This window comes from Bradyrhizobium sp. WBOS07 (assembly GCF_024585165.1).
GTDB classification, from domain to species: domain Bacteria; phylum Pseudomonadota; class Alphaproteobacteria; order Rhizobiales; family Xanthobacteraceae; genus Bradyrhizobium; species Bradyrhizobium japonicum_B.
This window is the reverse complement of sequence record NZ_CP029008.1, coordinates 2,877,501-2,931,013: the sequence shown is the minus strand read 5'-3', so window position 1 is coordinate 2,931,013 and position 53,513 is coordinate 2,877,501. Positions and strand designations below refer to the sequence as shown.

At 64.5% G+C, this 53,513-nt stretch carries 63 protein-coding genes and 1 pseudogene (2 of these 64 cut by a window edge); 29 read left to right on the top strand and 35 right to left on the bottom strand.

The features are described from left to right. From DCM79_RS13830 to DCM79_RS13815, 4 genes are all read right to left on the bottom strand, one after another. Positions 1-88, bottom strand: partial view of a DUF2161 domain-containing phosphodiesterase gene (locus DCM79_RS13830; RefSeq protein WP_257180303.1) — the 5' portion only. It extends 599 nt beyond the left edge of the window; 88 of the gene's 687 nt are visible here — the first part of the coding sequence; its start codon is at positions 86-88; its stop codon lies off the left edge, out of view. Positions 89-204: 116 nt separating this feature from the next. Next, positions 205-885: an SDR family oxidoreductase gene (locus DCM79_RS13825; RefSeq protein ID WP_257180302.1), complete on the bottom strand. Its 681-nt coding sequence runs from the start codon at positions 883-885 to the stop codon at positions 205-207. Positions 886-907: 22 nt separating this feature from the next. Continuing rightward, positions 908-1,651 carry a tyrosine-protein phosphatase gene (locus DCM79_RS13820; RefSeq protein ID WP_257180758.1) on the bottom strand — a complete coding sequence of 248 codons (744 nt, stop codon included), beginning with the start codon at positions 1,649-1,651 and terminating at the stop codon, positions 908-910. Between the two features lie 295 nt (positions 1,652-1,946). Continuing rightward, positions 1,947-2,150 carry a DUF2735 domain-containing protein gene (locus tag DCM79_RS13815; protein ID WP_028136764.1) on the bottom strand — a complete coding sequence of 68 codons (204 nt, stop codon included), beginning with the start codon at positions 2,148-2,150 and terminating at the stop codon, positions 1,947-1,949. Positions 2,151-2,690: 540 nt separating this feature from the next. On the opposite strand from DCM79_RS13815, the gene DCM79_RS13810 reads away from it, so the two are divergent. The 5 genes from DCM79_RS13810 (at position 2,691) to DCM79_RS13790 (ending at position 6,535) form a co-directional block, all read left to right on the top strand. After that, positions 2,691-3,725, top strand: coding sequence for a glutamine synthetase beta-grasp domain-containing protein (locus DCM79_RS13810; protein WP_257180301.1), 1,035 nt, complete (start codon positions 2,691-2,693; stop codon positions 3,723-3,725). Between the two features lie 196 nt (positions 3,726-3,921). Beyond that, complete coding sequence (locus DCM79_RS13805; protein ID WP_257180300.1) at positions 3,922-4,623, top strand: GrlR family regulatory protein; 702 nt, start codon at positions 3,922-3,924, stop codon at positions 4,621-4,623. 17 nt (positions 4,624-4,640) lie between these two features. Then, entirely contained in the window at positions 4,641-5,324 is a 684-nt protein-coding gene (locus tag DCM79_RS13800) for a substrate-binding domain-containing protein (RefSeq protein WP_257180299.1), read from the top strand. A 76-nt stretch (positions 5,325-5,400) separates the two neighbouring features. After that, entirely contained in the window at positions 5,401-5,550 is a 150-nt protein-coding gene (locus DCM79_RS13795) for a hypothetical protein (RefSeq protein WP_007609497.1), read from the top strand. A gap of 280 nt (positions 5,551-5,830) precedes the next feature. Further along, positions 5,831-6,535, top strand: coding sequence for a hypothetical protein (locus DCM79_RS13790; protein ID WP_257180298.1), 705 nt, complete (start codon positions 5,831-5,833; stop codon positions 6,533-6,535). Positions 6,536-6,643: 108 nt separating this feature from the next. Here DCM79_RS13790 and DCM79_RS13785 read toward each other — a convergent pair whose 3' ends face one another. Then, a complete protein-coding gene (locus tag DCM79_RS13785; protein ID WP_257180297.1) occupies positions 6,644-7,573 on the bottom strand; it encodes a LysR family transcriptional regulator in 930 nt (309 codons plus the stop codon). Between the two features lie 108 nt (positions 7,574-7,681). Here DCM79_RS13785 and DCM79_RS13780 point away from each other — a divergent pair, with 108 nt between their 5' ends. From DCM79_RS13780 to DCM79_RS13770, 3 genes and pseudogenes are all read left to right on the top strand, one after another. Beyond that, positions 7,682-8,650 (top strand): Bug family tripartite tricarboxylate transporter substrate binding protein, encoded by a 969-nt coding sequence (locus tag DCM79_RS13780; protein ID WP_257180296.1) that lies wholly within the window; start codon positions 7,682-7,684, stop codon positions 8,648-8,650. Positions 8,651-8,755: 105 nt separating this feature from the next. Next, a pseudogene (locus tag DCM79_RS13775) lies at positions 8,756-9,096 on the top strand (GrlR family regulatory protein); the annotation flags it as partial. Positions 9,097-9,296: 200 nt separating this feature from the next. Next, on the top strand, positions 9,297-9,434 hold the full coding sequence (locus tag DCM79_RS13770) for a hypothetical protein (protein ID WP_257180295.1): 138 nt from the start codon (positions 9,297-9,299) through the stop codon (positions 9,432-9,434). Between the two features lie 152 nt (positions 9,435-9,586). Here DCM79_RS13770 and DCM79_RS13765 read toward each other — a convergent pair whose 3' ends face one another. From DCM79_RS13765 to DCM79_RS13730, 8 genes are all read right to left on the bottom strand, one after another. Further along, positions 9,587-10,495, bottom strand: a complete 909-nt coding sequence (locus tag DCM79_RS13765; protein WP_257180294.1) for a universal stress protein — start codon at positions 10,493-10,495, stop codon at positions 9,587-9,589. A gap of 619 nt (positions 10,496-11,114) precedes the next feature. Beyond that, a complete protein-coding gene (gene mnhG / locus DCM79_RS13760; RefSeq protein ID WP_257180293.1) occupies positions 11,115-11,465 on the bottom strand; it encodes a monovalent cation/H(+) antiporter subunit G in 351 nt (116 codons plus the stop codon). Then, complete coding sequence (locus DCM79_RS13755; protein ID WP_257180292.1) at positions 11,462-11,743, bottom strand: K+/H+ antiporter subunit F; 282 nt, start codon at positions 11,741-11,743, stop codon at positions 11,462-11,464. Before DCM79_RS13755 ends, mnhG begins: the two co-directional genes overlap by 4 nt. Next, on the bottom strand, positions 11,740-12,228 hold the full coding sequence (locus tag DCM79_RS13750; RefSeq protein WP_257180291.1) for a Na+/H+ antiporter subunit E: 489 nt from the start codon (positions 12,226-12,228) through the stop codon (positions 11,740-11,742). Before DCM79_RS13750 ends, DCM79_RS13755 begins: the two co-directional genes overlap by 4 nt. Then, the gene (locus DCM79_RS13745) at positions 12,225-13,847 is read right to left on the bottom strand and encodes a monovalent cation/H+ antiporter subunit D (protein WP_257180290.1); all 1,623 of its coding nucleotides are present in this window, start codon (positions 13,845-13,847) and stop codon (positions 12,225-12,227) included. The genes DCM79_RS13750 and DCM79_RS13745 overlap by 4 nt, the downstream gene beginning before the upstream one ends. After that, complete coding sequence (locus DCM79_RS13740; RefSeq protein ID WP_257180289.1) at positions 13,844-14,185, bottom strand: Na+/H+ antiporter subunit C; 342 nt, start codon at positions 14,183-14,185, stop codon at positions 13,844-13,846. Before DCM79_RS13740 ends, DCM79_RS13745 begins: the two co-directional genes overlap by 4 nt. Further along, positions 14,185-17,106 (bottom strand): monovalent cation/H+ antiporter subunit A, encoded by a 2,922-nt coding sequence (locus DCM79_RS13735; RefSeq protein WP_257180288.1) that lies wholly within the window; start codon positions 17,104-17,106, stop codon positions 14,185-14,187. The genes DCM79_RS13740 and DCM79_RS13735 overlap by 1 nt, the downstream gene beginning before the upstream one ends. Positions 17,107-17,678: 572 nt before the next feature. Next, positions 17,679-18,410 carry a DUF3750 domain-containing protein gene (locus tag DCM79_RS13730; protein WP_257180287.1) on the bottom strand — a complete coding sequence of 244 codons (732 nt, stop codon included), beginning with the start codon at positions 18,408-18,410 and terminating at the stop codon, positions 17,679-17,681. A 124-nt stretch (positions 18,411-18,534) separates the two neighbouring features. Between DCM79_RS13730 and DCM79_RS13725 the strand changes: the two genes are divergently transcribed. The 3 genes from DCM79_RS13725 (at position 18,535) to DCM79_RS13715 (ending at position 21,100) form a co-directional block, all read left to right on the top strand. Further along, a complete protein-coding gene (locus DCM79_RS13725; protein WP_257180286.1) occupies positions 18,535-18,789 on the top strand; it encodes a hypothetical protein in 255 nt (84 codons plus the stop codon). Between the two features lie 78 nt (positions 18,790-18,867). Beyond that, on the top strand, positions 18,868-19,221 hold the full coding sequence (locus DCM79_RS13720; RefSeq protein ID WP_257180285.1) for a hypothetical protein: 354 nt from the start codon (positions 18,868-18,870) through the stop codon (positions 19,219-19,221). A gap of 256 nt (positions 19,222-19,477) precedes the next feature. Then, entirely contained in the window at positions 19,478-21,100 is a 1,623-nt protein-coding gene (locus DCM79_RS13715) for an ABC-F family ATP-binding cassette domain-containing protein (RefSeq protein ID WP_028136757.1), read from the top strand. Here DCM79_RS13715 and DCM79_RS13710 read toward each other — a convergent pair. After that, entirely contained in the window at positions 21,097-22,080 is a 984-nt protein-coding gene (locus DCM79_RS13710; protein ID WP_257180284.1) for a glycerophosphodiester phosphodiesterase family protein, read from the bottom strand. The genes DCM79_RS13715 and DCM79_RS13710 overlap by 4 nt on opposite strands. A gap of 147 nt (positions 22,081-22,227) precedes the next feature. On the opposite strand from DCM79_RS13710, the gene DCM79_RS13705 reads away from it, so the two are divergent. Next, positions 22,228-23,103, top strand: a complete 876-nt coding sequence (locus DCM79_RS13705) for an MBL fold metallo-hydrolase (protein ID WP_257180283.1) — start codon at positions 22,228-22,230, stop codon at positions 23,101-23,103. Positions 23,104-23,242: 139 nt separating this feature from the next. On the opposite strand, the gene DCM79_RS13700 is transcribed toward DCM79_RS13705, so the two are convergent. Then, the gene (locus DCM79_RS13700) at positions 23,243-23,491 is read right to left on the bottom strand and encodes a hypothetical protein (protein WP_049820148.1); all 249 of its coding nucleotides are present in this window, start codon (positions 23,489-23,491) and stop codon (positions 23,243-23,245) included. A 160-nt stretch (positions 23,492-23,651) separates the two neighbouring features. On the opposite strand from DCM79_RS13700, the gene DCM79_RS13695 reads away from it, so the two are divergent. Continuing rightward, a complete protein-coding gene (locus DCM79_RS13695) occupies positions 23,652-24,116 on the top strand; it encodes a cupin domain-containing protein (protein WP_257180282.1) in 465 nt (154 codons plus the stop codon). Between the two features lie 6 nt (positions 24,117-24,122). Here DCM79_RS13695 and DCM79_RS13690 read toward each other — a convergent pair whose 3' ends face one another. After that, on the bottom strand, positions 24,123-25,085 hold the full coding sequence (locus DCM79_RS13690; RefSeq protein WP_257180281.1) for an alpha/beta hydrolase: 963 nt from the start codon (positions 25,083-25,085) through the stop codon (positions 24,123-24,125). A 130-nt stretch (positions 25,086-25,215) separates the two neighbouring features. Here DCM79_RS13690 and DCM79_RS13685 point away from each other — a divergent pair, with 130 nt between their 5' ends. Beyond that, positions 25,216-25,893 (top strand): nitroreductase, encoded by a 678-nt coding sequence (locus tag DCM79_RS13685; RefSeq protein WP_257180280.1) that lies wholly within the window; start codon positions 25,216-25,218, stop codon positions 25,891-25,893. A 361-nt stretch (positions 25,894-26,254) separates the two neighbouring features. On the opposite strand, the gene DCM79_RS13680 is transcribed toward DCM79_RS13685, so the two are convergent. The 3 genes from DCM79_RS13680 to DCM79_RS13670 are packed head-to-tail and all read right to left on the bottom strand — an operon-like array spanning position 26,255 to position 28,852. Beyond that, positions 26,255-27,364 (bottom strand): HD-GYP domain-containing protein, encoded by a 1,110-nt coding sequence (locus DCM79_RS13680; protein WP_257180279.1) that lies wholly within the window; start codon positions 27,362-27,364, stop codon positions 26,255-26,257. A 49-nt stretch (positions 27,365-27,413) separates the two neighbouring features. After that, the gene (locus DCM79_RS13675; protein WP_257180278.1) at positions 27,414-27,746 is read right to left on the bottom strand and encodes a PilZ domain-containing protein; all 333 of its coding nucleotides are present in this window, start codon (positions 27,744-27,746) and stop codon (positions 27,414-27,416) included. Beyond that, the gene (locus tag DCM79_RS13670; RefSeq protein ID WP_257180277.1) at positions 27,743-28,852 is read right to left on the bottom strand and encodes a DUF2336 domain-containing protein; all 1,110 of its coding nucleotides are present in this window, start codon (positions 28,850-28,852) and stop codon (positions 27,743-27,745) included. Before DCM79_RS13670 ends, DCM79_RS13675 begins: the two co-directional genes overlap by 4 nt. 300 nt (positions 28,853-29,152) lie before the next feature. Here DCM79_RS13670 and DCM79_RS13665 point away from each other — a divergent pair, with 300 nt between their 5' ends. Together DCM79_RS13665 and DCM79_RS13660 are read left to right on the top strand one after the other, a co-directional pair. Then, positions 29,153-30,100 (top strand): AraC family transcriptional regulator, encoded by a 948-nt coding sequence (locus tag DCM79_RS13665; RefSeq protein ID WP_257180757.1) that lies wholly within the window; start codon positions 29,153-29,155, stop codon positions 30,098-30,100. 50 nt (positions 30,101-30,150) lie between these two features. Beyond that, positions 30,151-30,741 carry an NADPH-dependent FMN reductase gene (locus DCM79_RS13660; RefSeq protein ID WP_257180276.1) on the top strand — a complete coding sequence of 197 codons (591 nt, stop codon included), beginning with the start codon at positions 30,151-30,153 and terminating at the stop codon, positions 30,739-30,741. Positions 30,742-30,861: 120 nt separating this feature from the next. On the opposite strand, the gene DCM79_RS13655 is transcribed toward DCM79_RS13660, so the two are convergent. The 3 genes from DCM79_RS13655 to DCM79_RS13645 form a co-directional block, all read right to left on the bottom strand. Beyond that, entirely contained in the window at positions 30,862-32,943 is a 2,082-nt protein-coding gene (locus DCM79_RS13655) for a methyl-accepting chemotaxis protein (protein ID WP_257180275.1), read from the bottom strand. 92 nt (positions 32,944-33,035) lie between these two features. Then, positions 33,036-33,821 (bottom strand): 2-keto-4-pentenoate hydratase, encoded by a 786-nt coding sequence (locus DCM79_RS13650; RefSeq protein ID WP_257180274.1) that lies wholly within the window; start codon positions 33,819-33,821, stop codon positions 33,036-33,038. A gap of 14 nt (positions 33,822-33,835) precedes the next feature. After that, positions 33,836-34,423 (bottom strand): TetR/AcrR family transcriptional regulator, encoded by a 588-nt coding sequence (locus DCM79_RS13645; RefSeq protein WP_257180273.1) that lies wholly within the window; start codon positions 34,421-34,423, stop codon positions 33,836-33,838. A gap of 123 nt (positions 34,424-34,546) precedes the next feature. On the opposite strand from DCM79_RS13645, the gene DCM79_RS13640 reads away from it, so the two are divergent. Next, positions 34,547-35,029, top strand: a complete 483-nt coding sequence (locus DCM79_RS13640) for a tautomerase family protein (RefSeq protein ID WP_257180272.1) — start codon at positions 34,547-34,549, stop codon at positions 35,027-35,029. 40 nt (positions 35,030-35,069) lie between these two features. Next, the gene (locus DCM79_RS13635; RefSeq protein WP_257180271.1) at positions 35,070-35,846 is read left to right on the top strand and encodes a crotonase/enoyl-CoA hydratase family protein; all 777 of its coding nucleotides are present in this window, start codon (positions 35,070-35,072) and stop codon (positions 35,844-35,846) included. A 9-nt stretch (positions 35,847-35,855) separates the two neighbouring features. Here DCM79_RS13635 and DCM79_RS13630 read toward each other — a convergent pair whose 3' ends face one another. Further along, complete coding sequence (locus DCM79_RS13630; protein ID WP_257180270.1) at positions 35,856-36,293, bottom strand: DUF1810 domain-containing protein; 438 nt, start codon at positions 36,291-36,293, stop codon at positions 35,856-35,858. Positions 36,294-36,496: 203 nt separating this feature from the next. Here DCM79_RS13630 and DCM79_RS13625 point away from each other — a divergent pair, with 203 nt between their 5' ends. From DCM79_RS13625 to DCM79_RS13615, 3 genes are all read left to right on the top strand, one after another. Further along, complete coding sequence (locus DCM79_RS13625) at positions 36,497-37,465, top strand: DUF2778 domain-containing protein (RefSeq protein ID WP_257180269.1); 969 nt, start codon at positions 36,497-36,499, stop codon at positions 37,463-37,465. A 68-nt stretch (positions 37,466-37,533) separates the two neighbouring features. Further along, positions 37,534-37,791 (top strand): hypothetical protein, encoded by a 258-nt coding sequence (locus DCM79_RS13620; protein ID WP_024338019.1) that lies wholly within the window; start codon positions 37,534-37,536, stop codon positions 37,789-37,791. Positions 37,792-37,904: 113 nt separating this feature from the next. Beyond that, positions 37,905-38,996 (top strand): TRAP transporter substrate-binding protein, encoded by a 1,092-nt coding sequence (locus tag DCM79_RS13615; protein ID WP_257180268.1) that lies wholly within the window; start codon positions 37,905-37,907, stop codon positions 38,994-38,996. A gap of 146 nt (positions 38,997-39,142) precedes the next feature. On the opposite strand, the gene DCM79_RS13610 is transcribed toward DCM79_RS13615, so the two are convergent. From DCM79_RS13610 to DCM79_RS13585, 6 genes are all read right to left on the bottom strand, one after another. After that, positions 39,143-39,925, bottom strand: a complete 783-nt coding sequence (locus tag DCM79_RS13610) for an ABC transporter ATP-binding protein (RefSeq protein ID WP_257180267.1) — start codon at positions 39,923-39,925, stop codon at positions 39,143-39,145. Beyond that, complete coding sequence (locus tag DCM79_RS13605) at positions 39,913-40,968, bottom strand: dihydrodipicolinate synthase family protein (RefSeq protein ID WP_257180266.1); 1,056 nt, start codon at positions 40,966-40,968, stop codon at positions 39,913-39,915. Before DCM79_RS13605 ends, DCM79_RS13610 begins: the two co-directional genes overlap by 13 nt. Positions 40,969-40,974: 6 nt before the next feature. Then, positions 40,975-41,796 carry a GNAT family N-acetyltransferase gene (locus DCM79_RS13600; protein WP_257180265.1) on the bottom strand — a complete coding sequence of 274 codons (822 nt, stop codon included), beginning with the start codon at positions 41,794-41,796 and terminating at the stop codon, positions 40,975-40,977. Next, positions 41,783-42,820: an NAD(P)-dependent oxidoreductase gene (locus DCM79_RS13595; RefSeq protein WP_257180264.1), complete on the bottom strand. Its 1,038-nt coding sequence runs from the start codon at positions 42,818-42,820 to the stop codon at positions 41,783-41,785. The genes DCM79_RS13600 and DCM79_RS13595 overlap by 14 nt, the downstream gene beginning before the upstream one ends. A gap of 26 nt (positions 42,821-42,846) precedes the next feature. Then, positions 42,847-43,617 carry an ABC transporter permease gene (locus DCM79_RS13590; RefSeq protein ID WP_257180263.1) on the bottom strand — a complete coding sequence of 257 codons (771 nt, stop codon included), beginning with the start codon at positions 43,615-43,617 and terminating at the stop codon, positions 42,847-42,849. An 83-nt stretch (positions 43,618-43,700) separates the two neighbouring features. Next, entirely contained in the window at positions 43,701-44,348 is a 648-nt protein-coding gene (locus DCM79_RS13585) for a TetR/AcrR family transcriptional regulator (RefSeq protein WP_257180262.1), read from the bottom strand. Positions 44,349-44,448: 100 nt separating this feature from the next. On the opposite strand from DCM79_RS13585, the gene DCM79_RS13580 reads away from it, so the two are divergent. The 5 genes from DCM79_RS13580 (at position 44,449) to DCM79_RS13560 (ending at position 48,031) form a co-directional block, all read left to right on the top strand. After that, the gene (locus tag DCM79_RS13580; RefSeq protein ID WP_257180261.1) at positions 44,449-45,453 is read left to right on the top strand and encodes an ABC transporter substrate-binding protein; all 1,005 of its coding nucleotides are present in this window, start codon (positions 44,449-44,451) and stop codon (positions 45,451-45,453) included. Between the two features lie 375 nt (positions 45,454-45,828). Further along, entirely contained in the window at positions 45,829-46,524 is a 696-nt protein-coding gene (gene minC / locus DCM79_RS13575) for a septum site-determining protein MinC (protein WP_257180260.1), read from the top strand. A gap of 19 nt (positions 46,525-46,543) precedes the next feature. Further along, entirely contained in the window at positions 46,544-47,359 is an 816-nt protein-coding gene (gene minD / locus DCM79_RS13570) for a septum site-determining protein MinD (protein WP_028136733.1), read from the top strand. Next, a complete protein-coding gene (minE, locus tag DCM79_RS13565; protein ID WP_008144923.1) occupies positions 47,356-47,637 on the top strand; it encodes a cell division topological specificity factor MinE in 282 nt (93 codons plus the stop codon). Before minD ends, minE begins: the two co-directional genes overlap by 4 nt. A gap of 208 nt (positions 47,638-47,845) precedes the next feature. Then, a complete protein-coding gene (locus DCM79_RS13560) occupies positions 47,846-48,031 on the top strand; it encodes a hypothetical protein (protein WP_028136731.1) in 186 nt (61 codons plus the stop codon). 20 nt (positions 48,032-48,051) lie between these two features. On the opposite strand, the gene DCM79_RS13555 is transcribed toward DCM79_RS13560, so the two are convergent. Both DCM79_RS13555 and DCM79_RS13550 read right to left on the bottom strand, forming a co-directional pair. Then, entirely contained in the window at positions 48,052-48,297 is a 246-nt protein-coding gene (locus DCM79_RS13555) for a hypothetical protein (RefSeq protein ID WP_028136730.1), read from the bottom strand. Between the two features lie 117 nt (positions 48,298-48,414). After that, positions 48,415-48,828, bottom strand: coding sequence for a hypothetical protein (locus tag DCM79_RS13550; protein WP_257180259.1), 414 nt, complete (start codon positions 48,826-48,828; stop codon positions 48,415-48,417). A 125-nt stretch (positions 48,829-48,953) separates the two neighbouring features. Between DCM79_RS13550 and DCM79_RS13545 the strand changes: the two genes are divergently transcribed. Then, the gene (locus tag DCM79_RS13545; RefSeq protein WP_257180258.1) at positions 48,954-49,739 is read left to right on the top strand and encodes an SDR family NAD(P)-dependent oxidoreductase; all 786 of its coding nucleotides are present in this window, start codon (positions 48,954-48,956) and stop codon (positions 49,737-49,739) included. A gap of 1 nt (position 49,740) precedes the next feature. Here DCM79_RS13545 and DCM79_RS13540 read toward each other — a convergent pair whose 3' ends face one another. After that, positions 49,741-49,971: a hypothetical protein gene (locus tag DCM79_RS13540; RefSeq protein ID WP_028136727.1), complete on the bottom strand. Its 231-nt coding sequence runs from the start codon at positions 49,969-49,971 to the stop codon at positions 49,741-49,743. Between the two features lie 326 nt (positions 49,972-50,297). After that, positions 50,298-51,350 carry a hypothetical protein gene (locus DCM79_RS13535; RefSeq protein ID WP_257180257.1) on the bottom strand — a complete coding sequence of 351 codons (1,053 nt, stop codon included), beginning with the start codon at positions 51,348-51,350 and terminating at the stop codon, positions 50,298-50,300. Between the two features lie 362 nt (positions 51,351-51,712). On the opposite strand from DCM79_RS13535, the gene DCM79_RS13530 reads away from it, so the two are divergent. Beyond that, positions 51,713-52,321: a L,D-transpeptidase gene (locus DCM79_RS13530; RefSeq protein WP_257180255.1), complete on the top strand. Its 609-nt coding sequence runs from the start codon at positions 51,713-51,715 to the stop codon at positions 52,319-52,321. A 26-nt stretch (positions 52,322-52,347) separates the two neighbouring features. Here the strand turns inward: DCM79_RS13530 and DCM79_RS13525 are convergent, their stop codons facing one another. Beyond that, entirely contained in the window at positions 52,348-52,779 is a 432-nt protein-coding gene (locus DCM79_RS13525) for a hypothetical protein (protein ID WP_257180254.1), read from the bottom strand. A 115-nt stretch (positions 52,780-52,894) separates the two neighbouring features. Next, a complete protein-coding gene (locus DCM79_RS13520) occupies positions 52,895-53,359 on the bottom strand; it encodes a MarR family winged helix-turn-helix transcriptional regulator (protein ID WP_257180253.1) in 465 nt (154 codons plus the stop codon). A 105-nt stretch (positions 53,360-53,464) separates the two neighbouring features. Here DCM79_RS13520 and DCM79_RS13515 point away from each other — a divergent pair, with 105 nt between their 5' ends. Next, a protein-coding gene (locus tag DCM79_RS13515; RefSeq protein ID WP_257180252.1) for an FAD-binding monooxygenase crosses the window boundary here: on the top strand, positions 53,465-53,513 show its 5' end (the start). Its footprint extends 1,874 nt past the window's final position; the window shows 49 of its 1,923 coding nt (coding positions 1-49); its start codon is at positions 53,465-53,467; its stop codon lies beyond the right edge, outside the window.

Sequence of the window (53,513 nt, the reverse complement as noted above, 5' to 3'; positions counted from 1 at the left end):
CGAGGTCGCAGCCGCCGATCTCGCCCTTCACGGTGAAGCCGAGCTCTTCGAGGAAGCGTTTGACGGGCAGGTAAAGCGCGGTTTCCAAAGGAAGGTTCCGGGGGCGATGTTCGATCGGAGAATCACTTGCGGCAGTCTAGAGCCTTCTGTGGTCCGATTGAATCAAAGCCGTCGCGCAGGATGATGTGATCGGAAGGCACGCGCCTAGATCCGCCCGGCCACCGGGATCAGCGCGCCGGTGACGCCGCTCGCGGCGTCGCTGACGAGGAACAGGATGACCTCGGCGAGCTCCTGCGGCGTCACCCATTTGGAAAAGTCCGCCTTCGGCATGTCGGCGCGATTGGCCGCGGTGTCGATGATCGACGGAAGCACTGCGTTGACCGTGACCTTGCCTTTCCACTCGTTGGCGAGCGCCTCGGTGAGCCGGTGCACACTGGCCTTCGATGCGGCGTACGGGCCCATGCCGCTGCCGGCCTGGAGCGCGCCTATGGCGCCGATGTTGACGATGCGGCCTGCCTCGGAAGCGGCGAGATGCGGCAGCGCCGCGCGCGAGGTGTTGAGCGCGGTCAGGACATTGAGCGCGTACATGCGCTGCCAGGTCTTGACGTCGCCGTCGCCGATCGTTTCGAACGCAAAGCCTCCGGCGATGTTGATCAGCGCATCGAGCCGGCCGAAGTGCTTTGCCGCCGCATCGACTGCCGTCTTCGCCTGGGCCGCGTCCGATAGGTCGATGCCGCCGATCTCGATGCGGTCGGGCGTCGCGGGCACTTGCGAAGGCGCATGGTCGATGCAGGCCACGCGGGCGCCGCGCGACTGCGCGATTTCGGCGACGACCTTGCCGAGCGCTCCGCGCGCGCCTGTCACGATCAGGACCTTGTCTCGCATCATCGTTCTCCGGTGGAGCGGCCTATGCTTGCAGATAACGCTCCTTCAGTGCGGTCCGTTCGGCCGCGCCGAGCTTGAGTCCATCGCGCAAGTAGGTTTCGAGATCACCGTATTCTTCGCCGACGGCCTCGAAGGCCGCAGCGAGATACGAGGCCTCGACGCTGCCGATGGCATCGCGGACGTCCTGGGGCAGGTCCGTGGCGGCCGTTGCATCGCGCTTGTAGTGACGGTTGGTCAAGAGGTAGTCCTCGGCGATGATGTCATCGGGCACGCCGAGCGCATGCAGGATCAGCGCGCTGGCAAAGCCGGTACGGTCCTTGCCGGCGGTGCAGTGAATCACCAGCGGCGCACGGTCTTCCAGCAGATGGCCGAACAGGCTGCGAAAGCTGTGCGTATGGTGGCGGACGTAGTTGCGATAGGACTCGCGCATCAGCTCGAGTGCCACCGGCGCGGTCAGCGTCCCCTTCGCGATCTCGGCGCGCAGCGCAGCCACGACACTCGGCTCGATCGGCAGCGAATGCACATTGATCTCTTTCACCACGCAGACGCCGGCTGTGCGCTCCTCCAGCCCGCGGAAATCGAATGCGCTTCGCACGCCCAGCGCGCGGACGATCTCGACATCGGCGGCGGTGAGCTGGCCGAGATGGTTGGAGCGGAAGATGTGGCGCCAGCGCGTGGTGCGGCCATCGGCGGTCGGATAACCGCCGAGATCGCGAAAATTGCTGGCGCCTTGCAGGGCTAGGTGACGGGCAGGGGAGTCTCTCAGAGAGGAGTCTTGCATGGGATCGGCTTCGGTTATGGTTCCATTGGACGCGCGAGGGGCGTCCTTGAATCCATTACAGGGGGCGATCATGAGCCGGCACAAGGCCCTTCTCTTGCGAGCAAGTCCGGCGCGCCACGGTCAAGCCTCTGAAGTCGCCGGCCACCGCCTGTGCATGGTTCAACGGCGCAGGTTCACCCAGGAATCAAAAAGGGCCAAAACATTGCTGTTTCGACCCTTTTTTCTTTAACTGCCGTCAGGCGCTTGCGCGAGCGCGGCGGCTTCAAACCGAGCACAGGCATCAGCGATCCCATTTCGGCTTGGCGTCATCGACCGCGTCCTGGTGATACCAGCTGTCGCTGCAGATCGAGACATTCGCGGGATGCGAGGCATGATCGGCGGGGAGGCGGGTCTCGCCATAGCGGCGTCCGGCGAGAGCTGCGCGGCCCCCGACCGGGAATTGGTAGATCGTTGCCGATCCGTGACTCAGACCATTGTTCATCATTGCGATTCTCCTTGGTCGAAGCGCATCGGCCTCCATGGTGCGCCCGACTCGTTCGATTGTGGTTACCGGAATCCCCATATCGGCCGCGTCCCGTGGATTGGAAAGTGCTGAAAAGGAAATCAGTTGCCGCTTAATTTGTAGGCAGATGGAGGTCTGCATTCCCAAAGGCAGCTTGCCCACGGCCAACGCGGCGGCCATTCCAAAGGTTGCGGCAGAGGGGCGGAAGACTTTGCAAAAATTGCCGGCGGTTGATGCGCGTTTCATCGGCAACTTCCGGGGAAGCGCCGCCTGCTGCAGAATCGGGCGATTTCCGCAGGGTTTTTGCATTGCAGCTTCACGCGAAGGTGCGCGGCTATGACGCATGTCGCCGGGGGCGGTCTGCTCGCTGGGAGGAGACTCGGCACCGACGGAAAACGGCCCGCATCTGCGGCTTTTTGGCACGCAAAATGCTTGTAAAGGGCTGGCCGATGATGGCCGGGTACAAAACGTTCAGGGGCCTCCGGGCCCCCAAACCTTTCGCATCATCTACAGAGAGGCTCAATGACCAAGTACAAGCTCGAGTACATCTGGCTCGACGGATATACGCCGACTCCGAATTTGCGCGGCAAAACTCAGATCAAGGAATTCGCGTCGTTCCCGACGCTCGAGCAGCTTCCGCTCTGGGGCTTCGATGGCTCCTCCACCATGCAGGCCGAAGGCCACAGCTCCGATTGCGTGCTGAAGCCGGTCGCGGTGTTCCCCGACGGTGCCCGCACCAACGGCGTGCTGGTGATGTGCGAAGTCATGATGCCGGACGGCAAGACCCCGCATCCGTCCAACAAGCGCGCCACTATTCTCGACGATTCCGGCGCCTGGTTCGGCTTCGAGCAGGAGTACTTCTTCTATAAGGACGGCCGTCCGCTCGGCTTCCCCGAATACGGCTATCCCGCGCCGCAGGGCCCGTACTACACCGGCGTCGGCTACAAGTTCGTCGGCGACGTCGCCCGCAAGATCGTCGAAGAGCATCTCGACCTCTGCTTGGCTGCCGGCATCAACCATGAAGGCATCAACGCGGAAGTCGCCAAGGGCCAGTGGGAATTCCAGATCTTCGGCAAGGGCTCCAAGAAGGCCGCTGACGAAATGTGGATGGCCCGCTACCTGATGCTGCGCCTGACCGAGAAGTACGGCATCGACATCGAATTCCACTGCAAGCCGCTCGGCGACACCGACTGGAACGGCTCGGGCATGCATGCCAACTTCTCGACCGAGTACATGCGCACGGTAGGTGGCAAGGAGTATTTCGAGGCGCTGATGGCCGCCTTCGACAAGAACCTGATGGACCACATCGCCGTCTACGGCCCGGACAACGACAAGCGTCTGACCGGCAAGCACGAGACCGCGCCGTGGAACAAGTTCAGCTACGGCGTTGCCGACCGCGGCGCCTCGATCCGTGTTCCGCACTCCTTCGTCAACAACGGCTATAAGGGCTATCTGGAAGACCGCCGTCCGAACTCGCAGGGCGACCCCTACCAGATCGCTTCGCAGATCCTGAAGACGATCGCGTCCGTGCCGACCGACAAGAAGGCCGCGGCCTAAGATCCTCCCGGCCCGGGCTGGGGGGCTGGCCCGGGTTGGTCTCAATCCGCCGGAGCTGCATGGCTCCGGCGGATTTTTGCATTTGGATGACGGCCGTCCTCGGACCTGCCGCGCTCGGCTGCGCGAAACTTCTCCATTGCCACCGAAAGCGCGATAGAATGTCTTGGGATGCGCGCAAGGGCCGGGGACACGGCTGGTGATTGAAGGCTTCTACAAGGTGAGATTTCAGCTCGGCGATGCCGTCGGGCGCAGTGTGATGCATGCTGCCAACGGCATGTTGCTCGGCGGCAATTCGGCGTTCGCCCATATCGGCAGTTACGAGCAAACCGACAGCGGCGTCGACGTCGTGATCAACACCGTTCGCCACAACCCCGATCCGAACTACCGCGCCATGGCCGGCACCGACGACGCCACCTTGCTCGCCAAGGGCTGGGCGGACGGCGATCGCTATCGCTTCAAGGGCGAGCTGAAGGAGCTGCCGGGCATTCCCTTCCAGTCGGTGATGACGCCGATCACGGACGACGAGGTGCCGATCGCCGGTGGCATCGGCGAAGCCGGCATCGCCGACGGTCTTTATTCCATCCATCTGCGCATGCTCGACGGTCTCGACGGCGGCCTCACCGGCGTGATGCTGCTCAACCGCGGCCGCATCCTCGGCGGCGATGCCTCGTTCTACTATCTCGGCAGCTACACCGCCGCGAACGGCCGCTGGAAGGGCCAGATCCTCAACCAGGAGCACACGCCGGCCAAGGACGATCCGATCTTCGGCGGCCACGAGGTCGGCATCGGCTTCTCCGGCCGCTACGACGCGGAAGAGGCGGTGCTGGAGGCGGCTGCGCTTGCCGGCAAGCGCAGCCTGCGCCTGACCGCCGCGCTCAAGCTGATGCACCGCGGCTGATCGTGACGGGAAGCCACATGGAAAAGGTTCGCATCCTGTCGACGCTCGGCCTGATGGGCGCGATGCGGAGCCTGTCCTCGGCCTTCGAGGCTGCAACAGGCATCCATGTCGACGCGGACTTCGCGCCGACCCTTGCCCTCCTGAAGCGCTTGCGCGACGGCGAGGCCGCTGATCTCGTCATCCTCACCCGCGAAGGGCTCGACGAGATGATCGCGGAGGGCCGCGTGCTTGCCGATGGCGCGGCCGATCTGGCGCGCTCCTATGTCGGCATCGCCGTGCGGGCCGGGCAGCCGCATCCCGACATCGGAAGCGAAGCGGCGCTGCGTAAGTCGCTGCTCGCGGCGCGGTCCGTCGCCTATTCGCGGCTGGGCGCGAGCGGCGTCTACTTCGCCCAGCTGATCGTACAGATTGGCATCGCAGCCGAGATCAACGCCAGGGCCACCATCGTCGAGCAAGGGTTCACGGCGCAGCGCCTCGTCAGCGGCGAGGCCGATCTGGCCGTGCAGCAGATCAGCGAGCTGAAGCAGGTCGAAGGCATCGAGGTGGTCGGCCCGATCCCGTATGAATTGCAGACGCCGGCGGTGTTCTCCGCCGGCCGCATGGCGAATGCCAAACAAGCCGGCGCCGCCGACCGGCTGCTGCGCTATCTGGCCTCGCCGCAGGTCGTTCCTGTGCTGCGCCGATCTGGACTGGAGCCCTAGATTTGCCGGAGCCGCACGCGACGGAACCTGTGTCGCGCGTATGTCGTTGACATCAAGACACAACGGAGCGCGGATCATGATCCGTAAACTGGCATCAGGCGAATATCGTCTCTATTCGCGCAAGGTGAACCCCAAGACCGGCAAGCGTCGCAATCTCGGCACTTTCAAGAGCCGTGCGGCCGCCGAGAAGCACGAGCGCGAGGTGCAGTATTTCAAGCGGCACTGAGCCCCTAAGCAAGGCCGTGCGGGACCGGTCAGGCAAAAAGTGCGAAAACAACCCCATGCACAGTAGCCAAGTGCTTGAAATCGCTTGGTCGCCGAAATCGCCCGTCGGGCCGAAACGGCGCGTTGCGAATTGGCGAAAATGTCTTGTCTCGTCGGGCGAAACAGGGGTTAGGCCCGCTGAGACCCGCAATGCCCCCGCGCGCAAAAGCCGGGTGGCCGAGATGCGGCGGCAATGCTAGGTAGCCCGCGCGGTTCTTTTCCGGTTTTGTGGGCTCATTGCGTTGCTGGACGGACTCTACAAGGTCGAATACGGCGTCAACGATGCATTCGGGCGCAGCATCATGTGCCTGCATGACGGCAAGATGCTGGGCGGCAATTCGGGCTTCGCGCATCTTGGCACCTATGCCGAGCAGGGCGGCGAGATCGTCGCCGAAGTCATTACCGAGCGGCACAATGTCGATCCCAATTACAAGCCGCTGATGGGCGCGGACGTCGCCTCGATCGGGGCGCGCGGCCGGCTTCACGGAGACCAGATCCGCCTGCAGGGCGGCGCCGACACCATGCCCGGCGCGCATTTCTGGGCCAATCTCACCCGGCTCGATGATGGGGCGCTGCCGCCGCGCGGCACGATCGGGCAGGGCGGCATCGCCAACGGGCTCTACGGGATGAGCCTGCGCGCGCTCGACGGCGTCGATGCCGGTCTGTCCGGCGTGATGCTGCTGATCGACGGCCGCATCCTCGGCGGCGATGCGTTCTTCTACTATCTCGGTTCTTATTCCTCGGCAGATGGTCGCTGGAAGGGCGAGATGCTGAACCAGGAGCACACGCCGGCGAAGGGTGAGAACCCCGTGTTCGGCGGCTTCGAGGTCGGGATCGGCTTCTCCGGGACATGCAACGAGGACAGCGGCGAACTCGAAGGCATCGCGCTGGCGGGGAAGCGCAGCCTGCGGCTGGCGGCGTCGCTCAAGCTGATGCGAAGGGCGTAGGACGTGTCCTCATCCAGAGCTCGCTGTTTATCGGCAAAAAGCGAACATCGAAGCGGGACTGGATGAATATCATCCCGGGCCCAATTGCGGTCGGGACGCAATGCCGCCTTATCGCATTTTCGCAGCCGCTTCACGCGCCACGCTGGTGAAGAGGCTGACGGTTGGACTCACATGGCGATGCGTCAGCCGCACCAGGCCGACCGGCCGGCGCGTTGTCGGCATTCGCAGGCGAAGCGGAACCAATGTCGGGTGCGGCGTGGGATAGCGGAGCGCGGCCCTGGGCAGGATCGCGAGGAAGCGACCGGCCGCAAGCAGATTGATCTGCATCGCGTATGAGCCGCACGTCACCGTTGCCTCCGGCACATCCAGTCCTTCGGTTCGGAAGGCCTCCTCGATGAAGGGACGCAGGAACGAGGCTGCCGGCTGGCCGAGCAGCCATCTCTCGTTGATCAGGCTCCGCAGCGTGAGGCGCCTGCGGCGCACGAGCGGATTGTGCTTTCCCGCGATCACGGCAAGCTCGTCCTCGAACAACGCCTCTCCGGTCAGATCCTCGTAGCGGTCGAAGTCTGCCGCCATTCGCGTCACCGCGATGTCGATCTCGCGCTGACGCAACCTCTCATGCAGCGCCAGCGTATCGTCCGCTCTGATGACAAACCTGATCTTTGGATATACCTCCGAGATGTTCTGGATGATCGTCGCCGTCAGCGCCGTCATGGGCTCCGTCGTGCCGATACGAATCTCGCCCTGCGTCGGGTCCGCCAGAAACGCCAGCTCGCCGAGGCCTTGCTTGAGCTCGTCGGTGACGATGTTGGTGCGGCGGCGCAGCGCCCGGCCGAATCTCGTCAACTCCACGCCCGTCGATGTCCGATCGAACAGGGGCACGCCAAGCAGGTGCTCCATGTCGGCTACCACGCGCGACACGGCGGGTTGCGACATGCCGAGCCGTGGCGCAGCCTTCGCCATGCTTCCGGCTTCGGCGACGGCGTCGAGAATGTGCAGATCGCGGAGCTTCAGCCGCCGCAGGCGCAGATCGTCCATCCGGCCTCCCTATCTGGTTTTCTGATAGCCATATCCGATAATCGAGCTTCCCGGTATACCCCGAACCGGACCAAGGTGAACCCGCTTCTGATCAGGAGGGAGACCACCATGCGGTTCATCCGAATTGCTTTCGCGGTCGCCGGCTTCGCTGTGCTGATGCTGGAGCCTCTCACAGCCCAGAACCGCACCACGCCCCTTCGCATCATCTACCCGTTTGCCGGAGGAGGGTCCGGCGACGTCCTGACCCGGTTGGTTGCCGATCGGCTGAGCGTGGTGCTCGAACGTCCGGTGATCGTGGAGCCACGTGCGGGAGCCGCCGGCCGCCTCGGCGTGCACGCTGTCAAGACGTCCGAGCCGGACGGCAACACGCTGCTGGCCACTCCGATAGCTCCAATGGCGGTGTATCAAAGCGTCTACCCCGCCCTCGACTACGATCCGGTCAAGGACTTCGCGCCGGTCTCACAGATTGCCACCTTTGATTTCGGCATCTGCATCGACCCGAAGATTCCCGCCAGCAACATTTCCGAGCTCGTCACTTGGCTGAAGGCAAACCCCGACAAGGCGAACTTCGGCACACCGGGCGCAGGCACGCTTCCCCATTTCTTCGGATTGATGTTTGCGAAGGCCGCCGGCGTGCCGCTGCAGCACATCGCCTACAAGGGAGGCACGGTCGCCCTGACCGACCTGATGGGTGGCCAGATCCCCATCGTCTTCCTGTCGACCAATGAATTGGCCGAGTTGCACAAGTCTGGTCGGATACGCGTGCTGGCGACCTCCGGCGTGCAACGGTCGACATTCCTGCCAGATGTTCCAACGTTCAGGGAGATCGGATACGAGATCGAAGGTGGCGGTTGGTGGGGGTTCTTTGCACCTGCCGGCACTCCGGCCGCGACGGTATCCAAGCTGAGCGGTGCAATCGCGCGGATTGTCCAGGAGGACGACGTCAAGGCGCGCATTGCGCAGATCGGACTGAGGCCGACCGGTACATCGCCCGAGGAATTTGCCCGCATTCAGCGCGAGGATATCGAACGCTGGGCCGTGCCGATCAAGGCGTCCGGCTTCAGGCCGGAGCAGTAGGACCGGCATGGACGCGCCATTCACCGGGAATACGATGGCGCTTTCGCTGTCGGCGAGGATCTCATGACGTTCTGCCCGTGAGCTTCGCGGCACGATTGGTAGCGGATCGCCGACGGGCTCCATGGGATGAGCCTTCGCGCGCTCGACGGTGTCGATGCCGGTCTCTCCGGCGTGATGCTGCTGATCGACGGCCGCATCCTCGGCGGCGATGCGTTCTTCTACTATCTCGGATGTTATTCCTCGGCAGATGGCCGCTGGAAGGGCGAGATGCTGAACCAGGAGCACACGCCGGCGAAGGGTGAGAACCCCGTGTTCGGCGGCTTTGAGGTCGGGATCGGCTTCTCCGGGACATGCACGGCCGATAGCGGCGAGCTCGAGGGCACCGCACTGGCGGGGAAGCGCAGCCTGCGGCTGCGGCGTCGCTCAAGCTGATGCGAAGGGCGTAAGCTGCTGCAAGCAAGGGGAACGGCAGTTCCCGCCGAGAAGAAGCCTTAAGCTTCGCCTCGAGCGATCTCCGCAGGCGCTTCCAAGCCGACCTGGAGCAGAATCCTCAATTTCGCTCGCTTTTTGCGGTACCAAAGTCTTGGAGACGGAGTTCTCCAGCGACGGTCAGCCGGTCACCAAAGCGCGACGCGGAGATTGATCAATGCCAAAGCATGATGAAACATCGGAGCAGCGGGAAAAGCGGGAACTCGACGAGGAATTGGATCGGCAGTTGCAGCAGACCTTTCCCGCGAGCGACCCACCGAAAATCACGCGCAGCCAGCCAAACAAGCGGAACTGAGCTGGACTGTCCGCATCGATGCGCACGCACTGCGACCGTGCCGGATGAAACCTGCGGAGGCGGGCGCGACCGGCACAGTCGGCTTCAGTCATGATGTCCCCGAGATCGCGGACGATCTGATCGGCGCACGATGACGCGATCGAGCGCAAGCCTCAGGTGCGGGTTGCAGCTTCGATCCTGGACCGATCGTCCGGATTCGATGCTCGGAGTTCGACGGGAGGCACGACCAGGACGTCCACATTCACGGAACGCAGGACTTCTTCCGTTACGCTCCCGATCAACGCCCGCAGCAATCCGGATCTGCTGTGCGTGCCCATCACCAGCAGATCAGGCCGTTTCTCCTCGACGGCACGGGTTATGACGTGCACCGCTCCGCCTTCGCCAACCCGAAGCGACCATCGTCGCATGTCGAACCCATTGGTCACGAGAAAGGCGCTCAGTTCCTCCATCGCTCTGTGCCGCTCGCTCTCGACGTATCCATCGATGACGGCGGTGCTCGCGCCAGAGCTGATCAGCCGCGTCTTTCCCATAGGCGAGAAGGCATGCAGAAGCGTTGCTGCTTCATCTTCAAGCAGCCCGGTGGATAGACCGACGCGAATTGCTTGTGCGGACGTGTCGGACATGTCGACCGGCACCAGAACCCGCTCGTAGTGCCGCTGCGCCTCATTGTTCACCATCAGCACCGGATACTTTCCTCCGCGAATGACCCGCTCGATAGTGGTACCTGTGACCATATCGCGCAAAAACTGCTTGCGATGAGCGCCCATGACGACAAGATCCGCGCCGGCCGCCGCGGCTGCGCGCGATATCCCATCGACGGGATGGCCCTTGATGACCGTCGGATGACAGCGAATATCACGCAGTTCCGGTACGGCTCCGATCTGCTCGATCAGGACCCGATGGGCCTCGCGCTCTTCCATGTGGACCAGATCAGGCGGTCGATCATCGTCAACCACATGGACAAGATGCAGCTCAGCATGCTTGGCGCGAGCCAGCAGACCCGCCTGCCGCACAGCGCGATGTGAGCGTGTCGAGAAATCCGTCGCAGCGACGATGTTCATGTCAGGACCTCATATGGGCCAGCGGTGGCGGCAAAGCGCTACCGGCTGTGGCAATTCGATTGGTTTGGGGGAACGGCTTATGATGCCGGATCGCGCGGACCCGCCGCGAGACGTGCAGGCGATCGCGTGGCGCTCGAACGCAACGATGTGCACTGGGGCGCGAGGCAACAAGGCACCTCCGGCGTCACTTTCTTACATCACGGATCGGTGGCGGGCGCCGAGCAGATGCCGCGCGGAATCCGTCGGGATCACAAATCCAGATGAACATGATCCATGAAGTCAGGACGAACAGTGCTAAAAATACCGCCATGGAGAACTCCCGGTTTGGTTCAGAACCTTGAGGTGCCGCGCCCGGGCGATGTGGAATCGCCCGGGTTACCGGCCGATCAGCAGCCGGTTCCCATGAATTCGATATTGAAGCGCTCTGGCCATCATATCCTCTGTTTACGGATGGCCGAAATGCCATCCCGGATCGTCGCGGCGGACTCGCACGCGGCCTCCACACTCAATTTGGGTATGCGCGGCTCGAGTTCAAATGCGGCATTTAGCCGGCCTTGGCCGGTCCGCAGAGACGCCTGGAACGAGCGCGCAGTTGGCGAATGAGGCCCCGGGCCTGGTCTCAATCGGCCTCCGGCTCGCCGGCCTGAGTAGTCCGTTCGGCAGTATCGCGAAACCGGGCCGCACCCACCAACACTGTCAGCGCAATCGGAGTCGTCACGATGCCCAACGCCACAATCAGCATTTCATGCAACACTGGTCTGCTCTGCAGGACGGAGAAGTAGAGCATTGAAGCGACCGCGATGAAGAAAGTGCCGAGCGTCGTCCCGAGTGTCGGCGCATGGACCCGTTCGTAGAACGTGTTGAGCCGCAAAAGTCCCAGCGAACCGATCAGCGTGACAGAAGCGCCGAGCAGAAGGAGAACCGCCGTGAGAGCAGCGGCCCAGGGCTGCAATTGTTCGATGCCGTTCATTCGATCACCTCGCCGCGGAGCAGGAACTTGGCCAACGCGACCGTGCCGACGAAACCGAAGACCGCCATGGCCAGAGCCGCCTCGAAATAGAGCGGCTCGCCGGATCGGATTCCGAACGTCAAAAGCAGCAACATCGCATTCACGGACAAGGTGTCGAAGCCCAGGACGCGGTCCTGCGCCCGCGGCCCGAGAAAAACGCGGACAGCACCGCATCCGATCGCCAGTCCTACCAAGATCTGCGCGACGACGAGCGAGTAGCTGAGCACGAGCTGGCTCATTGGAATATCTCCAGCAGATGGCGTTCGTAGCGGTCCTTGATGGTGCGGATCCAGTCGTCTTCATCGACGAGGTCCAGAACATGGATCAACAACGAGCCCTTCTGAGCATCGAAGTTCACCCAAAGCGTGCCGGGGGTCGACGTAATGATGCAAGCCAAGCAGGCCAGCCCGTACGGATTGCGCATGTCGAGAGGAATGTTCACGAATCCCGACTTTCGGTGCCGCCGCCCGAAGCCGAGAACGATCTGCGCCACCGCAAGATTTGAGCGGATGACGTCAACCGCCACCAGGCCCAACAATCGCAGCATGAGGCCGGGGCGCCTGAGACGTGTATGCGGTAGCTCGAGCACGGTGAGAATCCGACCGCCGGCGAGCGCAACGACACAACCGAGGAGGAGATGGCCGAACGTAAGCGCTTGATTGAGCAGCAGCCACAATGCGAGCAGGCAGAAGCTGACGATTGGAAAGGGCAGGAAGCGTGTCATTTGCTGTCCGCCTTTCGACTGTCTCGGACGCCAGTTTCCAGGATGTCACCGACGTAGCCGGTTGGCGCGTGCAGAGACTGCGCCGTAGCCTGCATGAAACGAATCACGGGTCCCGCCAAGACCGTTTGTGCCGCGCACATGATCAGCAGGAACATGATCGGCGCCATCTCGATCAGGCGTACACGCGGCACCGTGCGATCCGGCGACGCCCAGAAGATGCGGATTCCGGCGCGTGTCATCGCAATCAACGTCGCGAGGCCGGACAGAATCAGCACCACGAGAAACGCCCATGCGCTGCCGGGAACGGTACCGCTCCGATGCACGGCTGCCGGGTCGAGCGCCGCAGCAAGCAGCGCAAATTTGGCGATGAACCCTGATAAGGGCGGCAAGCCGGCGATCACCAGCGCGCATCCAATGAAAGCGACGCCCAGCCACGCCATGGTGGCTACGATGGCGATGCCGACATTCTCGTCTGTTTCTTCCACTTCGACTTCTTCACCATAAGCCTCCCTGGTGACGGCGATCACGTCCGCACCAGGTTCGCGGCCGCGTTCGATGAGTTCGATGAGAAGGAAAAACGCGCTGATGCCGAGCGTCGAACTGACGAGGTAGAACAGCGCGCCGCCGGTGACGCCGACTTGTCCCATCCCTGTCGCGGCGAGCAAGGTTCCAGAGGATACGAGCACCGAAAAGCCGCCGAGGCGGGCGGTGTCCTGCGACGCCAATGTGCCGATCGCCCCGAACAGGATCGTCGCCAATCCACCCCACAACAACCAGTCGCTGCCGAAGCCGGCCGAAGCGCCGGTGCCTTCGCCGAAAAGCAACAGCGATAGTCGGAGCACGACATACACGCCGACCTTGGTCATGATCGCGAAGATCGACGCGACCGGCGGAGTTGCGGCTGCGTAGGCCGTGGGCAGCCAGAAGCTCAGGGGCCACATCCCGGCCTTGAGGAGGAAGGCGACTGCGAGCACGCCGGCACCGGCTTCGAGCAAGCCGCGGCTCTCCGCGGCGACCTGCGGCATCCGCGCCGCAAGATCGGCCATGTTGAGCGTCCCCGTGACGCCGTAGATCAGGCTGACTCCGATCAGAAACAGCAAAGAGGCCGCAAGGTTCACCACGACGTAATGCAGTCCTGCCTTCACCCGCGTGAGGCCGGAGCCATGCAGCAGAAGGCCGTATGAAGCCGCCAGCAACAGTTCGAAGAATACGAAAAGGTTGAAGAGATCGCCGGTGAGAAAGGCGCCGTTGAGGCCCATCAGCAGGAACTGAAACAAGGAATGGAAATGCGCACCCGCCCGGTGCCAACGCGCAAGAGAGAACACAGCCGAAGCCAGTGCCAGCACGTTGCTCAGCATCAGCATGAGCGCGGACAGCCGATCGAGGACGAGGACTATTCCGAACGGAGCAGGCCAATTGCCCAAACGATAGACGATGCGGGATCCGGAATCTGATAATCCAAGCAGGATCGCCGCGATCCATACCAGTGCGAGGGTTCCCGCGACGTTGAGGCCGGCGACGATGGTCCGGTGCTTTTCTCCATTGAGCAGCAGCATGCCGGCACCTGCCAGCAGCGGGAGGATGATGGGCGCAATGACCAAACCCGCGGCGCCGCTCACGCTTCCGGCTCCTGACCGTCGACGTGATCGGTTCGTGCGAGGCCGCGTGCTGCGAGGAGGACCACCAGGAACAGCGCGGTGGTCGCAAAGCTGATGACGATTGCAGTCAGGACGAGCGCCTGTGGGAGCGGATCAGCATGCTTGGCGGCATCTCCGATTTCCTTTGCGATGAGCACGGGAGCTCCGGTCCGCAAGCGCCCCATGGCCACGATGAAGAGGTTGACGGCATAGGATAGCAGCGACAGCCCGATGATGACCTGAAACGTCCGCGGCCTGAGGATCAGCCAAACGCCGGACGCCGCAAGCGTACCAATGCCAATCGCCAGCACGAGCTCCATCAGGCCAATCCCTCCTTCGACCGCTCAGCCGTCAGGCGCTGGCCGGTCTGGTGCGGAATTCCGTAGCGGCGCAACGATTGATGCGCGATGGCGATGAGCATCAGCACCGTGGCGCCGACCACGAGAGAGAACACGCCGATGTCGAACAGGAAGGCGCTGGCCATGGGAACGCGGCCGACCAGTGGCAGCTCGGCATACGAAAAGTAAGAGGTCAGGAAGGGATATCCGACAACGCAGGCAGCAGCTCCTGTACATCCTGCCAGCAACAGCCCGACGCCGATCCAACGCACCGGCAGCACGTGGAGGCGCGATTCCACCCATGTCGTGCCGCGGGCCACGTACTGCAGGATGAACGCGGTTGCCATCGCCACGCCGGCCACGAAACCTCCGCCGGGAAGGTCATGCCCGCGCAACAGGAGGAAGATCGCCACCACTCCGATCACGGGGAAAAGCAGACCCATCATCAGCGCGGCAATGGCCGTCGCCTCCCTTTTGGTGTCGCCCTTCTGCCGATCGGGGTGCGCCTCGTCGTGAGTATCCTGGGCGTGCTGCTGTTCAGGGACGGGAATGCTCTCTGGCGCCGGACGGAAGCGGCGCAAGAGCGCGTAGACAGTCAGCGCAACAACCGCAAGCACCGTGATCTCACCCAACGTATCGAATCCACGGAAGTCCACCAGGATGACGTTGACCACGTTGGTCCCGCCGCCCTTCGTGTAGGCGTTTTCGACGAAATACCGCGAGATGCTGTCGGTATCCGGACGCTGCATGGCCGCCAGCGCAATCGCCGCCAGCCCGACGCCGACAAAGAGCGCGATGGCAAAGTCACGAACGCGATGCCATCGGATCCTGCCGGGTCCCTTGTCCGAACTCGCTGGTGTCACGCGTTTCGGCAGCCACCGCAAGCCGAGCAAGAGGAGGACCGTCGTGACGGTCTCCACGACGATCTGTGTCAGCGCGACATCCGGAGCGGACAGCCATACGAAGCTGATGCAGGTCACGAGACCGGCGGTCCCGAGCAGTATCAGCGCGACGACACGATGGAATTTCGCCTGTACTGCAGCTCCGATAGCGCAGGCGGCGCCGACCGCCCAGAGCAAGGCAAAGACGGGATCGAACTCGCCGGCCAGGGGATCGGTCAGCATGATGCCGCGTGCATGGAGCGGCAGCAAGGCAGCGAGGAAAGCGATGCCGGCCAGAACCCTCAACTGCGGCTGGAGATGTCTCGTCCCGAGCTTGCTCTCGAGCCATCGTGCAAGCCGCCAGGACAACGTCACCATCAACCAGTCGAAAATCTGCTTGCCGCTGAAGCGGCGGAGCAAGGGTGGGCCTTCGTGGGCGAGCAGGTACGAGCGCAGCATCGCATAGACGGCGACGCCACCGACCATCGCGACGATGCTCATCAGCAATTCGGGGGTAAAGCCGTGCCAAATGCGCAGACTGTATTCCGGCATCTTTGAGCCGAGAACTGCTTGAGCTGCCGTATCGAGAATGGGTGCAACGGTCAAGGAGGGCGCGATACCGACGACGACGCATGCGAGCACCAGAAGCTCGGCGGGAAGCCGCATCAGGAGCGGCGGCTCGTGGGGCGTATGCGGAAGGCCGACCGGAGCCGGCCCGAAGAACACGTCGCGAATGAACCGCAGCGAATAGGCCACGCTGAAAGTGCTCGCGGCGGTGACGATATAGGGAAGCGCCCGGTCGACAAGCGAGTTGTCGTGGATCTCGATGGTTTCGGCGAAGAACATTTCCTTGGAGAGAAATCCGTTCAATAGCGGGACTCCCGCCATCGAGCCCGCGGCGACCATGGCCAAGGTCGCCGTGATCGGCATGAAGGTCCATAGACCGCTCAGGCGGCGAATGTCGCGCGTGCCCGTTTCATGGTCAATGATGCCCGCGGCCATGAAAAGCGACGCCTTGAAGGTCGCGTGATTCATGATGTGAAAGATGGCGGCGATCTGACCGAACGGGGTATCGAGTCCGGTCAGGAGCGTGATCAAGCCGAGATGGCTGATTGTCGAGTAGGCGAGGAGCCCTTTCAAATCCTGCTGGAACACGGCGAGAAATGCGCCCAGAAGAAACGTGATCAAGCCGGCAGATCCTACCAGCCACAACCACTCGTTCGTTCCGCCCAGAGCCGGCCAGAGCCGCACCAGGAGGAACACGCCGGCCTTCACCATGGTGGCTGAATGAAGATAGGCGGACACGGGCGTCGGAGCCGCCATCGCGTGCGGAAGCCAGAAATGAAAGGGAAACTGGGCGCTTTTGGTGAGAGCGCCGAGCAGGATCAACACGAGCGCGGGGACGTAGAGCGCATGCGAGCGGATCGCGTCTCCGGAGGCCAACACCTTGTCCAGGTCGTAGCTCCCGACAATGTGCCCGATCAGCAGCACGCCGGCGAACAGGCAAAGGCCGCCGCTCGAAGTGATCACGAGCGCCATTCGCGCGCCGTCCCTTGCGGTCGAATTGTGGTGCCAGTAGCTGATCAGCAAGAACGAAAACAGGCTGGTCAGCTCCCAGAAGAACACCAGCTGCAGCAGGTTTCCGGACAGCACGATCCCGAGCATGGCGCCCATGAACGCGAGCAGCAGCGAAAAGAAGCGCGGAACGGGATCGCTGGGCGACATGTAGTAGCGAGCATACAGCACCACCAGAAAGCCGATTCCGGTGACCAGCATGGCGAAGGCCCAGGCGAAGCCGTCAACTCTCAGAACAAACGCGAGGTCGAGTTCGGCAACCCACTCCGTTCGCCAGGCGATGACGCCGCCATTCGTGACGCCGGGATAGGCCGTGGCTGTGAGGACAAAGGCAGCAAGAGCGACGCTTCCCGCGAGCCATGCCTCAGCATCGCGCGCATTGACCCGCAGGAGAGCCGCAATGAAGCTTCCGGCGAAAGGAAGGACGAGAACGGCAAGGAGGAACATCGCGTTCGGCTGCCTCAATCTGCGGGGTAAAGGACGTGTGTTTCGCTCACCCGATTGCTTAGCTGAGGCAGGAAGATATCTCCACCGCTAGATTTAGCAGCTGTTGGCGCCTGCGTGGTGAGCCGCCATCCTCCGATGCCGCCAGCGGGTCACTCGGTTTGAAATGGTGCAGTCAGATCCAGTGGGAGACGGTACCGATCGCAGCGGCTAACGCGGCTGCGAGAGCGCCAAGCAACGTATAGAAGCCGCACAGCGCTATTGCCCGCCACACACTTGTCTCAGCAGGCGCGGTGTCGTCGGTTAGGCTCGGATCAGAGCGGCATCGCATTTGCCCGCGGCCGTTCGTTGTTCCATTGCAAGCGGTCCGAAGTATAGCCGTGTCCTCTCACATCGCGGCTCACATTCCTGTCAAACCGTCGCCTTGGCTTCGTCCTTGAAGCGAACAAGATGTCGCAGCAGGTGCGAGAGGCCGAATACGCTTTTCGCCCGCGCGGCAGGACGAGGTAAAGTCCATGTCTGCAAACCGGGGTTACCGCTGGCGTGATTGACGCAGGTTCTGCTGCCAATCCCGCTCATACGCCGGGGCGAAGCCCAACGCGGCCGAGGCCGGGTAGCTTGAGCGCCGGGCGCCGGATGTCGAAGCCGAGCACGGCACCGAAGAAATTGATCTCCAGGCCTTCGACCCAGCCGATCGAGAAGCCGAGATATCCGGCAAGCGAGGCATAGATGCCCGTACCCGAGGCGGTTATGCCGGCCCATCTGCCGGTGTACGGGAAGTCCTTGCCGATCGCGGTCGGCGGCAGGACGGCGCGAAGCTCGGGGACGGCGTCGAGCGCGGCCTGCACGAACGTGTTGGAATTGGGACCAGGCCAGACGCTGTAATCGCCATAGGATCGAAACTTGTAGTTTTCAATCACATGCCTGATCTTGGGGATCAGCGCCTCCGCGCGCGCTCCATCGACGGCGACAATGGTTTCCGGCGCGGCGCCGAACCATCGACCGTCCGGAGCAAAGCCGTTGGTGCGGATCGGCTCGCCCCACGCCGTGTAGTCATACCGGGTGTAGGTCGGCGCATCCTTCTCCTTGACGACGATCCAGGTGTGAACCGCGAAGATGCTGCGCCATCTCACCGTTCTCGCCCCGAACACCCGTATGACGGCTTCGGAATTGGCGGCAGCGGCGGGCAGAAGGCCGGCGCTCGACCGATCGGCGGTTTGCCAATTCTCGCGGCCATCGCCCAGCCAAACATATCTCACCGCTGAAGCGGCCAGCGGTGCCAAGACGAGGAACAGAAGGATGAGCAAGGGCTTCTTCAAGGGAGTGATACGGCGGGCTTGTGGTCAACCATATAGTTCGCATGAACGCTGGCGCCATAGCACCTGAGATCAGGATGTTGGTTCGCAACCGCGGCAGGATTGGAGTTCGCGCATGGACATCAAGGAAGCAGAGGCGATGACGGAGGCATCCGGGCTCACGGACCAGCAGGACCGCGGGAACCAGACCACGACCCAGCGATTGGGTTCCGAAGAGAAAGCAGGAACGGTCCGGTCGCAGCTCAACTCGCCTTCGCCGAAGTCCGCGACGCGATGGGCCGACCAGCTGCGCGGGATGGCGGTGAGGGCGCCGCTACGGTCGTTGCTCGTGGCTTTTCTCGCCGGGGCATGGATCGCTCGCCGGCGTTAGGAGCGGGAGCTGGCGCTACTGGCCCGCAAGGAAAAACTGCAGCGACCTGAGCGATCGCTGGTGCATGGAGGGACGGACATGAAGCTTCTTGCCATCGCGGCGACGATCCTGCTGGGCAGCATTTCATTCGCCATGGCGCAAAGCTCGGGAGGCGCTTCCGGCGGTTCTTCATCCGGCGGCGGCACGAGCGGAGCCGGCCCGGGCGGTACCGGCGGTTCGACGCTCTCGAATGGGACCACGCTGAGCGGAACTGGGGGGTCGCCGGGCCCCAACACGTCCAATGCAAAGAACAAGGGAACGACAGGTGAGCGACTGGGCGTCACGCCTTCTGGTCAGGACGGCGGCGGATCTCGACCGACTTACGACACGCCGGCCGCGAATGCTGCCATCCAGCAGCTTGGAAATACCAATCCGGGCGTCCTCAGGAAGTGACGGCCATCCTGCACGCGGGCGCCGCGCGCAGGATGCCTGGACGATACGGGGATTGTGACGGCGGACCGATGGCTTTCTGAAGCGTGGAGGTGCGAGCTCACGGCGCTGGTGGCGTTGGGTCCAAGCCCCCAAGCTTGAGGGACGACGACCAGGGAATTGACCCCCGGGCAGGCCGGATCCCGGCCTGTCCCGGGCTTCCCCTGGCGCTCCGCATGCCCTATGACGCTGCAACGCAAAAATCCCCCAAAAGACACTCATGATCCGCCTCGACAACGTCAGCAAGCAAGCCGGCCACCAGATCCTGTTCATCGAAGCCTCCGCTGCCCTCAACAAGGGCGAGAAGATCGGGCTCGTCGGCCCCAACGGCGCCGGCAAGAGCACGCTGTTCCGGATGATCGCCGGCCAGGACCTGCCCGACGAGGGACAGGTCTCGATCGATCGCGGCATCACCATCGGCTATTTTAACCAGGACGTCGGCGAGATGAGTGGCCGCAGCGCCGTCGCCGAGGTGATGGATGGCGCGGGTCCCGTCAGCGAGGTCGCCGCCGAGTTGCGCGCGCTCGAGACCGCGATGGCCGACCCTGACAAGGCCGACCAGATGGACGAGATCATCGCCCGCTACGGCGAGGTGCAGCACCGTTTCGAGGAGCTCGACGGCTATGCGCTCGACGGCCGCGCGCGCGAGGCGCTGGCGGGCCTCGGCTTCAGCCAGGAGATGATGGACGGCGACGTCGGCAAGCTCTCCGGCGGCTGGAAGATGCGCGTGGCGCTGGCGCGCATCCTCCTGATGCGTCCCGACGTCATGCTGCTCGACGAGCCGAGCAACCATCTCGACCTCGAAAGCCTGATCTGGCTGGAGAAATTCCTGCACGATTACGAAGGCGCGCTGTTGATGACCTCGCACGACCGCGAGTTCATCAACCGCGTGATCTCCAAGGTGATCGAGATCGATTCAGGCTCTCTCACCACCTACACCGGCGACTACGAGTTCTACGAGCAGCAGCGCGCCCTGAACGAGAAGCAGCAGCAGGCGCAGTTCGAGCGCCAGCAGGCGATGCTCGCCAAGGAGATCAAGTTCATCGAGCGCTTCAAGGCGCGCGCTTCGCATGCGGCGCAGGTGCAGAGCCGGGTGAAGAAGCTCGACAAGATCGAGCGGGTCGAGCCGCCGCGGCGCCGCCAGAGCGTGGCGTTCGACTTCCCGCCGGCGCCGCGCTCGGGCGAGGACGTGGTCGCGCTCAAGAGCGTGCACAAGGGCTACGGCTCAAAGCGCATCTACGACGGCTTCGATTTCATGATCCGCCGCAGGGAGCGCTGGTGCGTGATGGGCGTCAACGGCGCCGGCAAATCGACGCTGCTCAAGCTGGTCGCGGGCGCGAGCGAGCCCGACCAGGGCACGGTGGCACTCGGTGGCAGCGTCAAGATGGGCTATTTCGCCCAGCACGCGATGGATCTGCTCGACGGCGAACGCACCGTGTTCCAGTCGCTCGAAGATGCGTTTCCGACCGCGGGGCAGGGCTCGTTGCGCGCGCTCGCCGGCTGCTTCGGCTTCTCCGGCGACGACGTCGAGAAGCGCTGCCGGGTGCTGTCGGGTGGCGAGAAGGCCCGCCTCGTCATGGCCAAGATGCTGTTCGATCCGCCGAACTTCCTGGTGCTGGACGAGCCGACCAACCATCTCGACCTCGCCACCAAGGAGATGCTGATCAATGCGCTGTCGGATTTCGAGGGCACCATGCTGTTCGTCTCGCACGACCGGCATTTCCTCAGCGTTCTGTCGAACCGCGTGCTGGAGCTGACGCCGGAAGGCATCCACCAGTTCGGCGGCGGCTACACGGAGTACGTCGCGCGAACCGGGCAGGAGGCGCCGGGGCTGCGGAGCTAGTCATTGCTCTTGCCCGCGATCCTGGCGACGGTCTCGATCTCGTTGGTCCAGATGCCGCCGGAATAGCCTTGCGGCAGCCGGGCGAACAATTCGGGCGTATCGACGCCGGTGGAGAATTCACCGCCGCTGTAGGGGCCGAGCACGAAGACCGCGCTGCCAGCATCGGTCATCCGATTGAGGAAGCGGTTGGGCCAGCCCCATAGCCAGGGCGCGACGTTGACAGGGACCAGCACCATCGCGTTGCGGCAGGCCGGCGGGACGAGACCGGTCCAGCCATAGGCGATATAGCGGATCAGGCAGCTTCGGATCGCCGCGCGCGAAATGGTACGGACGTCAGGGGTCAGGCGACGGATCATGTCGATCGGCTCGTCACCGCCATAGACCATGATGGTCCGCCGTCGCTCGGTCGGCAGCGCGTTCAGCGCGGCGGCGAGTTTCTCGCCTTCGCTCGCGTCACGGCTCTTCACATTGATAAGCAGTCCCTTGTCAGGGAAGGTCGCAAGCACCTCCGGCAGCGTCGGCATCATCCCGATTCCCTTGCCGCGAAACGGGAAGGTCTTGCCGCCGTCGGCGGTGTAGCCGTAGCCGATGTCGAGCATTTTCAGCTTCGCCATGCTCTGCTCGCGCGTGACACCCCGGCCGTCGGTGCGGCAGTCGATCGTCCAGTCGTGGAATACGGCGAACTGGCCATCGGTCGTCGGGTGCACGTCGAGCTCGACGATATCGGCGCCGGCCTCGAAGCTCGCACGCATCGAGGGTAGGGTGTTCTCCAGGTAATCGTGCGTCGGCGACAACATCCGTGTGGCGGTGCAGGTGTCGCTCTTCACACCGCGCTCATCGAAGCGTTGCGCCATGCCGCGATGGGCGAGCAGGACCGGCTTGCCGCCGGGATGCGGCGTCAGAAGACTGGTGTTGTTGACGTAGACACCAGCCGCGACGGCAATCAGGGCCAGCGCGGCGAATTTGGGTTTTCTTCCCACGCGATCTTTCCAATTTCGCGATCACCGTCGACCGAGTTTGAGGTTGATTTGCGGCAATCGTCGCGCAGGAGCGCGGTGCGGATTGCACGGCTTGAATGGTCCCATGCCGGCCGCTACGCTTCCCTCAAAGAGGGGAGCGAAACAGCGATGCGGCAACTCAGGATCGGGGACATCACCATCGATGCGGTGATCGAGCGGGAGGGGCCGTGGCGGCGGCCGCAGGATTTCTTCCCGGCCTATGACGAGGGCGTGTTCAAGCGCCATCTGCCGACGATGGAGCCGGAGGTGTTCGACGCCGCGCGCGGCATGATGGTGATCACCTATCAGACCTTCGTGGTGCGAACGCCGCGCTACACCATTCTCGTCGACACCTGCACCGGCGAGGACAAGGGTCATCCGCCGCCGTTCGATTTTCCCGGCAAGGAGCGCTGGCGCAACGAATTGCTCGCGCTCGGCATCTCCTTCGAGCAGATCGACTACGTGTTCTGCACGCATTTGCATATCGACCACACCGGCTGGAACACGACCTTGCGCGACGGCCGCTGGGTGCCGACGTTTCCGAACGCGAAGTACGTCTTCCACAAGGGGGAATACGCGGCCTGGGAGGCCGAGCATGCCAAGGGCAATAATCCGCCGGGCACGGTCTTCCGCGACAATTGCCTGCCGATCGTCGAGGCGGGGCAGGCGCTGCTCGTCGACGATGACTACGCGCTCGACGACACCGTGACGCTGACGCCGACGCCGGGGCATTCGCCCTGCCATTGCTGCGTGAACATTTTTTCGAAGGGGCAGCGCGCCGTGGTCGCGGGCGACCTCATGCATCACCAGATCCAGTGCCGCGAGCCGGACTGGTCGGCGCGACCCGACTGGGATCCGAAGCAATCGGCACTGTCGCGGCGCAAGTTTTTCGCGTCCGTTGCCGACACCGACACGCTGATCCTGCCGGTCCATTTTCCGGCACCGACGGTGGGATGGATCAGGCCGCTGGGCGATGCGTTCGATTATCGGTTCAGGCGGGCGTGAAGTCCGCCGTCATGGCCGGGCTTGTCCCGGCCATCCACGATCTCCAGCGCTGCACGAAGAACGTGGATGCACGGGACAAGCCCGGGCATGACGAGTGCGGAGAGCGATTACTCGCCAAAAAGCAGCGAATGCGCTGCGATCAGGCGCCGGTCTCGCACTTCTTCATGAAGCTGTTCTTGGCGGCGCCGGCGAGCGGCTTGCCGTCGGCGCTGACGGCCTTGGGCGCGCAGGCATCGGCCTTGCATTTCTTCAGGAACGAGGTCTTGGCGGCGCCGGCCAGCGGCTTGCCGTCCTTGCCGACCGCCTTGCTCTCGCAGGTTTCTTGCGCAAAGGCCGAGCCTGCTGCAAAGGTGGCAACGATCGCAGCGAGGAAAATCCGCTTCATCATGGGTGTCTCCGTCAGCCAGAAATGGCGTCGGGATTGGAGCCGGGAATCGTGGCGCAATCAAGCTGGATGACGGCCCTGTTGCCTGGTCTGTTGCACCGCTCGCTGACCCCGGCGGCCAATCCTGCTAGGCTGGGTCAGCCGAGCTGGATGGAGCATCGTGATGGACGCCGTGATCCCGAAACACCAGGAAGCCGCCGACCAGCATTCTCACCTGGTTCGGCCTCAAGACATGGAATGGCAGAAAACCCGTTTTCCGGGCTGCGAGGCCAAGACGCTGCTGTTCGACCGGCGCACGGGCCTGATGACCGCCTTGATGCGGTTTGCGCCGGGATCGGTGCTGCCCGACCACGAGCACGTCGGTATCGAGCAGAGCTGGGTGATCGAGGGTGCGCTGGTCGACAAGGAGGGGCCGGCCCAGGGCATCGCCTGCAAGGCCGGTGAGTTCATCTGGCGCGAGGCGGGCAGCCGCCATGCCGCGTGGTGTCCGGACGGGGCCCTGATCCTTGCGATCTTCCAGGTGCCGAACAAGTTCTTCGAAGCCGATGGCCGCGTCGTCGACGCCGCCGGTCAGGATTGGGACGAGACCTGGGGGCACACCGGCGCGCAGCGAGCGCGGAGCGCCTGACGCATCCTACGCGCCACGCATCAGCAGCGCCTTGAAGTCGGCCCGGGCGGCTTGTGCCTCGGCGCGTGCGGCGTCGGAGGCGTCGCCCATGCCGAAATAGCCGTGGATCAGTCCGGGGCCCTCATGGTGCTTGACCCGCACGCCGGCCGCCTCCAGCGCCCGCGCATAGGCTGTGCCCTCGTCGCGCAGGGGATCGAACCAGGCGGTGGTCACGACCGCAGGTGCGACACCGGCGAGGGACGTTGCGCGCAGCGGCGAGACACGCCAGTCGGAAGCATGGCCGGGATCGGCGAGATAATGGCCGCAAAACCATTCCATCGTGGCACGCGTCAGGAAGTAACCCTCGGCATTCTCGGCGCGCGAGGGATAGCGCGCATTCTCGCGCGCGTCGGCGTAAGCGCCGAGGACGTCGGTCACGGGATAAACCAGTAATTGCGCGGCGAGCTTGATGCCGGCGTTGCGGCAGGCGATCGCGGTGGTCGCGGCGAGATTGCCGCCGGCGCTGTCGCCGGCAACGCCGAGGCGTTGCGCGTCGCCGCCAAATTCCGCGACGCGGTTGAAGATGTCGCTCACTGCGGCATAGGCGTCCTCGAACGCGCCAGGAAAACGCGTTTCCGGCGGACGCCGATAGTCGACGGAGACAACGACGGCGCCGGTCTCGATCGCAAGGTTGCGCGCCTGCCGGTCGTGGGTCTCGAGGTCGCCCGCGACCCAGCCGCCGCCATGGAAGAACACCACGGTCGGCGCCGGCGTGGTGCCGACCCGGTAGACCCGCGCGGGAAGCGGGCCGGCGCCGCCTTCGACCTTGATATTCTCGATGCTATCGACGGGCGGCGGCGGGATGGCCGCGCGTGAGGCAGCCAGTGCACGCAAGGAATCGCGGGCGCTCTGTGGCGTCATGACCGTGGGATCGCGCATCGGCATGAGCGGGATGATCTCGGCGATGACGGGATCGAGTGGCGCGGCCATGGCGGCTCCTCCAAGCTTCTTGCAGGGTTCTTGGTCTTGCTTGCGGGTTAGCATAGATTTTGCGCGCCGCATCGGCAACCGGCCTCGTGTCGTCACGCCGGCGGATGAACGGGCAGGGAGGTTCTGAGAGGTGGAATTCGAAACGCTGGTCCAGTCGCGCCGCAGCGTGCGTGGCTTCAAGAACGAGCCGGTGCCGCGCGCGGTGATCGAGGCGATCATCGAGAGCGCCAAGCGCGCGCCGTCGTCGATGAACACCCAGCCCTGGCATGTCCACGTGCTCACAGGCAGCCCGCTCGAAGAGGTGCGCCGCCGCAACATGGAGGAGATGGTCGGCGGCGCCAAGGTCAAGCGCGACATCGTCAGCCACGGCGAGTATCAGGGCGTGCACCGCACGCGCCAGGTCGACATCGCCAAGAAGCTGTTCGGCGCGATGGGGATCGCGCGCGACGACAAGCCGATGCGGCAGGACTGGGTGCTGCGCGGTTTCCGCCAGTTCGACGCGCCGGTCTCGCTGGTCCTGACCTACGACCGCGTGCTCGATCCCGGCGCGGTCTGCCATTTCGATCTCGGCGCGCTCTGCTACGGCATCGTGCTCGCGGCGTGGGACCGCGGCCTCGGCTCGGTGATCAACGGGCAGGGCATCATGCGCTCCGACATCGTGCGCGAGGTGGCGAAGATTCCGGAGGACGAGGTCATCATGACATGCGTCGCGATGGGCTATCCGGACGACGGCTTTGCCGCAAACGCGGTGCGTTCGGATCGCGAGCACAATCAGGAGTTTGTACGCTACGTTGGTTTTGCCGACTAGCGTGTGCGAGAGGAGATTATTCTCTCGCGAAATTTTTGGTGCGGAGCCCCAAGCGGCCTCTTGCAATCTCGAAGGTGCGGGAGGAACAATATGTCCGGTGAGAGGTTTGTTGCTGGCGCGAGGGAATTGACATGCGGCGGCTGGCTAGCCTGGTTCGGCGTTTCTTCGGCCCGCGATTGCGGCGCCCGATCGATGAAGATCCAAGTCTTCCTTTCACACCCGAAGAGTTCGGTCGGCTGATTCGGAGCGGCCGGCACGAGGACATGAAGCTGCTGGCCGATGGTCTGGCGTGCCGGTCCATCCCGCGCCGCGCCAGCTATCGTGCGACCCATTAGGGTGCGTTCGAGACGGGTCGTCGCGCTCACCGCGTGAGTGCGACCTGCTTGAACGAGTGGACCAGAGCCTTTTCCAGCTTCCCATTCATTCCGCACAAGACGTTGTAGGCCTCCGCGCGGGGCATGGTCGGCTTGTAGTGCCGGTGCTCGATCAGCGCCGCGAAGATGTCCGAGATGGTCAGAATTCGTACGATGTCGCCGATGCTCTCGGCGCAGAGCGCATCGGGATAGCCGCTGCCGTCGAGGTACTCGTGATGATGGCGAACGGCATCGAGAATTTCCGGTGAAATCTTGTCGTGCCCCTTCAGAAACGCGTAGCCCGCGGCCGGATGGGTTTCGATCAGGGCCCGTTCCTCCGCATCGAGACGGCCCGGCTTGTCGAGAATGGCAAGCGGGATCTGTGCCTTGCCGATGTCGTGGAACATGGCTGCCGAGTAGAGGCGCTCCAGATCGGCTTGACCGACACCGAGGCTCAGGCCGAAGTCGATGGCGACGCCGGTCACGAGCAGGCAATGCTGGTAGGTTCCTTCGTGGTGTCGCCGTACCGTCGTCAGCCATTCCGACAGGCCTCGCTCGGTGATGCGATCGGCTATCTGGCGGCCGGCCTCCTTGGTGCCGTCGATGTCGAGGGGCTGGTCAAGGGTGACCGCAGTGAACATCGAGGCAATCGCGGTTGCCGCGGCCTCGACCGCGGTATCGGACTGTGCGGTCTCGCTCGACGAGCGATCCGCCGGATCAGACAGGGCCGCCAGCAGTCTGGGCCGGTTGATCGGACCGGACAGGACGAGCGTCGCCCCGAGCGCGTAGGCTTGCGAGATGCCGACGTGAGAGCTGTGCTCGATGATAAATATCCGCTTCGTCGCCTTGGCGAGCTTGCCAGCCCGTTTCTTGATGGCCGCGATGTTGTCGATGTCGCGCAGGTCCGCGCGGATGACGATGGCGGAAGGCACCTGCGAGAGCTTGGCTTCGGCATCCAGCCGTTCGCCGGCGACGGCGAAACGCTCCTCGAGCATCGCGCAGACGCCCGCCAGCTTCTCGGATCTGTCGGCCAGCACGTGCACGAACGGGCGGGCCGCTTCCTTCTCGCGGGTGCGGTCTCTGTCAGCGGGGCTGAGGATGGTTCGCGCGTTCTGCACGGCTTAGACCTGGACTGTCGCGGATTACGCTGTGGGTTGAATGCTCTGCCTATTTGCTCCGCACCATGGTCTGCGGAGCGGCCGACGGTGCGCTCGCCTGCTTCTTCTTGCCGTCCGCAGTCACGAAGTGAATGCCGGCTGTGGTGCCATCGATCCAGACCAGCTCGCAGCGCCGATAGGCGAGCCCGGTCGATGACAGCAGCATGAAGAATTCCTTGGCCTGAAGGACGTCCAGCGTGCCCTCGACCTCGACCTTTGCGCCTGTCTGAGACACGTCGAGCAGAACGCAGCTGCGCCGCCATGTGCCGTCGGAGCCCATCAGATTGATCGGCTGCCTGTGGTCCATCCGCACCCGCGCTGCCTTGCGGCCGTCGAATTTCATCGGCTAACCCCCGCTCTTGCGCCATGTTTTCCGCAACCATTGCCCTGGGCATTGGCGGCGATTTCCCCCCATCGCACCGTCCACTGGCTGGTGGACAGAAGCAGTGTCTCGAAAAGGTGTTGCGCGCGTTCACGCTCGGCAAAGGAAAGCCTGATGCCGTTGCGGTTGCTCAGGATGGCAAGCGTGGTCTGCCAGTTCAGCCGCGAAGCCCGGCAGGCCATGACGAGGCCCTCGCAATCGTCGTCGGTCATGACGTGCTCGACAATCTCGATGGGAGCCCCCGAAAGCAGCGACAAGGCCGTGAACAGATTGGCCGTCTCGCCGCGGATCGCGAAGCGGTTCACCGTGGAATCGTTGAGCTTGCCGATGTGGTTGAGCGCAACGATCTCCGGCCGCGCGCTTGCATAGGCGGTCGCGTTGGGCAGCTTGGGCACCGTCGGCGTCGCCGCTCGAGGAGGCGAGACGGAGGGAGCCTTCGGGTCCGCGCGGACGTTGGGATTCGGTGAGGCCGATAGCAACTTCCGCAGCACCGCATCGGGCGTGCCCGGTCTGAGCGCCAGTGCCTTCGTCAGCTCGTCATCGCTCACGCACTTTTCGACGATTGCGACGTAGGCGGCATCGGAGAGCCGTGCCCCTGCATTGCTGATCAGCGCAAGGTGGACGGCGCGGCCGCCGCGCCCGATGAGCGTCTCGGTCAATGGCGGCTCGACGAATGCGCGGGCGGCGATCGCGAGTTGCTGCCGTTCGCCGCTCGAAATCGCGATCGTTTCGAGATCGGACGTGGACAGCGCCTGCGATTTGAGCAGAACGGGGCAGGCCACGTCGGGATCGTCGTGTGAGGCAAGGCGTCGCGAGGTCTGCGGCGGAGCCACCTTGAGCTCGGCAAGCGCCCCGCCGAGCCGAACCAATGCGCCGGCCTCGACCCGCTCCGTCAACCGCAGCAGGACGCCGTCGACCACATTGGCAAGCAATTCCTGAGACCGGTCGCAGCTCCCAGTGAGCAACTGCAAAATGCCTTCGAGGATCCGGGCGCAACGGTCCAGCGGACACGTTGCGACTGCATCTTCCAACTCAACCAAAATATCCGCAGGCGAATTTGCCATCATGGCAGGGAGCCTGAATTGAAATAACTTTGACGATCCAACAGGGCTCATTGCACCCTAAGGGCGTTAACTTGAGTTTTAGGGATCGCGTATTCAGGTAGTGTGCAGCGCCGAACTCTTGAAAAACGCTATCGAAATTCGGCGAGATCCGGCATCTCGGCTTGTCCTTGCAATCGTGCCCTCGCCAACTGGCCAGGACACGTTAAGATTGATTCTCTTGGTCTGACGCAAAAATCAATGGGGAAGGGAGCCCGGCACCGCCGCCGGACGCGCGTCAATTGCGGCGCAGCGTTTCGTATCGCCATGAACAGTATTGATGACGTGCCCGGGTTGGCACCCAGAATATTTCGTTTTTCAGACGTCGACGAATTTCGGTATGCCATCCGCGGCCTGGACTTAGAATTCACGCCTTTCGTCCGGAGCATTTCGGCCGAGCAGATCATTCTGTCCTTGCCGGGCTGCGACGTGAATCTGACGACCGCATTTCCGCGCGTGGTCGACGCGCAGCTCGTCGAGAATTGCACTGCGGTCGGGTTCAACATGGACGACCTTGACGTGCCCATACGCTTCAATGGCTCGCAGCGTGCGCGTCCGGCCATCGTCATCGGCAGCGGCGGCGCGGCCTACACCATCATCGAGGAGGTGCAGCGGCAAATCGCGTCGATGATCTTCAGGCCGGAGGTGACGGACCGCGGCTGGCCAAGCGCTTCCCAGACCTTCAAGATCTTCGAAACGAGCGCGGTCGGCCTTGGCAGGTTGCGCCGTGTGGTACGTGAGGTCATGGCCGCGGCTTCAGAGCCCATCGAGGCGGCGGATCTCACCCTCAAGGCGAGAGCAATGAAGGAATCTCTGCTCGCAGCCGTCGACCACGCGCTGGAGGACGTCGTTTCGGTCCGCTGGACCCTGCGTCCCAATGACGAGCGAAACTTCAGGATATTCCGGCAGATCAGCACGCTTCTGTCCGATGATCTCTCGCAGCCGATCTACAGCGATGAGATTGCGCGCAAGCTCGGACTGTCTGTCCGCACCATGCACGACATCGTCCGCCGCTATCGCGGCATGAGCTTGCACCGTTACTTGCGCCTGCGCCGGTTGTGGCTTGTGCGCCGGCGGCTGCTCGCCGGCGCCGACAGCGTCAAGGCCGTGGCGCTCGCCTTCGGCTTCTGGCATCTCAGCGACTTCTCCCGGAGTTACCGCGACCAGTTCGGTGAGACGCCGTCGCAAACCCTGGAGCGCGGGCGCGGACGATAGTCTGACAAATCGCGTAGAGCCCGCCGCCGGTTTCGTGCTACCGTCGGACCATGAGCAATCGCATTCTTGTCCTCTACGGTTCCTACCGTTCCGACCGCATGGGCATCCGCCTTGCGAATTTCGTCATCAACGGGCTGCGTGGCCGCGGCGACGACGTCACCTTCATCGACGCCAAGGCGATCGGCCTGCCGATGCTCGACCGCATGTACAAGGAATATCCCAAGGGCGCGGCACCCGAGGCGTTGGAAAAGCTGGCCGGACAGATCCGCGGCGCCGACGGTTTCGTGTTCGTCACCGGCGAATACAATTGGGGCATCCAGCCCGGCCTGAAGAATCTCACCGACCATTTCCTCGAAGAATGGTTCTGGCGCCCGGCCGCGATCGTGAGCTATTCGGCCGGCCGGCTGTCCGGCGCGCGCGCCGCAACCGCCTGGCATGGCACGCTGTCGGAGATGGGCATGGTGGTGGTGTCGAGCACCATCGGCGTCGGCCCGATCGCGCAGACATTGTCGGCCGAGGGCGAGCCGATTGGCGAGGGCGGCAAGGCCTTGGAGCGCTCGTTCCCCCGCTTTGCCGACGATCTGACGTGGTGGATTGAAGCGGCGAAAGCGCAGCGGGCAAGGAAAGCACCGCCTTATTGATGTCGTTCGCCGGGAAGACGGTACCGTAGCCCGGATGGAGCGAAGCGCAATCCGGGATCTCGTGCGTCAACGGCACTTTCCCGGATTACGCTTCGCTCCATCCGGGCTACGAATCCGCCCCTACGCCGCCCTGACCTCGCCGAGGAAGCGGTCGAACTGTCCGGCGAGATCGCGCGACTGGGTCGAGAGCTGCTCGGCGGCGACAAGCACTTCCCGCGCGGCGGCGCCGGTGTCGTCGGCGGCACGCTGCACGCCGGAGATGTTGCTGTTGACCTCCTGGGTGCCGCGGGCGGCTTCCTGGACGCTGCGGGCGATCTCCTTGGTGGCCGAGCCCTGTTCCTCGATCGCCGCGGCAATCGCGGTGCCGATCTGGTCGATCTCGCCGATGACGTCGGCAACGTTGCGGATCGCGGCCACGGTCTCGTCGCTCGCGGTCTGGATCGCCGCGATCTGCTCGGAGATTTCGGTCGTCGCCTTGGCGGTCTGGCCCGCCAGCGATTTCACTTCGGAGGCAACCACGGCAAAGCCGCGGCCGGCATCGCCGGCGCGGGCGGCCTCGATGGTGGCGTTCAGCGCCAGCAGGTTGGTCTGCTCGGCGATGCTCTGGATAAGCGTGACGACGTCGCCGATCTTCTGTGCGCCCTCGGCCAGCGTGCGTGCGGTGTCGCCGGTGCGGCGGGCGTTGTCGACGGCGCGGGCCGCGATCTCGGTGCTTTGTGCGACCTGGCGGCCGATCTCGGAGATCGAGGAGGTCAGCTCTTCGGTGGCGCTGGCGACGGTCTGCACGTTGGTCGAGGTCTGCTCGGAGGCGGCGGCGACGACCGCGGCCTGGCTGTTGGTCTGGGCCGCCGTCGAGGTCATCGACTGCGCGGTGCTTTCCATGGTCGAGGACGCCCGCGACAGGCCGCCGACGAGCTCGCTGACCTTGGCCTCGAAGGCGCGGGTGAGCTCGTCGAGTGCCTGGGCGCGGCGCATCTTGCCGTCGCTCTCGGCCTGCTTCTCGGCCGCGAGCCGGTCGGCCTGGATCATGTTGTCCTTGAAGACCTGAACGGCCGCAGCCATCGCCCCGATCTCGTCGGAGCGCTCGGCGCCGGGAATGCCGTCCGCAACCTCGCCCTCGGCAAGCCGCGACATCCGCGTCGTCAGGTTGACGATCGGAGCGCAGACGCGGCGGCGGACCATCACGATGAGGCCGATGCTCGCGATCAGCACGGCGGCAAGGCCTGCAAGCGCGATGGTGAAGCTGGTGCGGGCGGCGGAGGAGGCGCCGGCGAGGATCTGCTCGGCATTGTCATAGAACGCGTCGCGGACCTCGATGATGGTGCTGAGGCCGCGCTGCGTCGCGGCGTAATAGGTCTCCATGTCGTGTTCGTACTTGCCGCTGATCGCACCGTCCTTGACCAGCTTGAGCTCGCGGCCGAACTCCTCGACGTAACTCGCGTTGAACTTCTCGAGCGCGGCGGCGACGTTCGCCGGCGTTGTTGGATTGCCGCGCAATTCCTGCAGCGACATCACGATCTGGTCGTTGCGGCCCTGTGAGCGGGCGATGTCGGCCTTCTCGGCGTCGGTGGCCGGTTTCTTGCCGCCGACGAGATTCTTGTGCAGGCTGGAGTTGAAGCCGCCGACGTCGCGCAACGTCATTGCGATGTTGGCGTAGCTGGCCTGGCGGTAGGCGTCGCCGTTGAGGATCGCCATGCGGCGGACCTGCTCGTTGAGCAGCGCGGTCACGCCGCTGTTGAGCAAAACGTTGTCGGCGACGATCTTCTTGGCCGCGTCCTTGCGCGCCTCGACTGGGCCTGCCAGCGCCTTGTCGATGGCCTCGCGCAGCGCGGTGAATTTCGCATTGATGCCGTCGATGTTGCTGCCGATGGCCGCGCCGTCGTCGAACGAGCCGGGCAGCTCCTTGCGCAGCGCGTTCATCTTGTCGCGGGCGCCGTTGGTCTGCTTGCGCAGCTTGTCCTGCTCGGCGAGCAGCGCCGGGTCGATGCTGGCCGGCCCATAAAGGATGTTGGTGGAAAAGCCGCGCTCGGGATTGAGGTAGCGCGGGATGTCGCTGACGGCGCGGACGATCGCCAGCCGGCCTTGCGCCTCGGTGATGCGCTCCATCGTTTGGTACCTGGTCACGGCGACGTAGACGGCGAGGCCGCCGCCCACGGTCGAGAGCGAAACGATGGCGGTGGTCAGGAGCGTACCGATTTTCATGATCTGTCCGGCAAATAACGGAGAATTATTTTGCTCGGACGATAGTTTGCCGGCGTTAATCTCGGGTTTACGCTCTGGCCGATGGGGCCGTCTCAGCAGTAGGTCGCGCTTACCGAGCCCAGCGGACCGAAATCGGCGACGTAGGTTTCCCCGGCCTTCGGTCGCAGCATACCGGTCAGCGTGCCCGTGCTGATGGTCTGGCCGGCCTTGAGACCTATGCCGGTCCGCGACAACTCGTTGGCGAGCCAGGCCAGCGGCACCAGCGGATGGTCAATCGCCTCTGCGGCGGAGCCGCGGCGCCTCTCGGCCCCGTTGCAATTGAGGATGACGTCCTGATGGGTGATGTCGCGGTCGCGCCAATCGGCAATTGCCTCTCCGAGCACGATTGTTCCCGATCCAGAGCCGTCGGCCATGATTGCTGGCATCGGTGGAAACGCAGCGTCGTGAACGAAGCGGCATTCGGCAAGCTCGATGCCGGGATGCAAGGAGGCGACGGCGTCGCCGACCTCATCCACCGAATAGGGTTTCGCGCGCGGCGGCAGGTCGGCGCCGAGCCGCGCCTGATACTCGACTTCCGGTATCGGGCTGCATTGCCTGGCGTGTTCGACGCTGGCGGGCGAGCTCTTGATCAATGGCGCGAACACTCGCCCATAGATCGGCGAGGAGATGCGAAGCTGGCGCTGGAGCCCGGACTTCATGCCGGCGATCTTCCAGCCGACGACATCCCAGCTCAGTTCTTCTTCCACCATTCGTGCGACGAGATAGGCCGTGTCGGCGTCCGGTGGCACGAGGCGCTCATCGAGGCCGCTTTGTTGCCGGCCCTCGCGGCGCAGATTGGCGAGGTGACGGGCGAGTTCGCGTTGCCGTGATGAATCCACGAGGCGTCTCCACTCTATCTTTTGGCTTGGGTGAGGGCGGCCGCGAGGACCGTCTCCAGCTCTTCTTGAACCTGATCGAGCGCATCGGCGCTGCGGTTTGCGCGGCACATGGCGACGGTGCCCTCGATCGCGGCGACGACGAGTGTTGCAAGCCGCTCGGCGCGCTCCGGAGCCAAGCCTTCGCGCAGCAAGGCTGCGCGCATGATTTGCCGCCACTCGGTGAACACGCCGTCGGCGAGAGCGAGCAGATGCTGCTGCGCCGCGTCATCGTCCTTGTCGGAGGCCTCTCCGACATAGCGGTCGACGGCGACCGCGAGCACCGGGCACCCCGCCTCGAAGCCGGTCGTCGCCAGCCGGCGGCGCCAGGACGCCACAAAAGCCCGCAAGCCGTCGATCACGCCGCGGTCGCTCATGGTCCTCTCCAGGGGAATGGACACCTCTTTGCCGGCGAAGATCACGGCTTCGGCGACCAACTGCCGTTTGCCGTCCGGAAAGTGATGACTGATCGAGCCGCGCGGCGTCGCCGTATGGCGAACGACGTCGCGCATGCTGGTGGCATTGACGCCGCGGCGGCTCATCAAGTCGGCGGCGCCGGCGATCATCTTGTCGCGGGTACTGGAGGTCATCGGAGATCCCGTGATTGGCGTTCCGGTGTAGACTATGACGCTTGACATAAGCAAGTCGGAATGAAATATGACACGTGTCATAGTCTTGGAGAGCGTCGTTTGACCATCATCACCGTGACCGCGCCTGCGGGCCGGCTCAGCCCGACGCAGCGCCGCCACCTCGCGGAAAGCCTGACCGACGCGGTGCTCGTGCCCGAGCTCGGTCAGCACGTGGCGGCCGCGCGAGCGGGCTTCCAGGTCCATTTCCACGATCTGCCCGCCGATTGCATGGCGATCGGCGGCCGGCTCTTGTCCGATCAGGACAGCCCGCGCGACATCATCGCTGTCAGGATCGCGGTGATGAATGCGGCCTGGCCGGCCGAGGTGCGCGCGGAGGTGATCCGCAACGTGCTCGCGCGGCTCGCGGAGGCATTTGGGATGCCGATCCCGGCGCCGACCTGGTGGGTCAATTTCGAGATCATCGACGAGGGAAGCTGGGGCTCGCGGGGCGGCGTGCTCTCGATCCTGCAACTGCTCGAATCCGGCGTGTTCACGTCGGAGCGGATCAGGGCGATCCGCGCGGCGGTTCAGCCGCCGGCCTGACGCGCCATCAACACCACTGACCGGTCATGGAGAGAAACGTATGAGCGAGGGACACATTCGCACCGAGGTGCATGGTTACGTTCTCAAGATCATCATCGACAACGCCGCCAAGAAGAACGCGTTCACGCCGGCGATGATGGAGCAATTGTCCGATGCGCTGACCGAGCTGCACGACAACGAGACTTACCGCGTCGGCGTCGTCTGCGCCGAGGGCAGGGATTTCACCGCGGGTCTCGACATGCCGAGATTCTTCGGCCCTTCCGCAGAGAAGCGCACCATCAAGGAAGGCAATGTCGATCCGTTCGGCCTTGCCAAGCGCTGCCGCAAGCCGGTCGTGACCGCCGTGCAAGGCATCGTGTTCACCGTCGGCATCGAGCTGATGCTCGCCGGCGACATCGTGGTAGCCGCTGCGGATGCGCGCTTCTGCCAGATGGAATCCAAGCGCGGCATCGCGCCACTGGGCGGCGCGCATTTCCGTTTCCTGTCGCGCGCGGGCTGGGGCGATGCAATGTACCATCTGTTCCTGTGCGACGAGTTCTCGGCCGAGCGCGCTCATGCGATCGGCCTCGTCCAGGAGGTCGTGCCGGCAGGCGAGCAGGTCGAGCGCGCGATGGCGCTCGCTGCCATCATCGCGCGCAATGCCCCGCTCGGCATCCAGGTCACCAAGGAAGCGGCGGCGAAATACGTTGAAGCTGGCGAGGCGGCCGCGATCGCCTACATCCCGAACATTCGCGCCCGCGTGCTCGCAAGCGCCGATGCAAAGGAAGGCATTCAATCCTTCATCGAGCGCCGTGCCGCAGTCTTCCAGGGGCGTTGATCAACGGCTTCAGGCCTGCCGGTCCAGCTGCGACAGGATCTCCAGCGTCGCGGCATCGCTCTCGCCTGCGAAATAGCGGGCGAGGGCCGCGCCGAAAATGGGCTCATCGGACACCGCGCCGAACAGCGTCATCGACGAGCGGAATTTGGCGTCGTCGGGCGCGCCGAGGATCGCGTTGATGCTCCGCCCTTGGACGGCGAGCACGAGCCCGGCGCATTCGATCAGGCGGGCCCCGAGCACGGGATGGGCGAGATAGGCCTTGGCCTCGGCGCGGGAGCCGATGGCGTAGCGCTGCGACAGGGCGCTGGAGCCGAGACCGGTAATTTGCGGGAAGACGAACCACATCCAGTGAGTCTGCTTCCGGCCCCGGGCCAGCTCGGCCTCGACGGCGCGAAAAACCGGGTCCTGGGCCCTGACGAAGCGCTCGAGATCGAAAGGATCGGTCATTGGATACCCCGGAGATGCCTTGTCGGGCCCTTGCCGGCCGCGATTATGCCTAACTTTTGGCTCCCAATGTGGTAGCTGATATAGAGTCTCCGGGTGGGGGTTGGGCCCCCCCGGGGAATCGATTTGGGGATCTGATGGTTTCCGACCGCGCTCGCGCCGAGAGGCTGTTGCCGCGCCGCCGTATAGGGCGGGCCGAGCGCGTTTTGCTGTCTCTGGCTGCCGTCGCGCTGGCGCTGGGCGCCGCCGCCTGGGTCGCGGACATCGGAGCTTCGAGCTTGAGCGATTCCAGCGCGCTGGTCTCCGCCGCCCTGCCGCCGGCCAATACCCCTTCCTTTGAGGACCGCTTCGCTTCGGCGTCCGGCAATCCGCCGGCTCGGGACCTCGGGCTGCGGACGGTGGAGCGCTCTGCCCTGAATGCGGTCCAGCTCAAGCTCCGCGACGCCAAGGCGATGCTGGCGCAGAAGCTTCAGGGCGGTGATTGGCGTTCGACCCTGACCGACGACGACCGTCACTTGACCGAGGAGGCCAGGGCCTCGCAGCATGCCGACGCCATCCCGATGCCGCGCTCGCGCCCGGTTCAGGCGGACCTCTCGGCCCAGATCGCCTCCAGCCAGGCCTATGCCGACACCACCAATCCCAGGGCCGACAACCGCAACTTCTTCGAGAAATTCAGCGACAAGATCCGGCTGGCCTCGCTGACGCCCGGCGACGGCCTGTTCGGCAAGGCGCCGGATCTCGCCGCCCTCGGCTACGATTCGCGGACCGCAGTCTATGACATCAAGGCCAAGGCGGTTTACCTGCCAAGCGGCGTCGCGCTGGAAGCCCATTCCGGCATGGGCGCGCTGATGGACGATCCCGATCATGTCGATCAGCGCATGGTCGGCGCGACCCCGCCCGCGATCTATGATCTGAAGCCGCGCGAGAAGCTGTTCCACGGCACCCGCGCGCTGCGCTTGACGCCGACCGAGGGCACCAGCGCGCTCGGCCGCGTCGGCCTTCTCACCCATGGCTACCTGCTCGGGCCCCGTGGCGATTCCAACGGCTGCGTCTCGATCAAGGAGCATGATCGTTTCCTCAAAGCCTACGACAACGGCGAGTTCAACCGCCTGGTCGTGGTGCCGAGCCTGAGCGGGGCGGCGACCGCCTCGCGGCGCGCGAGCACCGATTCCTGATATTCTTGCCTGCCAGGGCAGGGCTGCCGTTTCCCCTCCGTTAAGCCGTCATCGTCCAGAAGCAGCCCATGAGCGATCCATCAAGTTCCGAGACCCCGCTGCGTACGACGTTCAAGATCAAGCTGAACGGCGACACGCTGGCGATCGCGACTGTCGGCCAGGCCTATCAATTCCTCACCAACTTCAAGTCGGTCGAGTGGATGGAATTCCGCTCCCTGCACGAGGACGCCGTCGCGGCCCTGGAAGGCGCGGCCGGTAATGCGATGCTGGCGGTGCAGGCAACCAACGCCGTGCGCGCGCTGTTCGTCAGCGCGAAGCTGCTCTGAAGGCCTGCGGCCTTCTCCGCACGGCTTGAACTCCGCTGCAGGAACGGGCAAACGATCCGCGAAGATCGTTGCCGCAAGCCGTATGTTGAACCTTACTTTCAGGAGAGCCCATCATGAAACGCCGTACATTCCTTAAGGGCGGCGCGGTTGCCGGCGCGACGACGCTGGTTGCCGCACCTGCGATCGCGCAGAGCACGCCCGAGATCAAATGGCGCCTGACCTCGAGCTTCCCGAAGTCGCTCGATACCATCTACGGCACCGCGCAGACCTTCGCGAAATACGTCGCGGAGGCCACCGACAACAAATTCCAGATCCAGACCTTTGGGGCCGGCGAGATCGTTCCGGGCCTGCAGGCGCTCGACGCCGTCAGCACCGGCTCGGTGGAGATGGCGCAGACCCCGCTCTATTTCTACATCGGCAAGGAGCCCGCTCTGGCCTATGCCACCGGCGCGCCCTTCGGCATGAACCATCGCCATCAGGAATCGTGGTGGCACTTCGGCGGCGGCGCCGACCTCACCAACGAGGCGCTCAAGCCGTTCAAGGCCCATGCCATCCTCTGCGGCAATTCCGGCACCCAGATGGGCGGCTGGTTCCGCAAGGAGATCAAGACCGTCGACGACCTCAAGGGTCTCAAATTCCGCATCGCCGGCATGGGCGGCCACGTGCTGGCAAAGCTCGGCGTCGTCCCGCAGCAGATCGCGGGCGGCGACATCTATCCGGCGCTGGAGAAGGGCACGATCGACGCGGTCGAGTTCGTCGGTCCCTATGACGACGAGAAGCTCGGCTTCTACAAGGTCGCCAAGTACTATTACTTCCCTGGCTGGTGGGAAGGCGGCGCCATGCTGCACATGATCGTCAACGACGAGAAGTGGAATTCGCTGCCCAAGCAATACCAGGCGATCGTCAACCAGGCGGGCTCAGCCGCCGGGGCGTGGATGGTCGAGAAATACGACAGCGTGAACCCGGGCGCGCTGAAGCGGCTGATCGCGAACGGCACCGAGCTGAAAGCGTTCCCGCAGCCGGTGCTGGAGGCCTGCTACAACGCGACCCAGGACCATCTCAACGAGCTCGCCGCCAAGAGCGACCTGTTCAAGCGCACCAAGGAGAGCCACGACGCGTATATGAAGGAGCTGCTGTTCTACACGCAGATCGCGGAGAACTTCTACGACAACTATCTGCTCAGCAAGATGCGCAACAAGAGCTGACGCGAGGAGTGGGCGCGGTGTTCATGCCGCGTCCGGCTTTCGTAGGGTGGGCAAAGGCGCACTTGCGCCGTGCCCACGTTCTTTCACTTCATGGGCAATGGTGGGCACGCTTCGCTTTGCCCACCCTACGGGAATCGTGTGGTGAATTACGCGGCGCCCAATCCCAACTTCGCGTAGATCCTTCGCGCATACGCCCCGAACGCATCGGTGGTCTTCAGCGGCAGGTCGCGCGGGAAGGGCAGGTCGATTGGAAAATAATCGGCCATCTTCGCGGGTCCAGCCGTCAGCACGGCGCAGTGCGAGGACAGGAATACGGCCTCCTGGATCGAATGCGTGACAAAGATGATGGTCTTGCCGCTCTCGCGCCAGATCCGCAGCATCTCCAGGTTCATCTGCTCGCGCGTCAGCGCATCCAGCGCGCCGAACGGCTCGTCCATCAGGATCAGCTTGGGATCGTGAATGAAGGCGCGCGCGATGGCGGTGCGCTGCTGCATGCCGCCGGACAGCTGCTGCGGATATTTGTGCTCGTAGCCGGCGAGCCCGACCAGGTTGAGCAGGTCGCGCGCCCGCTCGCGCGCGGCCTTCATCGGCAGCCCGACGATCTCGGCCGGCAACAGCACGTTGTCCAGGATCGTCCGCCACTTCAGCAGCAGCGCCTGCTGGAACACCATGCCGATGTCACGGGTCGGATCGAACGGGCTGTCGGCATTGCCGATCGTCACCGTGCCGCCGTCGGCGCCGTGCAGGCCGGCCAGAATCTTCATCACCGTGGTCTTGCCGCAGCCGGACGGGCCGACCAGCGAGACGAGCTCGCCTTCCTGCACGTCCATGGTGACGTCGGACACCGCCAGGAATTCGGCGCCGCCGCTGCGATAGACCTTGCGGACGCCCTGCAGGCTGATGAAGGGGGCCGAACTCATGCCAGCCATTTGTTCAGGTTCGCGGCGACGAAGGCATCGTCGCTGAGGTCGGCGTGATCGCGCGTGACGCGGTCGATCTCCTCCTTCTGGCCGGGGCTGAGGCCCTCGTTCGGATCGAGGCACCACAGGCCTCGCATCAGGCCCTGGCGGCGCAGGACCTCGTGGCAGCCTGCGATGCAGCCGTGAAAATTGTTGGCGACATCGAAGAAGGCGCTGTTGCAGTCGGTGACCCGGGCATCGAGTGCGAGAAGTTCGGCCGGCACGCTGTCCTTGTGCCGTGCCGCCTTGCAGCGCTCGAACTGTTTGATCGCGCTCGCGGTCCATACCGACCAGTGGCCGAGCAGGCCGCCCCTGAAGTAAGTGCGGGTGGTGACGCCGTTGTCGCGCAGGTCGAAGGGCAAGGTGAGATCGAGCAGGATGTGATCGTCGTTGCCGGTGTAGAGCGCGACGCGGTCGAGCGCGCCTGCCGCCGCAACGCCGCGCAGCACATCGAGCGTCCGGTAGCGGTTGAACGGCGCGATCTTGATCGCGATGACGTTGTCGATCGAGGCGAAGCGCTGCCAGAACCGGCTCGACAGGACGACGCCGCCCACGGCCGGCTGGAGATAGAAGCCGACCAGCGGGATTTCGGCCGCGACTGCCGTGCAATGCGCGATGATCTCGTCCTCGGAGGCGCTCTTCATCGCGGCGAGGCTGAGCAGGCCGGCGTGATAGCCGATGTCGCGCGCGGTGCGGGCTTCGGTGACCGCCTGCGTTGTCGGACCGGCGAGGCCCGCAACCATCGCCAGCGGACGCCTGGTCCAGTTCGCCGCGGTCTCGGCGGCGAGCTCGAGCACGGGGCGGTAAAGGCCGACATCGCGGATCGCGAACTGCGTGGTGTGCACGCCGACTGCAAGGCCGCCTGAGCCTGCGTCGATGTAATAGCGCGTCAGCGCCCGCTGATGCTTTTTGTCGAGCTGACGTTCGGCGGTGAGCGCGAGGGGATGCGCCGGCAGCACAGTGCCCTCATTGATCAGCCTGCGGACGTCACTGTTGATCTGGCTGTGGTGCATGATGTCCTATCCGAATTCGGGGCCGGCGACGGCGAATGGGGGTTCCTCACCCGTGACGGTGGCGGGGCCGAACCGCATGCGCTGGAACGGGCGCTCGATGGTCCAGCCGGAGGCAGCCAAGCCTTCGAGGAACGCGGCTTGCGAGGCGACGGCGTCGAGCAGGAGCGGGCTGGTCTCGGAGCGCATGATGGCGTCAACCAAAGCCAGGGCTGCCGCGGCATTGTCGGCCAACAGCGGACCGATATGGCGGGCGGTACGGCCGTCGCGCACCAGCGCGATGGCGCCGTCAGTGCCGACGATGCGCGAGCCGGGACGCTGGGCGAAGGCGGAGAGAAGCGCGGTCCGGTCAAAGCCGCTCGCATGCCGATCCCGCATCGCAAGCGCATCGAGCGTCGCTAACGACAATGGCGGCGCTTCCGCTCGCGCAGGCCTCGCCAGCTTCAACCGGCGCAATTGCAGCGTCGGCGTGAACCCAAGCGGGCCGTAGACGGCAGCGCCGTCGGGCGTAGCGTCGAGCCAACTCGTCAGGCCGTTCTTCCGTGCGGTGTCAAGGCACGCATCGACGAGGCGTGTTGCAAGGCCGCGGCGGCGATGCGTTGCTGACACCAAAACCATGCTGATCCAGGCGTTGTCGCCGGAATAGGGCAGCAGGGCGGCGGTCGCGACCAGCCGCGCGCCGTCACGGATGCCGAACACGATGCCGTCGCGCAGGAAGATGCGCCAGTCCTCTTCGGTCTGATTCCAGTGCGCCTCGGTCGAGAGCGCCAGCCCCGCGATCGCGTCCTGCACGCCAAGCTTGAGGACAGGCGGGGCCTCAGTAGCGTCCATCGCGCACCTCGTATTTGGTGGGCTTGCCGAGGCTCGGCATGGCGCGCGCGACCCAATCGGCGGTCCAGGCGATCAGCTGCTCGGTATCAACTACCGGCAGGCCGAACAGCTCGACCGCTCTTGACGTATCGGTCAGCCAGGCCGTCGGCTCTTCCTTGCCCGTCAGCACCGGCGTGCGGCCGAACCTTGCGCCGAACTTTTGGGCGAGATCGCGTACCGCCAGGATCTCGTGGCCGCTGACATTGATCGGCGAGGTCGGCGTCGTGCAATGGGCGAGACAGCGCAGCGCCTGCGCGGATGCATCGCCCTGCCAGATGAAGTTGACATGGCCCAGGCTGACGTCGATCGGCGCGCCGTTGAGCACCTTCGTCGCGATGTCGTGCAGCACGCCGTAGCGCATGTCGATCGCGTAATTGAGACGGAACAGCCGCCCCGGCGTTCCAAGCTTGCGCGAGAAGTATTCGAACATGCGCTCGCGGCCTACGCAGGACTGCGCGTATTCGCCGGGTGGATTCGGCGCCATGTCCTCGGTCGAGCCCTTGCCGTCGACCGGGACGAAGGGATAGATGCAACCGGTCGAGAACGCCACGATGCGCGAGGACGGGAAGGCCTGTGCCACCAAGGCGGGCACATGCGCGTTCATCGCCCAGGTCAGTGACAGGTCGCCCTCGGCGCCGAACTTGCGGCCGGCCATGAAGACAATGTTCGGCGCCTTCGGCAGCGCCGCAATCGCCGTCTCGTCTATCAGGTCGCAATTGATCGTCTCGACCCCGCGCGCGTGCAGCCAGTCCTTCACGCCCGCGTCGCTGAAGCGGGCGACGCCGATGACGCGCCGATCCGGCGCCGCGGCTTTCGCAAGGCCCGCCAGCGTCGGGCCCATCTTGCCGGCGACGCCGAGGATCATGATGTCGCCCTCGACCTTGGCAAGGTCGTCGATCAGTGCCTGCGTCGGCCGGCACAAGAGGTCGTCGAGGGCTGCGATATCGGGGATGGTCTTCGGCAGCGTCTGGCGGGTGAGCAGCATGGATTGGGTCCTCAGGTCTGCCGTTGTCAGGTCTGTCTTGCGTCGCCGACCACGAACATGCGTTCGAGGGCCAGCACCAGGCCGTAGAGCGCGACGCCGAGCAGCGTCAGCAGCACGACCGCCATCACCATCGCGGGCGTGTCCAGCGAGGACTGCACCTGGATCATGAGGTAGCCGAGCCCGCGCTCGGAGGCGATGAATTCGCCGACGATGGCGCCGGCGACCGCCAGGATGGCACCGACCTTCATGCCGGAGAAGATGTAAGGCAGCGAGCCCGGCAGCTGGATCTTGCGGAACAGGGTCCAGCGCGAGCCGCGTAGCGATTTGACGAGATCGAGCAGATCCGGCTCGACCTCGCGCAGGCCGCGCGCGGTGGTGAGCAGGATCGGGAAGAAGCAGATGCTGAAGGCAATCAGGATGTTCGGCACGATGCCGTAGGAGAACCAGACGATGAAGAGCGGGCCGAGCGCGACCTTCGGAATCATGTTCAGCGTCACGAACAGCGGCAGCAGCATCAGGCTCAGCAGCGGCGCCCAGCTGAAGATCACGGCGAGCGCGACGCCGACGACGGCGCCGAGCGCGAAGCCGCCGAGGATCTCGACCGCCGTCACCAGCGTGTTGGCGCCCCAGGCATAGCCTGCGGTGCCCAGCGTCTGGATCGTCGCCAGCGGGGAGGGCAGGATGAATTTAGGGACCTGGAAGGCGTCGACCGCGACCTGCCAGAGCACGAGCATGGCGAGATGCACGATCAGGATGATCGCGAAGCTGCGCGGGATGCGGGCCCTGTCTCCTGCCACCGATGGCTCCCTGTTGCCGCGGCAACGCGGCCGCAGGTCGCGAGCCTAGCCGCGTTCGGGGAAAGTTTCAACCAGTTGGTTGATTATGGTCGGAGCGACTGCAGCACGAGGTCGGCGACGTGGCGGCGGCGGGCGCGGCGCTGGGCGCGGCTCGACAGGTCCTTGCCGAATATCGCCGACAGCGTCGGCGTGTTGGAAAAGAAGAAATAGGACAGGCCGGCAATGGAGATATAGAGCTGAACCGGATCGATCCCCTTGCGGAACACGCCCCCACGCACCCCTTCGTTCAGGATGTGCGATACGCTCTTCACAAGCGGGGAATGCATCGCTTCCAGCCGCGTCGAGCCGCGGACGTGGCGGGCGCCGCCGCGGTTCTCATCGTTCAAGAGAACGATGAAATCGGGGTTCGCGGCCAGATGGTCGAACGAGGCCTCGATCAGCTTGCGGATCGCCTTCTCCGGCGGCAGACCTTCGAGGTTGAGCCTGCGCTCCTGCTCGCGAATGTCCTCATAGACCCATTCCAGCACGGCGAGGTAGAGCGCGTCCTTGTCGCCGAAATAATGGTAGACGAGCTGCTTGTTGACGCCGGCCCGCTCGGCGATCTCGTCGACGCGGGCGCCGGCAAAGCCGTGCCGGGCAAACTCCTGGCGGGCCGCGGTCAGCAGCTTGTTGCGGGTGGCGACGGGATCGCGGCGCTGCGGCGCGGTGTCGCCAGATCGTTTTGCGGACATTTTCAACCAAACAGTTGACAAGTGGAGGGCGGGCTTGTTGCATTGGTATCCTCACAAGAGGAGAGCGACAAGCCGGGTCGCTGGCATGAGGAGAGATGCGATGAAGCGTTTGCAGGCGGCTGTTGTGGCCCTGATGCTCGGCTTGCCGGCGGTGCCGGCGAGCGCGGGCGAGGCGGTGAACCTGATCCTCAACTGGACGCCGACGGCCGATCACTCGCCGTATTATTACGCCAAGGCGCAGGGCTGGTACGAGAAGGCGGGGATTGATCTCACAATCGAGACCGGCAAGGGCTCCGGCGTCTCCGCCGCCAAGGTCGGCTCCGGCGGCTCGCCGTTCGGCGTCGCCGATCTCGCCACCATGTTGGTGGCCAAGAGCAAGGGCGCCGACACCGTCGCGGTGATGAGCGTCTACGCCAACACCGGGCAGACCTTCTACTGGCTGAAGAGCTACGGCGTGAACGGGGTAAAGGATTTCGCCGGCCACAAGATCGGCAATCCGCCCGGCGATGCCTCGCGCGTGATGTGGCCTGCCTTCGCCAAGGCCGCAGGCCTTGCCCCGGACTCCGTCGGCTTCGTCAATGTCGGGCCGACCGCGAAGATCGCGGCGCTGAAGAGCCACACCGTCGATATCATCAGCGACTTCTACAACGAGCACGATCTGAAGGTGATCGAGTTCGGGCCCGACCTCGGCTACGTCAATTGGAAGGACATCGGGCTCAATCCCTACGGCAATTCGCTGATCGTCAATGGCGCGTACCTGCAGAAGAATCCGAAGGTCGTGGAAGACTTCGTGCGCGTCACGCAGAAGGCCTTTGCAGCCTGCGTCGCCGACGTCACGCCGTGCCTGAAGGCGCTGCTCGACCAGGTCTCCGGGCTCGACAAGGCGAACCAGGAGCGCCAGTGGGAGCGCATCAAATTCCTGATGACGGACGAGTTCACGACGACAAAGGGTCTCGGCTGGATCGACGGCGAGCGGATGAAGAAGGATTACGAACTGGTCCAGACCTATCTCGGCATGGAGAAGCCGTTCGATGTGATGACTGCGTTCACCACCAAGATGCTGGACCCGAGCATCAAGATGGATGCGAGCAAGGTGAAGAAGTAGAGGCCTCTCTCCTCGTCATTGCGAGCGCAGCGAAGCAATCCAGACTGTCTCTGCGGAGGCAGTCTGGATTGCTTCGTCGCAAGAGCTCCTCGCAATGACGCTGTGTGAGGGGGTGGGCCTTGCTCTCTGGTGCCCCGGACGCAGCGCAGCGTCCCTTCGACGGTGCGCTGCAGAGCCGGGGCCCACTCGCCGAGAACATGACCTGGTGGAATGGGCCCCGGCTGCGCGCGGCGGTGTTGCACGCTGCAGCGCGTCCGGGACACGAGAGTGGCGCCAACCGAGCCCATGCCAGGTATTCCCACGGAGAATTAACCGACCGTTAACCATATCCGCCGCATCGTTAACCATTCAATAACAGGGAACGAGTCGGCCGTTATGGAGGCTGCAGTCAAACCTCAACGCCAAATGGTGCGCTTGCGCGGGCGCTCCTACGTGGCCTTCGTGTTTACGCCGACGGTTCCGGTGCAGGATTGGCTGCACGAGATCGACGCCACCATTGCGCGCTCGCCCGGTTTCTTTGCCGGCCGGCCCGTGGTGATCGATTTGTCCTCGGTCGATCTCAGCCAGTCCGGCATCGGCCATCTGCTCACCAGCCTGCAGGACCGCAATATCCGCGTGCTCGGCATCGAGGGCGTGGAGGAGGCGAAGCTCACGCCCATGATGCCGCCGCTGCTGTCGGGCGGGCGCAGCTGCGTGGTCGAGCCGACCGCGACGAAGAAGCCCGAGGCGAAGTCCGAGACCAAGCCGACCTTGCTGCTCGAAAACCCGGTGCGCTCGGGCCAGACCGTGATCTTCCCGGACGGCGACGTCACCATCCTGGGCTCGGTCGGCTCCGGCGCGGAGGTCGTCGCCGGCGGCTCGATCCACGTCTATGGCGCCCTGCGCGGCCGCGCCATGGCGGGCGTCAACGGGCACACCAGCGCGCGCATCTATTGCCAGAAGATCGAAGCCGAACTGCTTGCGATCGATGGGTTTTATCAGACCGCCGACGATATCGACGCCGCGCTTCGCGGTCGGCCGGCCCAGGCCTTCCTGCAGGGCAACATTATGCGAATTACCGCGCTGAACTGACCAGAAGGAGACAATTGAGATGGCCAAGGTACTGGTCGTGACATCAGGCAAGGGCGGGGTGGGCAAGACCACGACCACCGCCGCGCTGGGAGCGGCGCTGGCGCAGCGCGGCGACAAGGTCGTCGTCGTCGACTTCGACGTCGGCCTGCGCAACCTCGACCTCGTGATGGGCGCCGAGCGCCGCGTCGTGTTCGACCTCATCAACGTGGTGCAGGGCGTGGCGAAGCTGCCGCAGGCCCTGATCCGCGACAAGCGGCTGGAGAACCTCTGGCTGCTGCCGGCTTCCCAGACCCGCGACAAGGACGCTCTGACGGAAGAGGGCGTCGGCAAGGTCATCGCCGATCTGCGCGAGCGCTTCGACTGGGTGATCTGCGACAGCCCGGCCGGCATCGAGCGCGGCGCCTCCATGGCGATGCGCTTCGCCGACGAGGCCGTGATCGTCACCAATCCGGAAGTGTCCTCGGTGCGCGATTCCGACCGCATCATCGGCATGCTCGATTCCAAGACCGTGCGGGCCGAGAAGGGCGAGCGGGTCGAGAAGCACATCCTCATCACCCGCTACGATCCCTCGCGCGCCGCGCGCGGCGAGATGCTGACGATCGACGACATCCTCGAGATCCTCGCAACGCCCTTGCTCGGCATCATCCCCGAGAGCCAGGACGTGCTGCGTGCCTCCAATGTCGGCACGCCCGTCACGCTGTCGAATGCCGACGGCGCTCCGGCGCGGGCCTATATCGACGCGGCACGCCGGCTGTGCGGCGACACCGTGCCGATGCAGGTGCCGACCGAGCGCAAAGGCTTCATGGATCGCCTGCTGCGACGGAGGGCGGCATGAGCATGGGTCTGCTTCGGCTTCTCCGCGGCAACAAGGCCTCTGCACCCGTCGCGCGCGAACGGCTGCAGATCCTGCTTGCCCATGAACGCGGAATGCGCGGCCAGCCTGATTTGCTCGGCGTGCTGCGCGAGGAAATCCTTGCCGTCGTCTCCAGGCACGTGACGCTGGATCCGACCAAGGTCATCGTCCGGCTCGAACGCGGCGACGAGGTCTCGACCCTGGAGGTCGATATCGAGGTGCCCAACGATTTCGAGCGCAAGAAAGCCGCGGTCGCGTAGGGATCGCGGCCGACGACAAGCCATTTCGGGGTGGGTGAGAAGGCGGTCCGCTGGGCATAGCGGGCCGCCTTTGTCGTTCGCGTCACTCCGGCTCCCGGCCAGCCAATGTGATCGATGGCGGGCGGAACGGGACCTGCGGCGAAGTCGTTACCGAAAACCGCGGAGAGCCGAGCCACGGCCACGCGGTTTCGTCAGACGGAGAGCGCCCATGATGTCCGAGGTCCAGGTCCATACCGTTGCGCGGCAGATGCTCGAGCAGCACGGTTTTGCTGCGATCGCGAAGGCCGCCGAGCAGGCCCAGGCTTGCGAGAGCCGCGGCGAGGGCGACGAGGCCAGGGAGTGGCGTCACATCGCCGACGCCATGAAGATCATGCGTGGGCCCCACCAGGGCTGACCGCCGCAGCACGAGCTGCGTCAACGGCCGTCGCGTTCGGTTCCGTGCGATTGGGATCGGCGGGTTTGCGACGGGTTGCGGTCCCCTGCCTCCTTGCAGGGCAGCGGCTCCCAGGTCCCGTCAGGCGCCTGCTGATACGCGCTGCACCCGGAAGAGGGCGAATTGCCCTCGGCTTTCTGGCTGTCTGAGTTCTTCGCCAGCACTGGGCCGGTCAGCACCGTGGCGGCCGCGAGCGTGCCGGCGAAAACGACATGGATCATCCGCATGAGAGGTTCCTGTTCGATTTCGAAGAGGCCCCGCATGCTTGCCAGAATTGTGACAATTGTTGGCCGGCGGACAGTCTCCTGGCCGCGTGCTTAACGCGCCCTTGTCAACCGCCCGTTTTAGCCGCCCTTGGCGCGGATCAGGCCGGCGAGGTTGGTCTTCTGCACCTCGCACCAGCTCGGCATGCCGAGGCGCCGCTGGTTGAGATCTGTCGCCTGGGTCGCCACCGCGACCTCGGCCATCAGATCGTCATCCTGCTTCTCGCCCATCTTGCCGCCAGTGTGCATCCAGGCGATCGCCTTGCGCACCTTCTCGGTGGTGCCCTCGGGCAGGTGCATCTGTTCCGCCCTCTGCACGAGATCCTGGTAGACGACGTCCGTGCCCGGGCATTGAACCTTGGCGGCGAAGGCTTGCAGCATCAGGGTCACATAGGTCGAGCGTGTGTGGTCCTTAGCCGGGTCCTTAGCCTGGTCCTGGGCCTGGGCGGGAGCTGCGCTCAGCAACAGGGCAGCGATCAGCAAACCGTAGCGCATCCTGGTCTTTCCTCCGATTTTTGGCGAGGCTAGCGTCCGGCGCGCGGCTCCGCAATGGTGCCAGGGCAGATTTGTCGCACCTGCTGGAGTGCGCTATCGTGACTGGCCCCGCCTTGGAGAGCGACATGAGCCTGTTCAGCACGCCGTTCGATCCCACCCACGATACGGCGCTCGTGACTGGCGCGGGCAACGGCATCGGCCGCGCCATCGCGCAGGCTCTGGTCGGCGAGGGCGTGCGGACCGTGTTCGCCGACGTCGATGCGGGCCGGGTGAGCGCCGCGATCGGGGCCAGCCCGCGGCCCGAGCTCGCCGTGCCCTGGGTCGGCGATCTCGCCGAGCCGGCCGCATGCGAGGCGTTGCTCGAAGCGGCCAAGACGGCATTGGGCGAGATCACGCATTTCGTTCACAGCGCGTCGCCGCCGCGGCGCGAGGCCGATCATGCGCTCGCGGTCGATCGCAGGACCTGGCAGCAGATGCATGCCGTCAATCTCGATGCCGGCTTTCACCTGGGGCGCGAACTCGCCAAGCGCCTGATCGCGGCGAAACGGCCGGGCTCGTTCCTGTTTCTCACCTCGCTGCATGCAGGCACGCCGCGCAACCTGCCGCATTATTCCACGGCGAAGGCAGGGTTGGCGATGCTGGTGAAGGAATTGGCCAGGACGTTCGGCCGCTACGGCATCCGCGTCAATGCGCTGGTGCCTGGCGCGATCGCGGCCGGCGGTTTCGTTGCGGATCCCGCGCTGGCGCGGCACATTCCGCTCGGGCGTCTCGGCGAGGCGAGCGACCTCGCACCGATGGCGCTCACGGTGCTGTCGAACAAGCTGTCCGGTTACGTCACCGGCGCGGCCTTCGTCGTCGACGGCGGCTTGGCGCTGACCAATTGGTTCGAGCCGCCGGCGCTCGACGCCTAAGTCAGCGGCGCCAGGCCGGCACCGGATCGAGCGGCGTGCGATAGAGCTCGTTGTGATCGCGATCGGTGACGCGCACCGCGCAACCCTTCTGCTGCAGCTCCGGCTTCACCTGCGACAGCTCGCATGCGAGTTGATCGGCGCGGTCGGAGGCGACCTCGATGTCCTCGAGAATGATTCCGCCCTGGTTCCTGAACTCTTCACCAACCACGAGATCGAAGGAGTAGTAAGGCATCCGAATTCCCCGATGTGACGACCCGGCTTTAAAAACAAATCTTCAATGGAAATCTCGACACGTCCGGATGTTAGCACTGAGTCGATATCTATCGAATGAACGGGCCGCGCAATCTCTGTGCTTATGGCGCAGAAATGATGTGCAGCCTGCGGGGCCGTTAAGAGTTTATTAAATACGTGGCGCAATCATCAAGGCATGGAATTGCAGCAGAACCGGGCTCCGGGAACCGGCAGCTGCAAGAGAAGGCCGCCGGCATAGATCCCGACGGCCTTTTCTCTTGAGCGTGAAATAGCGCTTCCCGTAATTGCCCGGACTCAACCCATCGTCTAGCGCAACGGCATCGGCGGACGCACGATCGGGCCGTCGTCATCGGCAACGGCTTGCGTCGTGGTGACAGGTGGCGGCGGGACAGCGGCAGCTTGCGACTGCGGCGGCGGCGGCGCGAGCGGCTGGGGCGAATAAGCCGGCATGTAAGTTTGCGACACGGCGGGTTTCGGTTTGCGAACCGGCGGCGCCGGAGGTTTCGGCGGCAGCGCGGCTGCGCGTGTGCGCGGGTCGACCGGCTTGGCCTCAGCCACCGGTTTCGGTGCAGGCGGCTTCGCCATCTCGCGCGCCATCTGCTCCTGTCCGGCCTTTAGTTCGGCGATGTTGGCCTTGAGCTGCTCGATCTGTTGCGCCATCGCGGCGAGGTCGCGCGTCATCGATTGCACCGACTGCGCTGAATCGGAAGCTGTTGCCGCAGGCGCGGCTGTTGCAACCTGCGCCACAGGCGGCGTGGCCGATTGATCCATGACTTGATCGGTCGGCGTTTGCGCTGCGGGCGGCGCATCTTGCTGCGCCGGCGCCGCGGCCTGCGCTGGGGCGAGCGGCGCGGTCTGCGATGTCGAGGGCAGCAGCGACGTCAACGACGTCAACGACGTCAGAGCAGGCGTCCATTCGGCGAGCATCTGCTTGGCCGTATCGCCGTGCCGCTCCCAGGCGATGGTGGCGGCCGCGCTTCCTCCCGCAAACAGGAACGTGACGAACGCGCCGCGCAGCCACTTGCGCATTGCCGATCGCTTCGGCCGGACATGATCGTCGCTCGCTGCGACGCGCACGGCCGTGTCGACCGAGGGCGGCGGCGGCGCCGGCGGCTCCGAGACCGGAGCGAACCTCGGCTCCAGGGAGCGTTTGGGTTCCAGAGAGATCTTGGGCGGCGGCGCGAATTTCGGCTCCGGACGGGTCGCGACGTCAGGCGCCAACGCGGGTGCCACGCTGACGGGGCGCGAGGCCAGCACGATGTCGGGCGAAATCTGAATCGCGTCGTGCGGATCGTTGTCCTTGACCGTGTCCTTCACGATCTCATCGACGATTTGCTTGGGGTTCAGCGTCGCGAGCATCGCAGCTCCTTTGAAGCCCAGGCGTTGAGGCCCGGTGTTACGTCCTGGTCGCTCGCATTGGCGCGAGCCGATCTGTCGAGGGGAGCCCACCTAATCCGATGAGCCCCGGCGCATGACGCACGAGTCCAGCCGGGTTTGACCAAAGCAAGGCGAGGGGATGGAGATGATGCGACGCTCTTCCGCCGTTTGTGGTGATGGAACCGGATTTGTCGAACACGTGCACGTGTTTCCCGTTGCCTTGTTTTCAGCACGATTTTGGCAACATCTGGCGATGCTGGGGGTGCTATCCGCTAGAGGGGCCGGCGGTGCCAAAATCTTTAATCGCTTTATTCGCTATTGCCTTGCTGCCGCTGGGCGGCTGCATGCAGACCACGCTTTCACCTTCGAGCGATGCGAGCATGACGCCGCGCGACCGGCAGCTGCTCGCGCATACGCCATATGCGAAGGCGAATGTGCCAGAGCAATATCTCCGTCACATCGTCGATTATCACCGCAAGGAGCAGCCCGGCACCATCCTCGTCGATACCGACGCCCGCTACCTCTATTTCGTGCTGCCTGACGGCAAGGCGATCCGTTACGGCGTTGCAGTGGGCGAGGAAGCCATGGCGTTCTCCGGCGTCGCGCGGGTCGGCCGCCTAGCGGAATGGCCGGACTGGGTTCCGACGGCAGATATCCAGGCGCGGCTCGGACCGTATCCGGCACGGGTTCCCGGCGGTCCCGCCAACCCGCTGGGCGCGCGCGGCATCTATCTCTATGTCGGCAACAAGGACACGCTTTATCGCATCCACGGCACCAACCAGCCTGAATATATCGGCCAGGCGATCTCGTCTGGCTGCATCCGGATGCGCAACGAGGACGTGATCGACCTGTACGACCGGGTAAAGCTCAATTCGATGGTCGTGGTGCTGCCGCCCGGACAGAGCGCGCGGGCCGAGGCGGGCGGTGGCTGGCAGAGCTTACGCGCGCTCTGACGTCACATGCTTGGGCTGATCCCGCGCTAGTCGGCAGGCCGCGCGATTCGCCATTGCAGTGTCGTGGCGTTGCCCTTGGCGTCGCCGGGCGCCTTGTCGGCGGGCGAGGTGTAGAGCGGACGATAGCGGTACGCCCACATCCTGCTGCCGTCGTCGCGGCTGATCACGGTGAAGTCGCCGACCGCCTTGGCGTCGGCCGTTGCGGGCAGCGGCACCCAGTTCTCGGTGCACTTGCCGTTGCAGTTCGACGTCTTTCCGGTGGTGTCGCGCTCATAAGTATAGAGCGTCATGCCATTGAGATCGACGAGCTTGGGACCCTGCTTGGTCAGGATGACCTTGGCCGGAGCCACCGGCGCCTCGACCTTCGGCGGAGGAGGGTCACCGCCGCCATGGCCGCCCGCCACCGCATGACTGACCGTGAGCGTCATGGCTGCGGCCACAACGAGGAACCTGAACATTCCGAACTCCGTCCCGCAAAGTTAATCGCGCGTTAAGCGCCCAATGCGGCCGACGTTAGCAGCTGAAAGTTAGTTCCTGGTTTCGTGCGCTGCGACAATTGCGGCACGTGCGGCATCAGACCGGCGCATCGCGCAGCGGAGCGCGGCTGAGATCGTTGCCGGCGGCAATCGCCTTGCGCAGCAGTCGCATCAAGTCCTCGGCCTCTTTCGCGCTGAGGCCGCGCAGCATGATGCGTTGGGCCGATTCGACCGCCGGCGTGATCTTGCGCAGCGTGCGCCGGCCTTCGTCGGTGATGACGAGCTCGCGGGCGCGGCGGTCGCGGCTGGAGGCGCGCCGCTCGGCGAGGCCCTTCTGCACGAGGCGGTCGATTACGCCGGTGATGGTGGTGCGGTCGTAGGCGATGAGGCCCGCAAGCGTCACCTGGTCGAGCCCCGGATTGGCCTTGATCGTCGCAAGCGCGGCGTATTGCACCGGCGTCAGGTCGAAGCCGGCATCCTCGACCTCGGCCAGGAACACCGCGACGGCGATCTGCTGGAACCGGCGCGCCAGATGCCCGGGCATGTCGTTGTTGTCTTTCACCGAATTCTTCTCCTGGGACGGGGACGCTGCGGCTCATTGACAAGTATACTGATAGTCAGCATACTGAGCAATATCCAAACAGAGCGTTGCCGGGGAGAGGTGCTCATGCAATTCCATCTCAATGGATTTCAGCCGGGCGATCCCGAGATAGCCG

Excerpts from the sequence above, each read along its gene's own strand:
- DCM79_RS13690 (WP_257180281.1), bottom strand. The coding sequence starts at position 25,085 with ATGGCCGCGCCACTCGATCCCGTCATCGCCGAGATCATCCCGCTCATG.
- DCM79_RS13740 (WP_257180289.1), bottom strand. The coding sequence starts at position 14,185 with ATGGAGCTCGTGCTGGCGATTGGCATTGGTACGCTTGCGGCGTCCGGC.
- DCM79_RS13540 (WP_028136727.1), bottom strand. The coding sequence starts at position 49,971 with ATGCCTTACTACTCCTTCGATCTCGTGGTTGGTGAAGAGTTCAGGAAC.
- mnhG (WP_257180293.1), bottom strand. The coding sequence starts at position 11,465 with ATGAACGGCATCGAACAATTGCAGCCCTGGGCCGCTGCTCTCACGGCG.
- DCM79_RS13645 (WP_257180273.1), bottom strand. The coding sequence starts at position 34,423 with ATGATCGCCGGCGCCGCCGACTTGATGAGCCGCCGCGGCGTCAATGCC.
- DCM79_RS13695 (WP_257180282.1), top strand. The coding sequence starts at position 23,652 with ATGGACGCCGTGATCCCGAAACACCAGGAAGCCGCCGACCAGCATTCT.
- DCM79_RS13815 (WP_028136764.1), bottom strand. The coding sequence starts at position 2,150 with ATGATGAACAATGGTCTGAGTCACGGATCGGCAACGATCTACCAATTC.
- DCM79_RS13550 (WP_257180259.1), bottom strand. The coding sequence starts at position 48,828 with ATGCGCTACGGTTTGCTGATCGCTGCCCTGTTGCTGAGCGCAGCTCCC.
- DCM79_RS13765 (WP_257180294.1), bottom strand. The coding sequence starts at position 10,495 with ATGAACATCGTCGCTGCGACGGATTTCTCGACACGCTCACATCGCGCT.
- DCM79_RS13595 (WP_257180264.1), bottom strand. The coding sequence starts at position 42,820 with ATGCTGCTCACCCGCCAGACGCTGCCGAAGACCATCCCCGATATCGCA.
- DCM79_RS13665 (WP_257180757.1), top strand. The coding sequence starts at position 29,153 with ATGAACAGTATTGATGACGTGCCCGGGTTGGCACCCAGAATATTTCGT.
- DCM79_RS13780 (WP_257180296.1), top strand. The coding sequence starts at position 7,682 with ATGCGGTTCATCCGAATTGCTTTCGCGGTCGCCGGCTTCGCTGTGCTG.
- DCM79_RS13535 (WP_257180257.1), bottom strand. The coding sequence starts at position 51,350 with ATGCTCGCGACGCTGAACCCCAAGCAAATCGTCGATGAGATCGTGAAG.
- DCM79_RS13610 (WP_257180267.1), bottom strand. The coding sequence starts at position 39,925 with ATGGCTGGCATGAGTTCGGCCCCCTTCATCAGCCTGCAGGGCGTCCGC.
- DCM79_RS13605 (WP_257180266.1), bottom strand. The coding sequence starts at position 40,968 with ATGCACCACAGCCAGATCAACAGTGACGTCCGCAGGCTGATCAATGAG.
- minE (WP_008144923.1), top strand. The coding sequence starts at position 47,356 with ATGAGCATGGGTCTGCTTCGGCTTCTCCGCGGCAACAAGGCCTCTGCA.
- DCM79_RS13530 (WP_257180255.1), top strand. The coding sequence starts at position 51,713 with ATGCAGACCACGCTTTCACCTTCGAGCGATGCGAGCATGACGCCGCGC.
- DCM79_RS13675 (WP_257180278.1), bottom strand. The coding sequence starts at position 27,746 with ATGAAATTCGACGGCCGCAAGGCAGCGCGGGTGCGGATGGACCACAGG.
- DCM79_RS13720 (WP_257180285.1), top strand. The coding sequence starts at position 18,868 with ATGAAGCTTCTTGCCATCGCGGCGACGATCCTGCTGGGCAGCATTTCA.
- DCM79_RS13555 (WP_028136730.1), bottom strand. The coding sequence starts at position 48,297 with ATGCGGATGATCCATGTCGTTTTCGCCGGCACGCTCGCGGCCGCCACG.
- minC (WP_257180260.1), top strand. The coding sequence starts at position 45,829 with ATGGAGGCTGCAGTCAAACCTCAACGCCAAATGGTGCGCTTGCGCGGG.
- DCM79_RS13725 (WP_257180286.1), top strand. The coding sequence starts at position 18,535 with ATGGACATCAAGGAAGCAGAGGCGATGACGGAGGCATCCGGGCTCACG.
- DCM79_RS13580 (WP_257180261.1), top strand. The coding sequence starts at position 44,449 with ATGAAGCGTTTGCAGGCGGCTGTTGTGGCCCTGATGCTCGGCTTGCCG.
- DCM79_RS13585 (WP_257180262.1), bottom strand. The coding sequence starts at position 44,348 with ATGTCCGCAAAACGATCTGGCGACACCGCGCCGCAGCGCCGCGATCCC.
- DCM79_RS13810 (WP_257180301.1), top strand. The coding sequence starts at position 2,691 with ATGACCAAGTACAAGCTCGAGTACATCTGGCTCGACGGATATACGCCG.
- DCM79_RS13620 (WP_024338019.1), top strand. The coding sequence starts at position 37,534 with ATGAGCGATCCATCAAGTTCCGAGACCCCGCTGCGTACGACGTTCAAG.
- DCM79_RS13600 (WP_257180265.1), bottom strand. The coding sequence starts at position 41,796 with ATGGACGCTACTGAGGCCCCGCCTGTCCTCAAGCTTGGCGTGCAGGAC.
- DCM79_RS13795 (WP_007609497.1), top strand. The coding sequence starts at position 5,401 with ATGATCCGTAAACTGGCATCAGGCGAATATCGTCTCTATTCGCGCAAG.
- DCM79_RS13670 (WP_257180277.1), bottom strand. The coding sequence starts at position 28,852 with ATGATGGCAAATTCGCCTGCGGATATTTTGGTTGAGTTGGAAGATGCA.
- DCM79_RS13660 (WP_257180276.1), top strand. The coding sequence starts at position 30,151 with ATGAGCAATCGCATTCTTGTCCTCTACGGTTCCTACCGTTCCGACCGC.
- DCM79_RS13635 (WP_257180271.1), top strand. The coding sequence starts at position 35,070 with ATGAGCGAGGGACACATTCGCACCGAGGTGCATGGTTACGTTCTCAAG.
- minD (WP_028136733.1), top strand. The coding sequence starts at position 46,544 with ATGGCCAAGGTACTGGTCGTGACATCAGGCAAGGGCGGGGTGGGCAAG.
- DCM79_RS13785 (WP_257180297.1), bottom strand. The coding sequence starts at position 7,573 with ATGGACGATCTGCGCCTGCGGCGGCTGAAGCTCCGCGATCTGCACATT.
- DCM79_RS13630 (WP_257180270.1), bottom strand. The coding sequence starts at position 36,293 with ATGACCGATCCTTTCGATCTCGAGCGCTTCGTCAGGGCCCAGGACCCG.
- DCM79_RS13735 (WP_257180288.1), bottom strand. The coding sequence starts at position 17,106 with ATGTTCCTCCTTGCCGTTCTCGTCCTTCCTTTCGCCGGAAGCTTCATT.
- DCM79_RS13800 (WP_257180299.1), top strand. The coding sequence starts at position 4,641 with ATGGAAAAGGTTCGCATCCTGTCGACGCTCGGCCTGATGGGCGCGATG.
- DCM79_RS13825 (WP_257180302.1), bottom strand. The coding sequence starts at position 885 with ATGCGAGACAAGGTCCTGATCGTGACAGGCGCGCGCGGAGCGCTCGGC.
- DCM79_RS13715 (WP_028136757.1), top strand. The coding sequence starts at position 19,478 with ATGATCCGCCTCGACAACGTCAGCAAGCAAGCCGGCCACCAGATCCTG.
- DCM79_RS13615 (WP_257180268.1), top strand. The coding sequence starts at position 37,905 with ATGAAACGCCGTACATTCCTTAAGGGCGGCGCGGTTGCCGGCGCGACG.
- DCM79_RS13545 (WP_257180258.1), top strand. The coding sequence starts at position 48,954 with ATGAGCCTGTTCAGCACGCCGTTCGATCCCACCCACGATACGGCGCTC.
- DCM79_RS13750 (WP_257180291.1), bottom strand. The coding sequence starts at position 12,228 with ATGACACGCTTCCTGCCCTTTCCAATCGTCAGCTTCTGCCTGCTCGCA.
- DCM79_RS13770 (WP_257180295.1), top strand. The coding sequence starts at position 9,297 with ATGCCAAAGCATGATGAAACATCGGAGCAGCGGGAAAAGCGGGAACTC.
- DCM79_RS13755 (WP_257180292.1), bottom strand. The coding sequence starts at position 11,743 with ATGAGCCAGCTCGTGCTCAGCTACTCGCTCGTCGTCGCGCAGATCTTG.
- DCM79_RS13525 (WP_257180254.1), bottom strand. The coding sequence starts at position 52,779 with ATGTTCAGGTTCCTCGTTGTGGCCGCAGCCATGACGCTCACGGTCAGT.
- DCM79_RS13560 (WP_028136731.1), top strand. The coding sequence starts at position 47,846 with ATGATGTCCGAGGTCCAGGTCCATACCGTTGCGCGGCAGATGCTCGAG.
- DCM79_RS13705 (WP_257180283.1), top strand. The coding sequence starts at position 22,228 with ATGCGGCAACTCAGGATCGGGGACATCACCATCGATGCGGTGATCGAG.
- DCM79_RS13655 (WP_257180275.1), bottom strand. The coding sequence starts at position 32,943 with ATGAAAATCGGTACGCTCCTGACCACCGCCATCGTTTCGCTCTCGACC.
- DCM79_RS13700 (WP_049820148.1), bottom strand. The coding sequence starts at position 23,491 with ATGATGAAGCGGATTTTCCTCGCTGCGATCGTTGCCACCTTTGCAGCA.